A 57,200-nucleotide genomic window follows, 5' to 3' on the forward strand; every position below is an offset into this window, starting at 1 on the left:
GAGTTATGGTGATTTCTGGTGTATGGAGGCAGGTTGAAAGGGTGGCGTATCCTGTTGGTTGATCTCGACCAAGATCACAACCAACAGAGGGATGATACGCCATGTCAAAGTCTACCCTGCACGCTCTTTCACAACCAGAGCCGGAACAGGATCTATTGCACGAAACGATTCGCCACGGAGCTCGCAAGCTAATTGCTGAGGCGGTGGATGCCGAGCTGACGGCACTGCTTGAGCAGTATGCGGATCGTAAGACGCCAGAAGGCCATCAGGCCGTGGTCCGCAATGGCCACCTGCCTCAGCGCCGTGTCCAGACGGGGGTTGGTGATATCGAAGTGCAAGTGCCCAAGGTGCGGGATCGTAGCGAGTCGGGCATCCGCTTTAACAGCACCTTGTTGCCGCCTTATCTCAAGCGCGCCAAAAGCCTGGACGAGTTGATTCCCTGGCCCTATCTGCGGGGTGTCTCCTCGGGCGACTTTCAGGAGGCGTTGACGGCACTGGTTGGCGAGCAGGCCCAAGGGTTGTCAGCCAACACGGTATCGCGCCTGAAGGCCCGGTGGCAGGATGAGCACAAGGTCTGGCAGCGCCGGGATCTGAGCCAGAAGCGCTACGTGTACTGGTGGGCCGACGGCGTTTACAGCAATGTACGGATGGACAACAAGCTGTGTTTACTGGTGATCGTCGGTGTCACCGAGCATGGCCGCAAGGAATTAGTCGCCGTCGAGGACGGCCACCGGGAATCCGAAGCCAGTTGGCTTGAGTTACTCCAAGGCTTGAAAAGCCGCCATCTGGACGTATCACCGAAGTTGGCAGTGGGCGACGGTGCCCTGGGTTTCTGGAAGGCCCTGACCAAGGCTTTTCCAGAGACCCGACACCAGCGTTGCTGGGTGCACAAGACGGCCAATGTACTGGATAAGTTGCCCAGGGCGATGCAGCCCAAGGTCAAGTCAGCCATGCATGAGATTTATCTGGCTGAGACTCGGGAGGCTGCCCGCAAGGCCTTTGACAGTGCACTGAGGCGCTTTCAGGACAAGTATCCGAAAGCCATGGATTGCCTGGAAAAAGACCGGGAAGAGTTGCTGGCATTTTATGATTTCCCGGCGGTGCACTGGATTCACTTACGCACCACGAACCCCATTGAATCGACCTTTGCCACGGTGCGGTTGAGGACGAAGAAAAGCCGGGGCTGCGGCTCCAGAGAGACGACCCTGGCGATGGTGTTCAAGCTGATGCAGACCGCCCAGAACCGGTGGAAACGCATCAAGGGCTTTCAGCTTCTGGAGCTGGTCGTTAACAACGTCGAGTTCCGGGACGGAGAAGCGGTAGAAGGTCAATCAGACAGGAACGCTGCTTGATGGCTATACACCAGATTTGACGATAACTCTTTCGCCGGTAGTGTCGCGTTTTTCTCCGTCTTCGCCCATGCCGAAGGTAAAGTTGACAGCTTAATGAACTCTGATTCCAGGGACAGCGGAATGATGTCCTCGAAGGGCATGGAGGGCATGGAGGGCATGGAGGGCATGATGTCCAACATGTCCGAAGAACAACGCAAAGCCATGAAAAAAATGAAGAAGTCCTGTATGAAGATGATGCAGAGCCATGGCGGCGATCACATGGACGGTGGCGAGAAGGATCAGGACGCTTAAGCCAACCAAAGCCCATTGCCGCCCGGGGAAGCCAAGGCGACCCCGGGCCTTGTGCCGCCCATGATTGAATCAATTCGAGGATTTACCATGAAGACCAAAAAACTTGCCCTGTATACGGGTGTGGCCGCCATCGTTCTCGCCGCTGGCGCCACTACGTTGGTGATCCAGGCCAATGAACCCACCGAGTCATCGACTCCTATGGCCGCCGCTGAGACATCTGGTCCGGCCATCACAATCTATAAGAGCCCCAATTGCGGCTGCTGCCAGTCCTGGGCTGAACACCTCGATGCAAATGGCTTTGAGACCACTATTGTAGAAACCGACAACCTTAACGAGATCAAGCAGCAATATGACGTGCCGCGTGAAATGGCCTCCTGCCACACCGCGTTGATCGGCGACGTGGTGATCGAAGGGCACGTGCCAGCAGATGACATTGTCGCTTATCTGGAAAATCCCCAGTTCAATACAGTAGGGCTTTCAGTGCCCGGCATGGTCCAGGGCAGCCCTGGTATGGAAACCGGCAAGAAGGAGGACTACCAGGTCGTCGCCTTCAGTGCCAACGGCCAGCAAAGTGTGTTCCGCGAATACAAAGATTATTGAGGCTGGTCCCATGAGAGCAATTGTCCATTCTACGACCAAGGCGGCCTGGGGCTTTTGCGTATTCACGCTGGCAATCGTGCTGCCAGCGCTGGTTCAGGCCCAGTCCGCAGACGACGCCCAATCAGTGAAGGCTCTGACGATCAGCTCATCAGGCGCCCTCCTGACGCTACAGGGCAGTGATCTCTTTGCCATGGAAGGCGGAACTTCAACCAAGATTGCGCTACCGGCAACTGACCAGAGTGCTCAACCCACCACCCTGGCCAGAGGAGCGGACGGAAGAGTCTACCTGGCCGGTCCGGGCCTGGGCGTTTGGCGTTACGACGGCGCCGGTGAGAGCTGGCAGTCCCTCAATAATACCTTGCCCGACCTCGGGGTCACTGCCATGGCCGCTCACGCCACACAGCCCGGAACGCTCTACGCATACCTTGGGAAAGATGGCATGTTCCGGTCCAGGGACGGCGGTGCCGAATGGGTAAAAGTCGATAGCGGCCCCCAGGAACCGGTGCAAGCATTCCTGCATTCGGATATGCCCGGCAGCATGGAAAGTGGCTGGCTGTTCGCAGGTACCACTCGCGGTGTCTCACGATCCATGGACTGTTTTTGCTTCTGGGGCGATGCGGGGGACCTGCGCGGCAAAGTGTCTGCCATCAGCTATAATCCTGCAGCTCCGGAAAACGTCTACGCGGTGATCGAGAGGCAGCTTCATCACAGTGCGGATGGCGGCGAGACCTGGACAAGCCTGAAGGTCCCCCAACCCGTGACTGCCCTTGCCTTCTCGCCGTCACAAGGACTTGTAGTGGGTACGGCAAACGGGAACCGGCTTACCCGTGGCGCTGCTGACGAGTGGACGCCTGTCCATGAATAATTGGATCTACTCGTTCATCCTGCTCGCCGCGCCGGTCATTGCCGGCGCCTCGGGCGGACCTGAGAGTGCGGACAGCACACCGACGGGAGTCTCCCAGGGAAGACAGGTTTATGAGCAATATTGCGCTGTTTGCCACGGATGGCAGGGTGAAGGCGCTGCCAACTGGAAAAAACCGGATGAGAAGGGCGAAATGCCCCCGCCACCTCATGATGAAACCGGCCACACCTGGCGCCACAGCGATGCCATGCTGTTCAAGATGGTTACGAAAGGATGGCGACATCCGTTCAACAAAACTGAACGGCTGACCATGCCGGCGTTCGAAGACTCTCTCACTGAACAGGAAATTCATTCAGTCATTGAGTACCTGAAAACACTCTGGACCGATGAACAGAAAAAGTACCAGGCGACAGAGAGCCAATAGCAGGAAAACTTGCCTCAATGAGTTAATAGAAGGCTCCTTCGTTCTGCACCATTTTGAACCTGCTTCAGGATAGACAAAGTGTTTTCCAGGCGTCATCGTGCTCAGGAAAACCTGCTCCGTGAGTTCCTCACAGAAATGAGTTTGCCGCAGACCGTCCATCACAGCGCCTTTCACCTCACACATATGCAGGCGTATATCCATAGCCTTGAGCCGGCCATTTATTGACTCCAGGCTCTCAAGTGCCGAAGCGTCGATGGTATTTACCTCCTGACAAGCCAGAACCAGATTCTTCATCTTCGCTTGTTGAGACGTCAGCGCCAAGACGGTCTCTTCCAGGTAGCGTGCGTTGGCGAAATGAAGACTTTCATCAACTCGCAGGACGACGGATTTCTCGTCCGTTTCAACCGTGTGGCGCTCTACGTTTCTGAAATGCTCGGTACCCGGCACCCGACCAACAATTGCACTGTGCGGACGACTGGGCGATACAGAAAAATCCCTATCGATAGGCCCACACCGACCAGAATTCCGGCTTCAACGCCCTGAATCAGCGTAAGCACAATGGATGCCAGCATCGCGGCGAAGTCCGCTTTCGAGAAATGAAAGGTGCCGCCAATGGCCTTTAAGTCAATCAGAGTGCTCACTGCGATCATGATTGTGGCGGCCAGTGTCGCCTTTGGAAGAAAGGCGAGTATGCCGGGGAGTGAGAGCGTGGCAAGTGCAATCCCGACTGCGGCAAACATACCCGCAAGCGGCGTCTGGGCAACAGACACTAATTCTACAAATCCAACCAGACTGATCAGAACGACTGCGGGGACCAGAGTTGCCCGTATGCTGGGGTCCATGGAAGGCAAACGGATCTCTGGAAGTCCGCTTGGAACTTGCCCTACCAGATTGACTCCGCCCCCCCCAAGTTAAAGTGCCAAGCCGCCCCTGTTGTCACAATAACTGCTGACACGGGGGCGGCTTTCGCAACGATATCTGCCCCCTGGGGCGCCAGACCGAGCCCGACGAGTGCATTTTTCAGATATTGGCGGCACAGAAACAGGTACAGGAGAGTGCTGACTCAATAGCAAACGTGATCGGGTTGAAGGAGTCAAACTGGCTGATCAGGTTTGCGCCCATTTCGATCAAATTATGCCCCCCTGTATACCGAAAATATGGCCAAGCTGACTACCCGCAATAAGAATTCCGGAAGCAGTGACAAACCCCGAGATCACAGGGTGGCTCAGAAAATTTGCGATAAAACCATGTCACAAGACGCCCATGGCGAACAGAATCAGCCCGGACAGCGTAGCCAGTACAAGAGCGGCACTAACGTATTCAGGGGATCCGGTGGCAACAACGCATCCTTACGCAGAGGCAGTCATCAGTGACGCCACCGCGACAGGACCAAAAGCCAGCGTCGCACTGGTGCCGAATAAAACGTAGACCACCAGCGGGATCATACTTGCACACAACCCAACTTCAGGCGGAAGCCCTGCCAACAGGACATAGGCCAAGGCTTGAAGAACAAGCATGAGTGAGACGATAGCCGCCGCAAGGCCATTGCTTAACAATATATTTCCACGATAACCTTTCAACCAATCAATAATTGGCAAATACGCCGCGATTCGCTTCACCGTCAACCTTCCACGGCCGTCAGAGTCTTCGCTCTAGTGGTTTCTCCAACCATTTACGCCCTTCTAGACCTTTGTTTAAAACCGATTGATCGGAATTTTCAGGTACACCTGTCCGTTATCTTCGGAGGGGGGAAGGTGCCCCGCCCTCATGTTAACCTGAACGGACGGTATTATCAGTCGGGGCATTCCGAGCTTGGCGTCACGCTCTGAGCGAAAGGCGACGAAATCGTCTTCACTGATATCGTTGCCCACATGGATGTTGCTGGAACGTTGCTCGGCAACGGTCGTCTCATGGACAAACTCATCGCGCCCCGCTGCTTTGTAGTCATGACACAGGAAAATGCGGGTTTCTCCGGGAAGCGCCAGGACTTTCTGAATTGAGCGGTAAAGGGTATGGGCGTCGCCCCCCGGAAAATCGCAACGGGCGGTCCCGGCATCCGGTGCAAAGAGTGTGTCGCCGACGAAGGCTGCATCTCCAATAATGTAAGTCAGGCAAGCTGGAGTATGTCCCGGCGTGTGAAGTACACATGCCTCCAGGTTCCCAATCTGAAACACATCGCCTTCCCTGAACAGTCGATCAAATTGGCTACCATCGCGCGCAAAATCTGTTCCGGCATTGAAAGCTTTGCCAAACACTTCCTGAACTACAGCGATCTTTTCACCAATGCCTGTTTTCCCGCCGAGACGTTCATGGAGGTAGGGTGCAGCAGACAGGTGATCAGCGTGCACGTGGGTTTCTAAAACCCATTCCACACTCAGGTCATTGCTTTTAATGTACTCAATAATTTTGTCAGCGGAGCGGACGTCGGTCCGGCCTGCGGCATAGTCGAAATCCAGCACAGAATCGATGATCGCACAGCCCGAGCTATCAGAATCCTGAACGATGTAGCTGAAAGTGTTTGTAGGCTCGTCAAAGAAATGCGTGACCAGCGGAAGTTGCATGACGTCACCCTCATCGCAGAATAATTAGGGAGGGTCTGATTAACGCCCGATTTTTCGTTTGAATCGCTTTTCAGATTGAAAAAAGCCATTCAAGCGCAATTTGGGCATGATCACCTCCACTGTTTGTTCGTTTTTTGCCCATTTTCCGCGATTGTGGCGGAAAACAGGCGCACTGGCCCTACGCCAGTAGATATTTTTCACCGATCAGCAGGTTGCTGAATGCAGCCAGCAAGTGCAGTCGATTGGTGTTTTTGGCGAGTCCGCGATAGCGAACCTGGCCGTAACCGAAGACCTGTTTAATGTACCGGAACGGATGCTCCACCTTGGCACGAATACTGGCTTTGATTTTCTCGGCTTTCAGCTTGTTGGCATCCAGTTTCTTCCGGGTGCCAGGCCGTTTGGCAATGAACCAGGAGATGTCTTTGCGATTCTTATGCTCATCCCGCTTTTGAATCCCAAGATAACCGGCATCACCGAACACGCGTTGCTCGCCACCGTGCAGCAGGTTACCGGCGCCCAGGGAATCAGCTTCTCCATTCGTTCCAGAAAGATTTCGCGGCGGGTTTTGCGCTTTTTGGTCTGGTACTCGGCTTCGGAGAAGGTAATCTGATCCATGGCGGCACTGAATCCTATGCAGTTGACGATAACCGTATTATCGCTGATTTCGAGACTTATTCAGAGTCTCCCTAAGGCTATTTGCTTTCATCCTGTTCCCTCCCGCTTTGCTTTCGTTCAACAATTGGTGTCACATCAACGCTGGCGTTCAGTCTTATCACAGGGTTACAAAAAGCTCAACGATCCAGTTATCGCCGATTAGTGGTGATCACGGATCATTCGATTCTTCATGTTCCGAGCGCACGGTTTCATGAAATTTCTTCAGGAAAATCTGCTCTGCTGCGACGATAACAATCATCGTAAATACCGCCACGCCAATAACAAACGGGTCACTATTCAACTTGACCCAGACGAAGCCTACGAGTACAAGCAAATCCAGGACGATAGCAATCGCTGGCACCCACGCCTTTGCCTTCACATCGTCGCGCAAATGACGAAGAACTCCCCAGTGAATAGCAATATCCATTACCAAATAGAACACAATGCCCAGAGCGGCGATCCGTGAGAGGTCAAAAAACGCCGTCAGAACGAGCCCGAGAACCACCGTGTAAACCAACGTGTGCTTCTGGATACTGCCAGGCATACCGAAATGACGGTGAGGAACCAGCTTCATTTCAGTCAGCATGGCCAACATACGCGAGACAGCGAAAATGCTGGCCAGAATGCCACCAGCGGTGGCCGTCATGGCAATCGCCACCGTAAACCAGACCGCATACTCGCCCAACGCCGGACGCGCTGCGGCCGCAAGCGAATAGTTCTGCGTTTCAATGATTTCACCCAGCGACAGATTGCTGGCGACGGCAAAACCCACCAGGGTATAAATCACTACGCAGGCCGCGATGGAAATAATGATCGCCCGCCCCACATTCCGCTTTGGGTCGATTACCTCGGAGCCACTGTTGGTAATCGTGGTAAAACCCTTGAAGGCCAGTATTCCCAGAGCCGTCGCACCCAGAAAATTACCCGTTGCTCCAGCTTGGCCCGTGCCTGAAAAGTCTACTGCCAGGTTATCGGTAATCCAGACACCCACAATTCCGAAAATCAGTATGCCTCCAATCTTCAACACGCCTATGAAAGACGCTACGCCCTGAATCATCCGGTTGCCGAGTAGATTGATCAGAAACGCTGCCAGAATGAGGGCTACGCCAAGAATCGGCACCATTCGGCCGCTTTCATCACCACCGAACAGTTGCATGGTGTAAGAGCCAAAGGTTCGGGCCAGGAAGCTCTGGGCAATCACCATCGAGAAATACATCAGCAACGCGTTGAAAGCCGTCGGCAACCGATCACCGTATGCTTTGTGCAAGTACATACCGATACCGCCGGCGGAGGGGTATGCATTTGAAATCTTGATGTAGGAATAGGAGCTGAAACTGACGATTATCGCCGCGGCCAGAAACGCCAATGGAAACAGAGTGCCCGTCATCTGTGCCATCTGCCCGGTCAAAGCGAAGATACCGGCACCAATCATCACCCCGGTACCCAGCATAACGGTTCCCGTGAGTGTGAGACTCCCCTCCTGATAGCGAGTGATTCGATCTTGCTCCCTGCTCATTCGCTCTCCAGTTGCTCGGATTCAAAAATCTGATATTCCATCAAAATGTGCCAAAACATTTCGGGCATCTGACGTAGATCCGATCCTGTAAAAAACGGCCAGGAACGAGCCTGGCCCAAGCCCCCCTAATCAGAACACGATACGAGCACCAATCACGGCAAACCAGTCTTCTCTACCACCGCCGTCTGCCTGCGCAAAGTCCGCCGTATCACCGTACTTGCGCTCATGAACCACGCCCATGTACGGCGAGAATGCCCGGTCGACCAGGTCATAACGCACCCTGAGGCCGGTTTCCGTGGAAACCAGCCCTTTTCCAACGCCAATTTCACGGTCCTCGCTGAACGCGACAGTAGCATCGAACGTCGCGTACAGTATCCAGTAATTGGTCAGCAGCAGTTCGTATTCCGCGTCAAGTTCAGTGGAGGTATCGCCATCCTTGCTGACATACAGACTAGCATCAACCTCGAACCACTGAGGCGCCAGTCCCGCAAAACCGAGCACGGCGTAAGTTCTGTCCGGACCTTCAGGAGTATCAAACCGGATGCCCGCTTTCGCATCAAAGAACCTTGAGATTGGAACCTGGGCTACCAACTGATTTTCCAATGTCTCATACACCTGCTCCCCGATACCGAATTCCCCTGCTGTCAGCACGCGAAATTTCAGATCATCGGTGCCATAGAAGGCATCTGCATTCCAGACGCCCAATTCCTCGTCATCGTCGCTGTAGCGGTATTCAAACTCCTCAAATTGAACACCCCAGGTTGTGAGCGGCTGTTTACGGGCGGTGGTGTCGGAGATCATTTCCTGAGCTGTCACCGCCGTTGAGAATCCAATAGAGACAAAGAGACTGACAGCTACAAGTGATCGAATACAGCTCATGCCTCACCTCCATCTTCAGAAATCACGTCTGTTTTGGACTGCGTTGATTTTGGCCCGCCTTCAACAATCACCTTGCGGAACATGCCGGCCGCCGCGTGGTAGGACAGGTGACAGTGGAACGCCCACTGGCCAGGCTCGTCGACTTCGGTTTCCATATACACCGTAGTGCCCGGGTTCACGCTAACGGTGTGCTTGATCGGGTTCCACTGACCTGCGCCAACATCAAGGATGGACCACATACCGTGCAGATGCATGGGGTGAGTCATCATGGTTTCGTTCACAAATTTGAAGCGGACCCGCTCACCGTATTTGAGGCGAATCGGATCGGCATCTTCATACTTGACGCCATTAATGCTCCAGGTGTAACGCTCCATATTGCCGGTCAGGCGAAGCTCAATCTCCCGGGTCGGTTCGCGTTCTTCATACAGCGGATCCTGAGCCTTGAGGTCAGCGTAGGAAAGGAACTTACCGCCATTAGCAGCTTTAGGCATGAGGCCACTGCCCTTGGCGTAGAAAGGATCGTTTTTTTCTTCGTTCCCCATCGCCATGGAACCATGGTCCATGCCGGACATGCCGGACATGCCCGAATGATCCATGCCTTTCATATTTGAGTGGTCCATGCTGCCCATGTTGGAGTGGTCCATTCCCTCCATCGAGGAATGATCCATCCCGGACATGTTATCCGAGCCGCCCATATCCATGTTTTCGTGATCCATGCCCGCCATACTGCCATGGTCCATTCCAGGCATGCCCCCCATGTCAGCCATGGTCAGACGCGCTGGTTCACGCATTGGTGGCACAGCCCCTTCCATACCCTTTTCGGGGGCCAGCGTAGCTCTTGCATACCCGGAGCGACCCATGGATTCAGCAAAAATGGTATAAGCCTGCTCATTTTTCGGGCGCACGATCACATCGTAGGTTTCCGCCACACCAATCCGGAATTCGTCCACGTTAACCGGCTGAACATTGTTGCCATCAGCTTGCACAACGGTCATGTCCAGACCCGGTATACGGATGTCAAAGTATGTCATCGCCGAAGAGTTGATAAAACGCAGACGAATGCGCTCACCCGGCTCAAAGAGTCCGGTCCAGTTCTGGTCCGGCCCTTTACCATTGATCAGGCCCGTAAAGCCATGCACGTCTTCGACGTCTGCTTTCATCATGCGCATGCCACCCCAGGCCATGCGATCTCGAACAGTGTTCATAAAACCGTTCTCGGACACATCTGAGAAAAACTCGCCCACGGTCTGCTGGTCGCGGTTGTAATAATCAGTCATCATTTTCAGATTGCGCATGATGCGATCACCGGAATGCGGGTGTTTGTCGGTCAATTGGACGACGTATTCGCGGTCGTACCGGAACGGTTCACGCTCCTCGGGTTCGATAACGATGGAACCGTAGGCACCATCCGGCTCCTGAAAACCAGAGTGGCTGTGGAACCAGTAGGTACCCGCTTGCTGGATGGGAAATTCGTAAGTAAAGGTTTCACCCGGCTTAATGCCTGGGAAACTGATACCTGGCACACCGTCCTGATCAAAAGGAAGGATCAGACCATGCCAGTGAATGGACGTCATCTCGTCCAGGTTGTTGGTCACGTTAATCCTGACGTTTTCGCCTTCCTTAAAGCGCATCACCGGCCCGGGAGACTTTCCGTTATAGCCAATACCATCTTTGACAAAATCGCCAGTATCAATTTTTACTCGATCAACCGTCAGGTCATATTCGCCGGCCAATGCCAATGACGATATAAACAGACTCAACAACCCTGTGACTAGATATACTTTCACCCATATTACTCCAAACTGCGCCTTTTAAAGGCGGGCTGGAGACACCGCCCCGAACCCGCCATTCACTACTCTTTCATGAACATCGTTTTATTTGAAATTAACTTCTCCATACATCCCGGACTGGTAGTGGCCTGGAACGTTGCATGCAAATTCAATATCGCCCTGATCAGTAAACTTCCAGACAACCTCCTTGCTTTGTCCTGGCTCAAGTAAAACACTATTTGGATCGTCGTGCTTCATGGACTTCCCATCGCCCATGTCCATCTCCATCATGTCTTGGTTGAGCTTGCTGCCCTGAATCACGCCGTGCTCGACCATCTTCATCATTTCTTTCTGATGACCTTCATGCATGGAAGGGGTACCAATGTTGAACTCGTGAACGAGACTACCTTCGTTCTTCACCACAAAGCGCACGGTTTCGCCGGGCTCAACAGTGATTTCTTCCGGCTCGTAGTAATTGTCGTACATTTCCACCGTGATAGTGCGACTGGCTTCGGAGGCTTTACCCGGTTCGCCGCTGCTGGCGCCATGGCCACCGCCGTGCGCACCGGCGGCTAGGGTCACTGCCGACATCGACATGGCAGCGACCGCAACAATCAACTTGGATGCGTTCATCTTGTCTTCTCCTTTGTCATACTGACCGGCAAAGCCGGCATTGGTTAACCCTGAACATAGAGCAATGCCAAAATACGAGGAACACCATCGCGCACTAACCTGAATTCTTACTGAAAATATCCGGCTATTTTTGTCGTTCAGGATGAATTCAGGTTGATCGGCGACACTCGATACACTCTTGACTCAAAGAAAGGACACCGCGATGCGATTACTGCTCGTTGAAGACGACCGTTTGCTGGCAGACGGTTTAGGTCGTCAGCTTGAAAAGGCGGGGTTCAGCGTTGATACAACCCATATGGCCAGAGAAGCCGCGATTCTGGGCGAGCAGGAAGATTATCGGGCGGTTGTTCTTGATCTTGGTCTGCCTGACGGCAATGGATTGAACGTTTTAAGGACGTGGAGAAAACACCAGATCGGCTTTCCGGTGCTAATCCTTACGGCAAGGGGCGACTGGCACGACAAAGTAGAAGGACTGAAAGCTGGAGCAGACGATTACCTGGCAAAACCTTTCCAGACTGAGGAGTTGATCGCCCGGCTCAACGCCATTGTGCGTCGAAGCGAAGGTCGCATTCATTCCGTGGTAAAAGCCGGACGCTACGAACTGGATGAGAATCGCCAGAGCCTGAAATCCGACGATGGTAAAGAATACAGCCTCACGGGTACGGAATTCCGCCTGCTGCGCTGTCTGATGAGCCGTCCCGGTCATGTATTTTCAAAAGAGCAGTTAATGGACCAGCTTTACAACCTGAACGACACCCCGAATGAGAACGTAATCGAAGCCTACATCCGCAGATTGCGAAAACTGGTAGGCAACGACACCATTTCTACCCGTCGCGGCCAAGGGTATCTATTCAATGACACTGTTTAGCAAGCCCAAATCCGTCAAAGGAACTTTGCTTTTATTGCTGCTGCCTGCCGGCATTGCGTTAATGGGGCTCGCATGGCTGGTTCACGGCCTGTTACTGGACCGGATGTCCCGGGAATTCGTTGCGACACGACTTAAGGATGAGGTCGCCTTTCTGGAACACCAGATTCGCATCTCCGGTGGTCAATTGGACAACCTCCAGACCGGCGACTACTTTCAGGAGGTCTTTCACCACGCCTTTGCCATACATTCTCCTTCTTTGACCATTATTTCCCCGGATTCCTGGACGCCGGTGTTAACGTCCTTGATTGAATCAGCAGAAGATGGAACCCGTCGTGTGCAGGATGCGGATACCGACGATGGGCCAAAGGACATTCTCGCGTATCGAAAGTCATTCCAGATGGGCGATACCCGTATCGTAGTAATCGTGTCCGAGGATCTAGGCGCACTGAAACGCAGCCAGGCGGAATTACACGCTTGGACGGCCATCGTCTCTATCTTGCTGATTCTGCTCTTGGTCGTTGTAATCTGGTTCGGTATCAATCTATCCATGCGCCCCGTTGTCGAGCTAAGAGCCACGTTAAAGCGACTTCAGGATGGCAGAGTTTCACGGATTCATGTTCAGGCACCTGAAGAGTTTCGGCCACTGGTTCAGCAGCTCAACCAGTTGCTCGACTCGCTGGATCAACGCCTGGAGAGATCAAGGGATGCACTGGCAAACCTGTCTCACAGCGTGAAAACACCCATTGCGGCCGTTCGACAGACCCTTGAGGACGCCAGCCGCCCGCTCTCCAACGATCTCCGCCTTCAGATGACCGCGAGGCTCAATGACATCGACAAACAGCTTGAAGCGGAAATGCGACGCAGCCGTTTTGCCGGGCCACAGATTGGCAAAAGCGCCTACCCCCTTAAACAGGCCCGAGATCTACTTTGGATGCTGGGGCGGCTGTATCCGGAAAAATCGTTTGAACTGTCGAGCTCTCTACCTGAAGACGTTCGCTGGCCAGTAGAGGAGCACGACCTGAATGAAATTATGGGCAATCTTCTGGACAACGCAGGCAAATGGTCTGTACGCGGTGTTGAGCTGTCACTCGCTCAACACTCCGGAACTCTGCAGATCTGCGTTTCAGACGATGGGCCAGGCGTCGCTGAGACTGAAATCGGCAAGTTGGGCCAACGGGGATTGCGGCTGGATGAGCAAACTCCCGGCCATGGCCTTGGGCTAGCGATTGTTCGGGAAATTGTGGAACGCTATGGTGGAAGCCTCCATTTCTCAGGCGCCAAAGAACGCGGACTTTGCGTGACAGTCGACGTCCCCAGGGCTTCGAGTACGATCAGCTAAAACCGAATGCCTGGAGGCTGTAAATAAATCTCTGATCCTGGCTGGCCCACTCACCCAGATATCCAAAGCCCGGAGGTGTGCCAGAATCTTTCATAAGAGACTCACAAATAATCGCCGCAGGAATTGCCGTTGCCCAATAAAGATAAGGAGGCCAATTGATACCGAAAGCTTCAGCCCAGCAAATAGTAGAGGCTCAAGTGGTGACACTTGAACATGCGCTGATTAATAAGTCTCGTATCCAAGCATAGGCTAAACATTGACCCTATAGTTACTACAGGGTATTTAATAGCGTTATTTGAACGAGCACCGGAAACGTGAATATGAGTCGCGACTGTAATGAAGAGTGTGGCAGAGAAGAATTTGTCAAAGACAATAACTTTCGAAAATCCGCTATCACCACATTTGGCGCCCTTCTCAGCACCCATAAAGTATCCAAAATGGATTGTCCCTCGGAAAAACGAATGATTCGAATGGCGCTAACCGGCTTTGACAACATTCAGTCACTCACATTTGATTCATCGAGCCGAACGCTGAAATTTATTCCTCAAGGCGAAACCAAGCCCATTAACAGCAAACGGGAAACCCTGGGGCTGGGCGCTTCACGGAAGATGCCAACGAAACCGAGGAATTCTGCACTCTACGGATACAGCTGGCGATCAACGGCTTGAAATTCCTGGTCGAGATGACGATGGGCCCGATCGCCAAACACAATGAAGGCGGTACTTACATGAAAGACAGTTGGATATTTTCAGACAATGATGTCGCCAACAATCTTACGGTTATCCTTGCAGGGCTTCTTGTTGACTGGACTGGCTCCAACTACCCAGACCCGGTTATTGGCGGACTTGTGGAAGGCATTGAACTCAACGGTCCCAAGCGCATCCTCACACCACAAGGATAGTTCGATGCCCCACAAACTCACAAGCTGCGCAGCACAAGCCTTTCTAGGCCTTTCGGCGCTGGTAGCGCTGGCCGACCAGGTCATAAAGTGGCTCGTCCAGCAATCTATGGCCTATGGCCAGTCCATTGAGATCACCCCATTTTTTAACTGGGTGCATCTTTGGAATAAGGGCGCGGCCTTCAGTCTCTTTGCCGATAGTGGGGGGTGGCAACGCTACTTTTTTATTGCGATAGCCGTGATTGTCTCCGTTGTTCTGGTCAAATTTATCCGGGACAGCCGTCATCGAACTGAAGCCCTAGCTTACGCGATGTTACTGGGTGGAGCACTTGGGAATGTCATTGATCGAATGTTTCGAGGCTACGTGGTCGACTATCTCGATTTTCATTGGCAATCCTGGCATTGGCCTGCATTCAACCTTGCCGACATCTTCATAGTTATGGGAGTGGCCATGATTTTGATCGCGGGCTTCAGGGCCGAAAAAAGTGCCGAAAACAACACGGAAAATCGCCAGAATGGCTAGTTTTCGCGCAGTCGCCAATGCATAACCCTCTGAGTCAGGCTTAGCGAGTACTGCGACAACATTTAATTGAACAGCTACCGAACAAGGAGAATACCATGAGCCACGAACACGTTCATATGTCCCCCGAAACCAAGGATAAACGGGTTGCCGTAGCCATCTGGGCGAATGGGATCCTGACTATCGCCCAGATCGCGGGAGGAGTCTTTGCCGGCAGCCTGGCGCTGATCGCCGACGCTATACATAACTTTTCAGACATGGCATCGCTGGTTATCGCTTTTGCGGCCCGAAAAATTGCGCGTCGCCCGGCCGACTCCAAGATGACCTTTGGCTACGGGAGAATTGAGGTCGTTGCGGCACTCATAAACTACACCACCTTGATCATGATAGGTCTCTACCTGATCTACGAAGGTACCATGCGATTCATTGAGCCGACAGAAATCAAAGGGTGGTGGGTAATCTGGCTTGGCATTGTCGCACTGGTAGTAGACGCGTTGACCGCGCTGCTCACCTACTCGATGCAGAAAGGCAGCGTTAATATTCGTGCGTTGTTTTTGCATAACTTGTCTGATGCGTTCGCGTCAATCGCAGTCGTTGTAGGCGGAGCCCTGATTCTGCTCTACGACATGCGCTGGGTTGATCCCGCAATCACAATTGGTATCGCCAGCTATATTCTCTACTTGGGCCTGACGGAAATCGGCGGAACCATCCGAACACTCATGCTGGGAAGTCCTGTGGATATTGACACAGATTCGGTCATTGAGGCTGTATCAAACGTAGAAGGGGTTATCGACCTTCACCACGTCCATTTTTGGCAGATGGGTGAGCATGATGCCTCTCTCGACGCCCATGTGGTGGTCGAGACAAGCGCATGGAATGAACTTGAGAAAGTCAAAGACGGTATAAAACGGACCTTGGAAAACGAATTCAGCATAACTCATTCAACATTGGAGTTTGAACATCCTGATCACAGTCACAAAGACGCCCATACTTATGGCCATGGTTAACAGAGCTACTGAAAATGCGGCCGTGTGGCATGCAGACTGCAAATCGCCGGCATGCCAAAAGTGCACGAGCACCTCATGCGAAACATAATTGAACGCCATCAGGTCTGGGCCTACCTCATCGCTGTTGTCGTCGGCCTTTTCTTAGGCTGGAAGACTTCTCCCGGCGAGGTTGTGCCCGACTACCTGATCTGGGCACTACTGGGAGTTATGCTATACGCCACGTTTACGCAAACACCGGTGACTCACCTGTCAGATGTATTTCGGGACCGCCGGTTCGTGGGCGCCTTGCTCACCGGCAATTTCCTGGTAATGCCGACTATCACTGCCTTGCTGATATTGACGCTGCCGGATAATGGTGCGCTGAAGCTGGGCGTGCTTCTGGTGTTGCTGATGCCCTGTACAGACTGGTTTATCACCTTCACTCATCTGGGCAAAGGAGACAGCACCCAAGCGATTGCAGCAACGCCGGTTCTGCTGATTGCTCAACTGGCCCTTCTTCCAATTTACCTCTGGCTTTTCCTGGGCAATCAGTTCAACGTGAATCTCGAGCTTGGGGGACACCTCCTGCCGGCCTTTGTCGGGCTGATTATTGTCCCGCTTGTCCTGGCATTTCTGACTGAAAAATGGGCCGAAGACTACAGAAAAGCCACGAGGTTCATTCGCTTAATGGGCTTGATGCCAGCCCCTCTGCTAACCGTCGTACTTTTCATCATCTCAATGAGACAGGTCAGCCAGATCGACAGTGCCGGCCCACTCATCTGGCCCTTGATGATTCTGTTCCCGGCCTATTTGCTAGCTGCGGCTCTGGTTGGAAAGGCTCTGCGCCGGGTCTTTCGATTACCGGTAGCAACCGGTCGCACCGTCATCTTCAGTCTGGGAACACGCAACTCCTTCGTGGTTTTACCTTTGGCGCTGTCAATGCCAGAGGCCTGGGCTGCGGCTGTTGTGGTGATTGTCGTCCAGTCTTTGGTAGAACTGTTTGGAATGATGCTTTATCTGCGATGGGTGCCTAGTCGGCTGCTACCGAACACCTGAAAAGTCTGAAACTCTTTGAACTCATCTAAAATTGACGACATCATTCAGCAGGATGCTGCGGCATGTTAAAGCGGTAGGAATTTTCGGTACGCCGACATTGGGGCCTACGGAACTGTACGACCTGGTGACGCCCAAGGTAGAGTCACCGAAATAACAATACCCGAACCGGCAACGCTATGTCACTGCTTGACTACCTTTTACCCTATGATTTCTCGCCGCTGACCGTGCTGAGCTACATGCTCGTTATGGGGTTTTATGGCATCGGACTGCTTCGGATGCCGGATCAGGATCGGCCTGGCGCGCTGCGGATCTTTGCGTTCACCTTGGGTGTAATCATTTGCTATGCGGTGATGCAGACGCGCTTCGATTACTACGCGCAATACATGTTCTTCGTCCATCGGGGCCAGCACCTCATTCTTCATCACATCGGGCCTATCCTGATCGCGCTTTCCAATCCCTTGCCGGTCATGCGGTTCTGGTTTGAAAAGATAAGCCCAGGCTGGAGGCGAACGCTCCGGCCTCTGGGTTGCGTTTATCAGATTCTGCAACAGCCCTTCATCGCCCTTTTCCTGTTTGTTGGGCTCATTTATTTCTGGCTGTGGCCATCGATCCATTTCGACGCCATGCTCAGCCGGGATCTGTACTGGGTCATGAACTGGAGCATGTTGCTAGATGGCCTGCTGTTCTGGTGGTTGATATTTGATCCAAGACCGCCAGCGATCACCTCGTCGCTGGGATATGGCAGACGCATGTTGGTTCTGGCTGCCGCAGGTGTGCTTCAGATGTTTCTTGGTGCGTGGATCGTGTTCTCACGTGACATGGTCTACGACGTTTACGAAGTCTGCGGCAGGGCCTGGCCGCTGGACCCCGAGGTCGACCAACTTTTAGGCGGTATGCTGACCTATATCCCTCCGGCCATGATGAGCATCCTAGGCATTCTTCTAATGCTCCGGCGAGCCATGCATCAGGACGGAAAATACACGAATCATTCAAAAACTCTTGAGGAAACTGCTTCATGAAAGCCTATTTCTGGCGATCCCACACCAAAACCATACCAGCGGCCTTAACGCTGACAGCGGCCCTATTGCTGACTGGTTGCCTTGGTAACGATGAGGAAGACTGGAATGGCAAAAACATCAGTAGCCTGATGCCTGAGCTGGAATTCGACCTGATCAACAGCCCGGGCGATCCAGTATCTAACAATGATTACAGTGGCCGCGTAAGAATGCTGTTTTTAGGGTTTACCTCGCGCCCCGATGTGTGTCCGACGACTCTGCAAAACTCAATCTGGTAACCAGCGGCCTGTCCCCAGAACTTCAAGCAAGAGGACATGCTCACTTTGTTCGTAAGTGTCGACCCACAACGTGACACGCCTGAGCGTGTGCGCAAATTCGACATGATATGGTTTCTCTCGTCCAAGAGGATTTCTGATTGAATGAATTTTCTCAGCATTTTGTTAGTTCCAGAATTTAATGTAGCCCTTTGTTATGGGAGCAATTCGGCGGATCAATAGATGGCCACAGATTTGACGCAAGGATCAACGCAGCTAGTGCGGCTGTTATCAGAACTAACAATGTAGTCGTCATTCCGGCTGTTGATCCTAGCCAGCCAGCAAGCGGGTACGAGAACAGCCACCCGGCATGCGACAAAGAGAATTGAGCTGAAAATAGCGCTAGACGGTCTTCAGCGTGAGAAGAGCATGTTAAAACGCGACCAATGGGGGTTTGGGGGTTTGAGCGGTCAAGAAGCCGATACCCAGCAGTGCCTACACCGGTAGAAGCCACGCCAGAGAATCCACAGGGAGAGCAAGAACCAATCCTATAATAAAAATTCCACCTCCACTCAGCATCACCCTTCTCTCCTGCCAACGTTTTAGAAGACCGGGTAAAGCCAGTGCAGCCAGCATGGACCCACCACCAAAAACTGCAAACGCCATGGCCGTATGCTGTTCAGTCAGGCCAAATTGGCCCTGCACAAGCACAACCGTGTTTACGATCACCATCGCCCCAGCAAAACTGACGACCAGGTTCAAAGCTATCACAACACGCAAACGCGAAGTTGCTCTGAAAATCTTGAAACCGGTTTTCGCTTGATCATACACGCCTCGCCGCTCATGAGTTTTGGTGAAAGACGGCAAACCAATGGAGACCACCAGCAAAGCCGATGCGATAAAACCGACCACCGCTCCCGAGAACAGTGCTTGCCAACTGGTCGAAAGCAAATCAGGGCAGCAAGTGCCGGGCTGATGAGATTCTCCAAGTCGTAAGCCAATCGTGAGAGCGAGAGAGCTTTCGTGTAATCGTCCTCATCCGGGAGTGTTTCCGGGATGATGGACTGGAACATTGGCGTAAAAGCAGCCGATGCGGACTGAAGCACAGCGATTAACATATATACTTCCCAGACTTCCGCAACGAACGGCAAAACCAGGGCTGTTGAGGCTCGGATCAAGTCTAGAGAAACCAGCAGAACACGGCGAGGCAAATTCTCTGCAAGCGCTGAAGCAAGGGGGGGGTTACTAGGATATAAGCGACCATTTTTATGGCCATCGCTGTGCCTAACACCTGACCTGCCTGCTCTCTGGCCAAGTCGAACGCCAACAAGCTCAGAGCCACCGTCGCCAGTCCCGTACCCAACAAAGCAACGACTTGGGCCAGGAACAAATGGCGATAGGTTCGGTGTTTAAGAATCTCAAGCATTGTTCAACCGGTGACCTGATGAGTGCTTGGCGGTTGTAGTGACCACCTGTCTTCAGTAGCATCTTGATGCTATCCCCCCAGGGGGGATAGCATCAAGCGAATATTGGCTTTCCAAACTTACCATTACCTTGCGTGGAAACTGCTATGCATCACGAACGACTCGACCATTGGCAACACAATCACGTCTTTGGTCAGGATCAGAAACGCTCGGGCGAAACCCGAACACTCATTGTGGTGGGCCTTACACTGGCGATGATGGTCTGGGAAATCCTTGCCGGGATCGTTTATGGCTCAATGGCTTTGCTGGCCGATGGCCTGCACATGGGTTCGCACGCGGTGGCTCTGGGTATTGCCGCCTTCGCCTATGCGTACGCCAGGAAAAACGCAGGCAACGCCCGATTCTCTTTCGGTACGGGGAAGGTCAATGCGCTGGGCGGTTTTACCGGCGCGATTCTGCTGGCCGTCTTTGCGCTTTACATGGTTATCGAGAGCGTCGGGCGGTTTATCCAGCCCGTCCCCATTTCCTTTGACGGTGCCATTTTTGTGGCGATTATTGGCTTGGTGGTCAATGGGGTGTCAGCGTGGATACTGGGGGATGCAGGCCATGGTCACAGTCACGTGCATGATCACGGGCACCACCATCATCACCATGACCACAACCGCCGGGCCGCTTACCTGCATGTGCTTGCCGATGCGCTGACCTCTGTCCTGGCCATCGTTGCCCTTCTGGCGGGTAAATATGCAGGGTGGAACTGGATGGACCCGATGATGGGGATTATCGGTGCGATTCTGGTAACCCGTTGGTCCTGGCATCTGCTGAAAGACACCTCAAAGGTCCTTCTCGACGAGCAACATCAGGACATGGAGGAAACTGTCAAACAGGCCATCGAAGACGACGATGCCAAAGTCAGTGATTTGCATGTGTGGGCAATCGGCCCAAACATTCATGCGGCTATTGTCTCAGTCGTCTCGCATCAGCCTGAGTCGCCAACGGTCTATAAGGAGCGCATTCAGGCACGCTGCCAGTCCCTGGTCCACGTAACGGTGGAGCCTCTTCGCTGTGATTAACGGGGATAGCGCAGATCTGAGAGTAACGAGATCAAAGATACCGGGCGATTGCCTTGAATTCATCGACACGCCGCTGCTGCTCCGGCTCCAGCGGCCCGATGGAATCGTCCAGACAATGCTCAATGTGGTCCTGCACCAATACGCGCTTGGCTTGTTGAATGGCCTTTTCCACGGCGTGAAGCTGTTGAGCCAGTTCCAGGCAGGGTTTTCCCTGATCAATCATGCCAATCACGCTTTCAAGATGGCCGTTAGCCCTCTTCAGGCGTTTGATAATATTCGGGTGAGATTGATGCGTGTGATCATTTACCATGTTTAATTCCTATCCCCCATGGGGGGATGTTATCCTCTATCTTCCTTGAAATCCAACCACAGACTCGACGTATTAGATTGATGATTTCGGCCATCCACCAGAGAAAACTGCTTCCGACGCTCGTCATACTGTTCGCATTGGCGGGCCTGTCACTGTCGGTGATTGGCGAGTCGTTCTCTCACGGTGTGGCTGAGGTGGCAGGCGATTGGGAATCACAGCCTGACAGCCACCCAGGCAGTCTTGGTGGACATGGACACACCCACGATTTTGACGAAGAGCCAGAGGTGGCGTCACTTCATCATGATGCGGGCAATCATACCCACGAGACGGTGGACCAGCTCAGGGTTCCGTTTGTTTTCCAAGACCTGACCGTCCTGCGGCAGCCCGTGCCCTTTGCCGGAGGCTCTCCTCGCAGTTTGCGCTATCGGCTTGAACGCCCTCCAAAAGCCTCCCTTCCCGTTTGACCCTTGCCGCTTAAGCGGCCCGAGAAAACAAATTCGATTGGAGTCTTTATGTTGTCAAGCTTGCTTGGCGGTTGCCGTGGTGTGTCCTCAACGGACACCGGCAGTCGTCTGTTCTGGATATTTCTGACACTGGGCTTGCTGGGTATGAGTACCGATGTGCTCGCCCACGCAGTCGCTCAGGGTGACAAGGGTTACATCCAGGAAATTACCGGAATAAACCTTATTTCGTTCATCTATCTGGGGGCCAAGCACATGGTCACCGGCTATGACCACCTGCTGTTCTTGCTGGGTGTCATTTTCTTCCTCTACCAGATGAAGCACATCGCGATCTACGTGAGTCTGTTTGCCCTTGGGCATTCTACGACCATGCTGCTTGGGGTGTACTTTAACGTGGGCATCAATAGCTACATCATTGATGCGATTATCGGTCTGTCCATCGTGTACAAGGCACTGGACAACATTGGTGCCTACCAGCGCTGGTTTGGCGTCCAGCCCAATACCAAGGCCGCCACGCTGATTTTCGGGTTCTTCCACGGTTTCGGCCTCTCCACGAAGATCATCGAATATGACATCTCGCCGGACGGCCTGATTCCGAACCTCCTCGCCTTCAATGTGGGCGTGGAAATAGGACAGCTCATCGCCTTGGCCATGATCCTGATCGCAATCAGCTTCTGGCGCAAAACCGACAGCTTTTTCCGCCACGCCTACACCGCCAACGTGACCATGATGAGCGCAGGCTTCCTGCTCTTCGGCTATCAACTCACCGGTTACTTTGTCGCTTAATTCAGGAGATTCGTTATGTACAACACCGATATACCTAATCGTGAAGAACTACCCAGCACCGCCAAGTTGATTCGATCAACAATCATTGCTGCCACTGTGGCGCTGGTTCTGTTGGTTACCGTGGTCATGCCCGCCGAGTACGCCCTGGACCCAACCGGCGCAGGTCGCCTCCTGGGCCTGACTGAAATGGGTGAAATCAAAGAACAGCTCGCTGAGGAAGCGGCTGCGGACGAAGCTGCCCAGATGGTTTCCGTGCAGCCTCCAGCGGAACAAAAAGCAGCAGAAGCTGCCAAACCTGTTCAGGAAACAGCATCGGCTCCCAAGCCTGAGTTCGTGCCTGTCGAGAAAGAGCCTGCATCAGAGCCGATACCTGCAGAGTCGCAGTGGCAAGATGAAGTGCGCGTGGTTCTCACACCGGGAGAAGGCACAGAGTTCAAACTCACCATGGAGGAAGGTGCTACAGCCCGGTTCTCCTGGGTGTCTGAGGGTGGCCCTATCAACTTCGATACCCATGGTGATGGAGGCGGCCAGTCAATTTCTTACGAGAAAGGCCGGGGCGTGCCGGAAGACGAGGGCGAGCTGGAAGCGGCCTTTACCGGCAACCATGGCTGGTTCTTCAGGAACCGGAATGACAACGAAATTACTTTAGTGCTTCGCACCGGCGGGGATTATGCACAGCTGAAAAAAATGCTGTAATAGAGTTCGTTCGCAAAAGGCTGGCAGGATGCCAGTCTTTTGTACTTCATAGACGACTTAGAATGCCACCAGTGAACCTCCTAACAATTTAGTTGCTCCTTGCATATGTGTACTTACTGCCACACCTCTTTGGAACCGTTCCCGCGTAAAGAAAACATTTGTGGTGTATAAATGGGGGCATACATAAATCAAACAATAATTATTTTAATAGAAAAACAAATAGTTGTGATTTTTTGAGCCCTGCCGTGGGCACCAACCACTCCTCCCCAAGATCCGCAGAAAGCCCAGAGAGCAGGCCAAGAACCGCATTATATCGTGCTCCTTTCAATACAAATTCCAAAACCCTTAAGCAACTTGAGTCCATCAAAGCCTGGTGCTCGAAACGTTGGACGGGCCCCTAAGTCCGGCCCGTCGGCTTCGATTCAGGGCCGCTCACTGCCCATCATTTCCGGCAGTTCGCTCGGTCGCGCCGCACCCTGCTTCATTTGCACGTTCCCATTGCCGTCACGGAAGTAGGTGCTTGGGGTTGCGCTCAGGCCCAGGCTTCTCATCAACTGGTTATTGGCCCGTACCCGATCGGCGTTGGCGCTGACCAGCTGGCGGTTTACCTCTATGCCGCCATTGCTATAACTGTCCTGGTTCTCGGTGAGCGCCTCGCTTGGCTTTTTGGCCCCGACAATGGTAGCGGCCTTGGGTAGGCTGTCCTCACGCAGGATACCCACCATGATGTGGCGCAACTGCACTCGGCCCGCCTCTACCCAGGGCTCCGCCGCCTGACGGAAACGGTGGCAGAACGGGCAGTTGGGGTCAGTAAAAGTGTAGACGATCACCGGTGCGTCCGGATCACCATCCATTACCCAATCAGCATCTTCCAACTGAGCCCAGGCCTTTTCGTTCTGGGGCCCTTGCACCAGTTCCTGAATTTTCGGTTCGGTCAGGTTCTCTCCCTCTGCGGTCAGCATCGGCCCCACCACCACGTGCTCCTTGTCGGAAGTCAGGTAGAAGGCCACCGAACGACCCTGCATGTTGCCCACGTAACCGGTCATCCCACCGGGGGCGTCAAAACTGCCATCGATCGACACGCCACGATCGATCAATTGCTGCACTGCCGCCGGATAGTCCTCGGCAAGTACTGGCAGGCTCAAGCCCAGCAGGGATGCGCTGATCAGCGCGGGTTTGACTATGGCATTCATCCGCTTCATAAAAGTCTCCAGTCACTATCAGTCAAAGCGTTCAAGGTTGTGGGCCAGTGAGGCGCCCGACAGTTCGCCCAGATGGGCGTCCAGTTGCCGGCCCTGGGCGTCATAAAACAGGGTGGTGGGTAACGCCTGGCTGCCGGTGGTCCGCCCCATCGTGGCCGAGGTGTCTGTCAGCACATTATCCAGCGACAACTCGTGCTGATTGAGAAACTGCTGGATGGCTTCCCGCTGCTCGCCTTGATTAACAAAGACAAAGGTGATGTCCGGGTTGTCTTCCTGTGCTTTCTGAAGCACCGGCATTTCTCGGATGCAGGGCGGGCACCAACTGGCCCATAGGTTAACCACCATGGGCTTGCCATCGGCGACGTCGGCCAGACTGGTCGGCCGGTTATCCAGGTGCGCCAGCGCCACGTCCGGCACCGCCCGGGCCTGGGTTTCCATCAGGTTCACCAGCAATGACACCGCGCCCCATGTAAGCATGCCGGCTGCCGCGGCACTACCCAGGGCACACCGGACTGGCGGATAACGCCAGAGTTTCCAGGCCAGCATGGCAAGGGCCCCGACGATACCAGCCAGCACTTCGAAGCCACCGTCGCGAATATCGATGATACCCAGCAGATCTTCCCGGTAATGCTCGAAATACCGGATAACAAACCCGATTCTCGCCGCAACCATTGCCGCCAGGAAGATGTCCGTCAGGTGGCTGGCAATGGGAATACGCTCCTTGCGCCCCATAATCGCCCCAACAATCAAGGCAATCACGAAAGCGCCCAATAACAGCGCTTGCCCCAGTGACAATGCCAGAGGTCCGATATTAACGCTCAACATGCAGCCTCCTTCAGGATTGGCGGGCCTGGTCCAGGCGGTTCAAGAAGACTTCGGCGGACACCTCACCGGTGGTACGCTGAGAGCGATACTCGGTGCCGTCCGGTCCGATGATCAGAATGGTTGGTGGGCCAATGACCCGCAAATGCTGCATCAGTTCCCGGTCCTGCGCATCGTTGGCGGTGACATCGGCCCGCAACAACTGCATATCCGACAGTTCGGCAATCACGGTTTCATCGCCGAACACCTCTTCCTCAATGACCTTGCAGGACACACACCAGTCCGCATAGAAATCCACCAGGGTCCACTGGCCTTGGCTGCCGGCCCTCGCGACGGCCTGGTCCAGGTCGGCCACGGATTTGAAATCGTCGAACTGGGCGTGCTGCGGTGTAGACATAGCATTGGCTGTGCCCGCCATCGCCAGGCCGTTCAGGGGTTGCCAGATCTGGCTGCCACCGGCGGCGGCACCAATCATCATCAGTGCGCCCCAGAGCGTGACCACCGCCCCGGCACTGCTGGTCAGTGTGCGCAGTGGCATACTGCGGGAAACCGCCCGGGCAATGTGCCAGAGCGACAGCCCCAGCGCGATGGTGAGCGCCCCCCACAGGCCCAGCACCACGGCGTTGTCCAGAATGCGCTCCAGGAAGTACACGGTGGCACCCAGCAGAATGAAGCCGAACACCGCTTTGACAACGTCCATCCAGGCCCCGGGCTTGGGCAGCAGGCCGGCCCCAAAGGTAGCCAGTGCGATCAGCGGCGTGCCCATGCCCAGTCCCAGCGCCAGCAACGCCAAGCCACCGAGGGTGGCATCACCGGTGTCGGCGATGTAGATCAGTGCGCCGGCCAGCGGGGCGGTCATGCACGGGCTGGCCAGCAGGGCCGCCACCACACCCATGCCGGCGGCACTGGCCAAGCTGCCACCCTGCTGATTATTGCTGAGCCGTCCCAGGCGGTCGCGAATAAAACCGGGCAACTGCAACTCGTACAGACCAAACATCGACAGCGCCAGCACAACGAAGACCACGGCAATGGAAATAATGAACACCGGCGCCTGCAACATGGCCTGCAGGTTGGCGCCAGCCAGGGCGGCCGCCACGCCAAGCAGAGAGTAGGTGATGGCCATGGTAACCACGTACACGCCGGACAGTGTAAAAGCCCACCCTCGGCCGGCCTCGTTGCTGACGATAACGGTGGACAGGATCGGAATCATCGGCAACACACAAGGCGTGAACACCAGCAGCAGCCCCAGGCCGAAAAACACCATCAGGTTCCAGAACAGGCCGCTGGAGGCCAGTTGCCGGGTCAAAGACTCATCTTCCGCCAGTTCATTGCCGCTGTTTGCCGCCGGGGCGGCACTGGTGTTTCCGCTACCCGATGCTGCCGATGCAGTTTCGGTGTCGACCGTCGACACCGGATTACCGTTGAAATCAACCGTGGCCGACTGCGGTGGGTAACACAACCCAGCTTTGGCACACCCCTGCCAGGTCAGTTTAAGGGCGCCGGCCTCACCGGTATTAACCAGCAAGTCTACGCTGTTATAGAACACCTCGGATTCACCAAAGAATTCATCATGAATCATAGTGCCAGACGGGTACTGAATTTCACCCAGGGCACCATCCGCCCCTTCGATGGTCATACGCTTTTTGTAGAGATAGTAGTCCGGTGCTATGTCCCAGCTCAGAGTCAGGGTGCCATCACCGTTGTCTTCCACCTGGTACTGGAACGCCTCCTGCACCGGCACAAAATCATTGCTGCCGCCGACCAAAGACTGGCTGGCCACCGGCCAGCTGGTTGCTAATGCGATCAGAGTGGATAAGATCGGTACCCAGAGTCGTAATGCTCGCACACGCTGCTCCTGTTGGTTCTGGTAAACATCTACGGATTCAGTTCGCGCAGTCTGTGGCGGGTGGATTAACACAGCATTAACGGCGCCCTAAGCGAAATCACTGTCCAGAGGAAACCCGTTCACGTGCACGTATTACTGGTAGAAGACGACGATCTGGTGGCCTCAGGCCTGGAAGCCGGATTGACGCTGCATCACTGTACCGTCGATCGGGTACGCACTACCCGCGAGGCCCGCGCGGCCATTTCGCAGTTCGGCTGTGACGTGGTGATTCTGGACCTGGGCCTGCCTGATGGCGATGGCGTGGGCCTGCTTGACCACTGGCGTCAACAGGGTGTGGCCACCCCGGTACTGATTCTGACCGCCCGGGATGCAGTGCCGGATCGGGTCCGCGGCCTGGAAGCCGGTGCCGACGATTATGTTCTTAAACCCTTCGAACTGGACGAACTCGTCGCCCGGCTCAATGCCCTGGTACGCAGGGCCGCCGGCCGGGCGGTGTCAGAAGTGTGCCACGGGGAGTTGAAAGTACAGCCGGATTTCGGCCAGGTGTTCCTGCACGGTAACCCGGTAACTCTGTCGCGCCGGGAGCTGGCGCTGTTGGAAAAGCTGATCAACGCCCGTGGTGCTGTGCTGAGTGAAGACCAGCTCAAGGATGGCCTGTACGGCATGGACACCAGCGTTGAAAGCAACGCCCTGAACGTGCACATTTATCACCTGCGCCGCAAACTCTACCGGTACGTAGTGGTCACTGAACGCGGGCTCGGCTATCGACTGGGACCACCGCCGGAATCTTCCGGAGCCAACTCATGAGCTTGCAAAGCCGACTGATCTGGTCTTTGGGCAGCGCCTTTCTGGCGCTCTGGCTGTCCGTGGCCGCGATGATGTATCTGCACCTGGATCAGCAGGTGTCCCATACTCTGGACCAGCGCCTGGCTTCTTCCGCCACTATGGTGGCGGGGCTGATCGCCCGCCAGCCAGAAATGCTGATTTCCCGACAAAGCAACCCGCTGCTGGTTCACCCGGACGCCGAAGGCGTCGCCTGCCAGATTCGCTCTGCATCAGGCGAAGTGTTACTGCAAACCAGTGGTTCCCACTCCCAGTTTTCCGAGGCAACGCGACCAGGCTTCAGCACCCGAAAAATCGGCGACCAGCAGTGGCGATTGTACACCCTGGAGCAGAATGGCACTCTCATCACCACCGCCGACCGGATGTCGGAGCGAGTTGCCTTGGCCAACAGCATTATTCTGGTGATGGTCGTCCCATTCACCCTAGCCCTGCTGGGCGGGCTGGCGGTGCTCTGGTGGGGCGTGCGTGGCGGCCTACGCCCCTTGCAGGGGCTACAGGACCAACTACGCCGACGCACTCCGGAAAACCTCGACCCGGTGCAGCTTCGACGGGCGCCGGCCGAACTCACTCCTGTGGTAGAAACACTCAACGGCCTGTTCTCCCGGGTGGCCAGCACCATGGCTTGGGAGCAACGCTTTGCCAACAGTGCCGCCCATGAATTCCGCACGCCGCTGACAGGCATCAAAACGCACCTGCAGGTGGCGCAACGGGTGTCCGGCGAACGCCAGCTATTGGCGTTGACCAATGCCGAAAAAGGCGTGGCCCGCCTGCAGTCGGTAACTGAACAGCTATTGATGCTCTCGCGCATGGAGCGCCAAGGCTTTACCGGAGGTAACGGTTGCCCGGTTAGCGAGATGATCGACGGCGCACTGGAAGATCTACCCCAGCGAGAGCGGATTCAGCTACCAGCCCCCTACCCCGAGGCCCAACTGGCGGTACCCAAGGCGCTGGCGGTGGTGGCTTTGCGCAATCTGCTGGAGAATGCCCTGAAATACTCCAGCGGGCCCTGCAAGCTGCAACTGCAAGCAAACACGGACGGCAGCGGCCAACGCCAAATGCGCGTGATGGTTCGGGACCAAGGCCCGGACAGCAATTCCGCGGCCGGGCGTGCCGGCCCGGAAAGCCACGGCCTAGGTCTCGCCATCGTGGAAATGGTGGTCACCCAGTTCGGCGGTGCGCTGATCTCTGAGCATAACGCCGCCAATGGGATGGACTGGCAGTTACAACTGCCGCTACAGGTGAGTTTGACAAATTCTTGATACTTTCAAGACCTGTCCCTGACGCAAACGTTTCTATCCTGCGACCGCTTTTTTGCCTGATATTTTTCTTCATTGCCTGCGGTGGTGGAAATACCCAGCCCAATATTGGTCACAAGGTAGTAATCCGAGACATTTGATGGCCCACTTTGTGCTTACCCCTCCCCTAGACACCAAAACCGTCAACATTTCCCCATTGGCCATGGGAGGGGACCAACGCCATGTCGCTACTCACATCGCTGATCAAAGCCAGCACCCAGTTCCAGCAGGCCATGGAGAAGAAACAGCCGGCAGCATCGGGCAATGCGTCGCCAAAGCCCACAGCACCAGAGGTGCCGGTCTCTGCAACCGATGACCGGTTTACCCTGTCGGAGCGGGCGAGCTTCGAAACCGGCCGCCCCAAATCCACTCGCTTGCAGATGGCGGAATACAAACAAACCGTCGGGCAGGACCTTGCCTATATGCGGGAAACACTGCGGCACAAACTTGCCGAGTACAAACTGAGCCCTGCAACCAGCGTGGAAGTCTCAAAGAACGACGACGGCAAGATCAGCGTTGGCGGTGGTATACCGGAGGAATCCCGCAACCGTATCGAGCAGGACCTGAACAACAGCAAGCCATTCGGGGAGGCGTTTAGCCGGCTCAGCGCCAGCGAGCCCACCCTGCACTTTGTGGACAACGCGCTGAAGCTGAACAAGGCCTACGGCGTGAACAATTCACTGCTGGACACCCTGGTCAGCGATAACCAGCAATTTAACGGCCTGCAGGACCTGGCGCACCGATACGACAGCCTGCGCAGAACCATAAATACCGATCAGGCCACCAACTACGCAGACCGCAAAAATTTCGCCCTGAGCCTGAACACCCGAGCCTGATTCCGTTAAATCCGGAAGGGCTCGGGATCTCCTTTACCGACGCGAGTTACCTCAGGCGCATCCCCTGTCATGTTCACCACGGTGGTCGCCTCCAGGCCGCAAAAACCACCATCGATGATCAGATCCAGCTCGTGCTCCAGAGTTTCCCTGATGTCATAAGGATCCGTCATCGGGTCCTCGTCACCCGGCAATATCAGCGTGCTGCTCATGATGGGTTCGCCCAGTTCCGCCAACAGCGCCTGCACAATGGCGTTGTCCGGCACCCGCATGCCAATGGTCTTGCGTTTGGGATGCAGCAGGCGGCGCGGTACTTCACTGGTGGCGTCCAGAATGAATGTGTAAGCCCCCGGCGTGAAGTTCTTGAGTAGCCGATACTGGGTGTTATCAACCTTCGCGAACACGCCGATGTCCGACAGGTCCCGACACATCAGGGTGAAGTTGTGCTTGTCATCCAGGCGGCGAATCCGCTTGATCCGGTCCGCTGCCTGCTTGTCACCGAGGTGGCAACCAATGGCGTAGGCGGAATCCGTCGGGTACACAATAACGCCCCCCTTGCGGAGAATATCCACAGCCTGGTTGATCAGTCGTTTCTGGGGCGTTTCCGGGTGAATCTGGAAGAACTGGCTCACTGGCCACCTCCGGATGCAAAGGCCGGATCGTTCTTGGAGCCGCCCATGCAATTGGGAGAATCGGGCGCTGCCTGGCCGGACGCCTCCCACTCCTGTGGTGAATAAACGTGCAGCGCCAGGGCGTGGACGCCACCGGACATTTCGTCCGCCAGTATTTTATAGATGGCCTGGTGGCGCTTGACCTTGCCCTGCCCCTCAAACTCCGGAGACACCAGGGTCACTTTGAAATGGGTTTCAGAGTTCGGTGGCACGTTGTGTTTGTGGCTCTCGTTTTCAACCATGAGGTGTTGGCTGTCGAAAGCGCTTGTCAGCTTGTGCTCAATGGCTTGTTGTGTGGACATAAACAGGCCTGCTCCTGATCGAATGTGTTATGGAACAGTCTACTACACCAAACGCTGTGTTACCTTGACAGGATACCGACAAAGCGCCATCTTCCACCCCCACCCGAAAACTGCTTCCGACTTATGCGCCTGTACATTGCTGAAAAACCAAGCCTGGGCCGGGCAATTGCCGCTGCCCTCCCCTCTCCCCACCAGAAGGGGAACGGGTGGATTCGTTGCGGCGACGGAAGCAACGCAAGCACCATTAGCTGGTGTATCGGCCACCTGTTGGAACCAGCAGAACCCGGCCAGTACGACCCGCGCTGGAAAAAATGGCGACAGGAAGATTTGCCCCTGTTTCCCGGGCACTGGGAGGTGATGCCCAAAGACAGCGTACGCCAGCAGCTCAAGGTATTGGAATCGCTGATCCGCAAGGCAGAGACCATCATCCATGCCGGCGATCCGGACCGTGAAGGCCAACTGTTGGTAGACGAAGTCATCCGCTACACAGGCGCCACCTGCCCCGTGCAGCGAATCCTGATCAATGACCTGACTCCGGCGGCGGTGGCAAAGGCCATCCAGGCACCGAAGGACAATCGTGAATTCCGCCGCTTGTCCCATTCCGCCCTTGCCCGTCAGCGGGCGGACTGGCTCTACGGCATTAATCTTACCCGTTTCTACACGCTGTCCTACCAGCAGCAGGGCCAGCAGGGCGTGTATTCCGTCGGCCGGGTACAAACCCCGGTGCTCGGATTGGTGGTGGCTCGGGACAACACCATTGAGAACTTCCAGCCGAAACCTTTTTTCCGCGTTCAGGCGACATGCCACGCAGTGGATGAGGAATCGGACCCGCAAGCGTTTACGGCACGCTGGCAGCCCTCGGAAGCCTACCGGGAATACCTGGATGAAGAAGACCGTTTGTTGGACAGCGATGTCGCCACGCAGATCGCCGAAGCCGTAGAAGGACGGCCCGGCAAAGTTACGGAATCCCGTTTTCGCGACAGGAACGAAGCACCACCCCTGCCGTTCTCACTCTCTGCCCTGCAAATCGAGGCGGGGCGACTGTTCCGCATGGGCGCTAAAGACGTATTGGACACCGCCCAGAACCTGTACGAACGCCACCAGTTGATTACCTATCCCCGCTCGGACTGCCGTTATCTGCCGGAAGGGCATTTTGATCAACGCCAGAGCGTGGTGCAGGCTATTGGCAATGTCTCCGGCGAACTGACGGCAGCCTGCGAGGCGGCAGACATGAACCGCCGCACCGAAGCCTGGAACGACAAAAAGGTGGATGCTCACCATGCCATCATCCCCACGGCCAGGAAGGCGCCCAATGGACGTCTGAGCGAAGCCGAGAAGAACATTTACGAACTGATCAGCCGGTATTACCTGATGCAGTTCAGCGCCGACGCCATACACCGGGAAGGCAAATTAGCGATCGGAATTGGCGAACACACGTTCAGAGCAACCGAAACCGCGGTTCTTCAGCCGGGCTGGAAAACGCTGGAAATTCGTCAGCGGGAAAGCCGACAGGAAGCCGCCAAAGCGCCCCTCCCCCGCCTGGAAAAAGGTGACCCGATACTCTGTGACTCTGTAGACATCGCCGAACGCAAAACCCAGCCACCCCAATATTTCACCGACGCCACGTTGCTGTCAGCGATGACCAACATCGCCCGTTTTGTCAGCGATCCAGAGCTTCGCAAAACCCTGCGTGAAACCGATGGACTGGGCACTGAGGCCACACGGGCGGCGATTATTGATACCCTTTTCCGACGCGACTATTTATACCGGGACAAGCGCCATATCCGGTCGACGCCAAAGGGGAAGGCGTTGATTGAGTCGTTGCCGGAGTCCGTCAGCAAGCCGGATATGACGGCCATTTGGGAAGCGACCCTGGAAAGTATTCGCCGCGGCGAGGGCAATCCCAAGCAGTTTATTGCAGACCTGAAAGAACAGATACGCGGGTTCATCAACACCCCTGAGCAGGAAGCCAGGACTGTCCCACCAGGCGAGGGGCAGCCGCATTGCCCCAAGTGTCGCGCTCCCATGCGCCAGCGCGAGGGCAAGTTTGGTGCCTTCCATGCCTGTACCCGCTTTCCGGACTGCAAAGGCACGCGGCCCATCGAGGACCAGTCGCCGGCGGATGGCACAGGAGAAAAACCCATTCCCTGCCCGCACTGCTTTTCGCCTCTGGTGCGCAGAAAAGGCAAAAAAGGCTGGTTCTGGGGCTGCAGCAATTTCCCCGGCTGCCGACAAACACTGGATGACGACAACGGAAAACCTGCGATCCGTTTACGCAACACTACATAACGACACTGAAGCGAAATTGCTGATTTGTAATAATGTGAAGCAGAATTCAATAACTATTCCCCGCCTTCGTCGGGAAGCCTGAATATGACACTATTTGATGTCGGGAGACGTTTGATGCGAATTGCCCTGCTTGAGGACGAACATGAACAGGCTCAGCACATTCAGTCTGTGTTGTCCGAGCGCGGGCACCACTGCGACAGTTTTCCGTCAGGCCAGGCATTCCTGAGCGCGGTCCTTCACCGCAGCTATGATCTGTTGGTGATGGACTGGCAAATACCCGACATGACCGGGATCGAGGTTCTGGAAAGCGTACGTGCGCAGTTGAACTGGCAGATTCCGGTGGTGTTTCTCACCCAGCGCGACAGCGAGACTGATATCGTGCGGGCGCTCGATGCCGGTGCCGATGACTACCTGGCTAAACCCGCTCGCGAGGCAGAGTTGGTGGCACGCATCAATGCGTTGGCACGTCGCACCAGCCCCGATGTCGAAAAAGAATCGTTGCAGTATGGCCCGTTCGAGATCAATACCCAGCTTCGGACCATTGCGCTTCACGGCAACGTGCTGACACTGACCGACAAAGACTTTGACCTGACCCTGTTCCTGTTTCAGAACCAGGGTCGGCTGCTGACCCGCGAGATGCTGCTTGAGCGGGTATGGGGACTGGCGAAAGACATCAATACCCGTACCGTGGACACACATATGAGCCGGCTTCGACGCAGATTGGGCCTCAATCCCGAAAACGGCTTCCGCATCAAGACCATCTACCAGCGCGGTTATCGTCTTGAAGCAATGAAAGCTTCCGGTCCCGATGAGACCGTAACGGTCATGGAACAAGCCTGACATGAGTCAATGCGTCACTCTGCGAACCTTCACCGGTTTGCTGCTACTATTCGGTTCCCTGATGGCATTGCCAGTACAGGCGGAACTTTCGGTCACCCGGGGTTCCCAGGTGGGCGCCGCTGCCCCGGAATCCAACGCGACGCCGGAGTGGATCTATACGGTACGACCCGGTGAACATTTTGCGGGGATCGCTGACGCATTGCTGGCCAAAGGTATTCCCGCCATTCGCTTGCTCCAGCACAATGGCATCGACAACCCCGCCACGGTGACCAGCGGAGACAGTCTACGAATTCCCCTTGCCTGGCTTCAGCGCCAACCCGACCCTGCCCGAGTAAACTCGGTGACCGGATCGGTACAACTGATTTCCGGTAGTGACGGCACCAAACGCCCTCTGACCAGCGACTCTCTGATTCGGGTCGGTGATGAAATTCTGTCTCACGCTGGCACCGCCACCATCGAACTTGCCGACGGCTCCGTGGTACGGATGTCACCGCATTCCCGTCTCGCTTTCAATCGCCTGACGCAGTATGGGAAATCCGGCATGGTGGATATCCGCCTGCGCCTCAATCAGGGCGAAATCGAAACTCAAGTGAAGCCCGTTATCGAAGGTGGCTCGCGCTTCGAGATTGAAACGCCCTCCGCTGTAGCGGCGGTCAGGGGCACCATGTTCACCGTCAGGACGGCGCCCGGCATGACTGACCTACGGGTCACAGAGGGCGAGGTGTCGTTTGGCCCGCCGGGACAAACACGCCGGATTCCAGCCGGTTACAGCGCCAGCGTTTCAACCGCAGGTGTGGGAAGAATGAACATTCGCCGCCTGCCCCGAGCTCCGGAGATCAACCCCCTGCCGCAACAGCTTAAGCAACTTCCGGCAAAGCTGAGCTGGGCGCCCAACGGTGCCAACAGCCATCGTGTGGATATCTTCGATGCCGATTCCGGCCGCTGGATTAACAGCAGCAAGGTCAGCGACAGTAGTTTCGATATCAACCTGCTGGACAATGGCCGCTACGAGATTCACCTTGCCGCCATCGACAATCGCGGCATGGCTGGCATGCCCGGCGTCATGTCTTTTGAAGTCGACTTACAGGCCCGGACCGCCGCACTGGAACAACCGGAACCAGGTGCGACTGTTAACGACGACATGCCCGAGTTCCGATGGCAGTTGCGCGGCGAAAACGAAGTCGCCCGGGTGGAAATCTCGGAGAACAAAGACTTTGGAAACACGATTGCCACTAGTGAGTGGGCGCCTGATGAAAGCGCGCTTCCTTCTCGACCCCTGACACCCGGGCAATACTACTGGCGGGTGGTCACCGAGGCCGGCGGCAATTCCGTCGCCACGAGTGAGGCACGCTCACTGGTCGTGAACGGAACCCTGCCACCGGTTCGCATCATCAGTGTCAACTACGTCGACAGCCAGGTAAGAGTGTTCTGGCAGAAGGTGGATACCGCGACCGACTATCGCCTGCAGCTGTCAGAAGAGCCGGGATTTAACAACATAATCAAAGAGGCTACGTTGTCGGATACTACTGCGGCCTTGCGCCTCATTCCCGGAAGACGGTATTTTGTCCGCCTGAAAGCTCTCTCTGACGGCCCGCTTGAAAGCCGGTGGGGACCAGGGAGGGAGTTGTTTCTGGAATAACCCACAACTTCCTGATACCCGACAGCAGGCCCCATGAACCGGAACTGGTTTCCCATTAAGACAACACCTTGGACACTGGGCCTGCCACTACTGACATTTTTGCTATTGCTCCAGACGACCTCTGCCCCGGAGCGTCTGGACTTCTGGCTTTACGATACCCTTATCACCGCAACCCCCGCAGAGCCCGCTGACGACGTCGTCATTATCGCCATTGACGAGTTAAGTATGGATCGCCTGGGGCGGTGGCCCTGGCCACGGACAACCCATGCACGGCTCATTGAAAAACTTCGTGAGGCCGGCGCCGAAACCATTGTCTTTGACATCCTGTTTCCCGAACCGTCGCCGGAAGATCAGGCTATGGCCAACGCCATGCAGAAACACGGCAATGTCATCCTGCCGCTTCATCTGTCACCGCCCTCCCGACACTACCTGATCAGCGAACAGCTTCCCGCCCCCGCATTGGCCTCCGCAACCGCAACGCTTGGGCATGCCCACGTGGAGCTTGATGAAGATGGCCTGGCGCGAGGGGTTTATCTGTTCAATGGCCTCGGTGATCAGTTATGGCCCAGCTTGGCCCTGGCGGCCTCTGATACGACGTCACCATACCCGGAAACGTCCAACGTGCCACCCTACACCAACGTCAGACAACACTACCGCGCCATTCCAATGGCCGGTGGCGCCGGTACGCTGCCTTCCTACTCTTATACCAAGGTGCTCGACGAGCCATCGGCACAGGAGGCTTTCAGCGGGAAAACCGTTTTTGTAGGCGCCACCGCCCCGGGGTTTGGCGACATCCTGCCTACCCCTTTTTCGGGTCTCAGTCAGCCGATGTCCGGCGTTGAGTTCCACGCCAACAGTTATTCCGCATTGGTGAAAGGCGAGCTGATATCGCGGATATCAAAGCCAGTTGCCATTGGCCTCGCCGTTCTGGTCATTGTTCTGCTGTCATTCACCCTGCCCCGTATGAGGCCGGCCCGTACCATTTTTCTGTGTCTGACGAGTTTCGGTTTACTGGCTCTCCTGCATACGCTGCTATTGATCGGGGCCAACCTCTGGCTGCCGATCTCCTACGCCATCGTGATTCCGCTGCTGGCACTGCCCGTTTCCAGCGCGTTACGGCTGGCCATGACTAACAGCTTCCTCAACCGGCAGCTTGACGAGCTTGCTCGTGGGCCGACCATGACCCTCGAGGAGCCGTCGCTGAGGCATCCACCGCAACTGCTCAGCCATTTCCAGGCATTGCTCCAACCAGAGGGCTGGTTGTTGGCTAAAGGCGATGAGGTTATGACGTCATCTGGCCTGAGCTCCGGCGATATCCCCCCACTGGAAACTCCCGGCCATTGGCATCACATCGAGGGCCAGAGCTGGGTCGGCCTGGTACGCAATGGCGTAACCTACAAAATCGGGCTCAAACTGCCTAACAACCTGAGTCGGGAGGCGACCCAGCGTTACCTCCGCCGTTTGCCGCTGTCCAGCACCCCTTCGCAGGCGGCCAAACCGGGGCCACGGGAAAACATCTCGGCCCGAATCGAGCGAGTACGCGTGGCGACCGAGCGTATGAGCCAGATGCAGAAGTTTATTCGGCGCAGCTTCGAACGCATGCCAGACGGCATTATCGTGACCGACGAACTGGGCGTTATCCGCTTTGCCAACGGCCACATTGAAGAATGGTTTCGCGAACCCATGCCAAGCCTTAGCGGACTGCCCCTGGCCAGACTTCTGGAGGGGCATGATCCGCGGGACAATCCGCCCTGGCATGAAACCGTCTCGGAAACCCTTACGCTGGCCCAAAGCCGCACCGTGGACCTACGGATTCGAAATAAGGATTTCCTGATTCACTTCGCACCGTTTGCACTTCCCGACAGCGATCAAAATGGCATTATCGCCAACATATCGGACATCTCGGAGCTCAGGGAACAGCAGCGACAACACCGGGAGGCCATCGACTTCATTTCCCATGATGTTCGCTCACCGCTGGTTTCCCAACTTGCATTGATCGAACAGCTCAAGCGGAATCGTGGCCATATCGAGCCGGAACAGCTCGACCAATTGGGCCGGCTAGCGAAGCGAAGCTATCACCTTGCCGAAGAATTCGTGCAGCTTGCCAGGGCCGAACAGCTAACTGAGACCCGATTTTACGAATGCGAGTTTTTGGCCATCGTCGAGAACGCCCGCGACAGCGTCAGCGAGCAGGCCGCCGAAAAAAGCATTCAGCTATTACTTCAGGGAACCGAGGATTTATGGCTGAAAGGAAATGCGGAACTGCTTGAACGGACCGTGATCAACCTGTTGACCAATGCCGTGCAGTACAGTCCCTCCGGCTCGATCGTCAATATTCAGGTCTTTCAGGCGGGCCACCAAGCATGCCTTACCGTAAGCGACGAGGGAGAAGGCATTGCCCCCGAAGAGATTCCCTACCTGTTTGACCGTTATCAGCGCAAGAAAAGCAGTGAGCTTTCCGGCAACCATGGCACGGGACTCGGGCTGTCGTTTGTGAACGTTGTGGTCGAAAAACATCGCGGTGAAATCACCCTTCGCTCGCGCCCAGGAGAAGGGTCGGCCTTCACCCTAAAACTGCCGATAACGCACCCGCTGGGCTAAGGCCCAGACGATATCAATACTCCAGATCAGACATCCGCTGCCTGAGTTAGATCGTTTTACTGACCGGTGCTGATGGCGCACTCATCAAACCATCGGCATCTTCCACTTGGATGGTGAAGTACCAGGTTCCATAGTCCAGGTCGTCAAAGATGTATTCCATGGTTCCGGCATCGCCAATCCGCACCGTTTCGGAAAGCCTTTCTGGGTTCTGGCCATAGTTGATGACGTAGCCGGACAACTCGCCCATTTTGATTCCATCACCGTTCGCTCGAGTTGACGGAGCGTTCCAGCTCAGCGACGCCGAACGCTCGAAGACCCCTGACGGGGAACCTTGCGCGACACCATCTCTGCTGGAACTCCCTGACGAATCGCCACCACATCCAGTAATCACAACTCCCACAAAAAACGCGACTATACATTTTTGTGACATTTTAATGACGCGAATCATATTTTTTTTCACCAATACTTCGTCAATTTTGGAAATTATACAAATCGGCGGCGAGTATCGATGTGAATGGCATCATCATACCAGTTAAAAAACTGTCAATTTTTCGACAAGAAACGGTAATAAAATTGCAAAATGCTTCAAAACACTTGGATCTGCAGGCAAGTTTTTGCCCGATGCACCAACCTCGAGCGATGCTTTCGGTACGAAGGCATTAGATTTGAAGCAAGCTGATGGAAAGGGAATTGCAAAAAGATAGAAAAATGTGCGGGGCGGAATTCAGTACTGAAACAGGCTGAACAGACACAAAAAAGCCGGTCAAAGACCGGCTTTTTATAAGTGGTAGCGGGGGCAGGATTCGAACCTACGACCTTCGGGTTATGAGCCCGACGAGCTACCAGACTGCTCCACCCCGCATCAAACTGGTTGTTTATCGGGGCCTACCCCGATCAACGTGCGCGTATACTAAGGATTTGACCGAGAACTGTCAATCGATATCTTCAAACAAATCGGCGGGATATTGCAGTTCCTGATTCTCGGCACGGCTGTACAAGCCCACGGCATCAATCGCTTCCTGAACCGGGCGAAATGAGCGACGATGGTGGGTGGTTGCGCCCAATCTACCGAGCGCTTCAAGGTGTACCGGGGTGGGATAGCCCTTGTGACTGGCAAAGCCGTACTCAGGGAATTCTTCATGGAGCACGGCCATCTCCCTGTCCCGAGTTACTTTGGCGATAATGGACGCCGCACTGATGGCTTCCACCCGGCTGTCGCCCTTCACCACAGGCTCCGAGGCCCAGCGCCATCCGGGACAGCGGTTGCCGTCCACCAGCACGTATTCCGGAGCGACATGCAGGCCCGCCACGGCACGCTCCATAGCCACCATAGTTGCCTGGAATATGTTCAGCCTGTCGATCTCACCGGCTTCACAGCGCCCCAGGCTCCAGGAGGCTGCGCGCTCGATGATCTGTTCGTAAAGAACCTCACGGCGCTTGTCCGTCAGCTTCTTCGAATCCGCGAGGCCCGGTATTGGCCTTTCCGGATTCAGGATAACGGCAGCAGTGACGACAGCCCCCACCAGCGGCCCGCGCCCCACCTCGTCCACACCGGCTAATAGCCGCCCCCTGTATCGGCACTCAAACGGCGGTAAAGGACGTTTGCTCATATTGCCCCGCCTTTTTCTATTAATGCAGAAACGGCTGCAGCAGACTGCTCATCGGCACCCTGTAGCAACTGCTCATGCAATTGTGAAAAGGCGGCTGTCAGACGGGCGCGTTCGGATTCGTTTTCAAGGCGCTCAAGCACGGCTTCTCCGAGGGACTGGGGCGAAGCATCATCCTGCAATAACTCTGGAACCAATTGTTCCTTGGCCAATAGGTTTGGCAGGGCCACGTAGGGCACCTTGACCAGCCTGGAAACCAATACGTAGCTGATACGACTCAGCCGGTAGCCTACCACCATGGGCTTTTTCAGCAACATGGCTTCCAATGTGGCGGTTCCGGATGCCAGCAATACCACGTCGGACGACTCCATCACTTCTCGAGAGCGGCCACGCACAATGGTCACGGCCAGCTTTACATCCAGCGCTTCCACCAGTTCTTGAACTTGCCTTTCCCGCTCCCGGTTCACGCAGGGGATCACTAGCTGCAAGTCCGGGCGTTTGCCCTGGATCCAGCGTGCGGCTTCCAGGAAAAGGGTACCCAGGCGCTCCACTTCCCCGCCTCGGCTACCCGGGAGAATGGCCAGCACGGGCGCATCTTCCCTAAGCCCCAGGGACTGACGGGCTCTGGTTGTATTAGGCGTCATTGGAATACGGTCCGCCAGGGGATGCCCCACAAAGACCACGGGCACATTGTGCTCTTCGTAGAAACGGGCTTCGAACGGGAACAACGTCAGCATGAGATTGACGGACTTGGCGATCTTGAAGATGCGTTTCTGGCGCCAGGCCCAAACCGAAGGACTGACGTAATGGGCAGTCGGAATGCCGGCATCACGACAGCGTCGCTCGATGCCAAGGGTAAAATCCGGGGAGTCGATACCAATAAGCACATCCGGTGGCGTCGCCAGCAGGTAGTCCATCAGCCGGGCGCGGATACTGAACAACTCCCGGATTCGACCGAGCACTTCCACCAGTCCCATTACCGACAGCCGCTCCATCGGAACCAATGAATGAAAGCCCTCTGCGAGCATCTCTTCACCACCGATACCGACAAACCGCGCATTGGGGTACCTGAGCCGCAGGGAACGGATCAGACCGGCGCCAAGGATATCCCCTGACGCCTCTCCTGCCACGATGGCGAAGGTTGCTTTGCGGGTACTGATAACAGAGTTTTCGTGATGATCCATCACCGGGGCGTCCACTTCCTGGTTAGCGGATGATGCCGCGGTCTGCGCCACGAAGGGAATCGATCAGGGGTTTCACTTCAGGGATATCGGAATAGGCCTTTTCCAGCTCTTCAACGGCTTGCTCCGTGGTCAGCCCCTGGCGATAGATAACCTTGTAAGCCCGGCGGAGAGCCAGCAACACGTCCTTGCTGAAACCACGCCGGCGCAAGCCTTCTACATTCATACCAAACGGCTGCGCGGATTGCCCGCTTGCCATGATATACGCAGGGATGTCTTTCAGCACAATGCTGCCACCAGCGCTCATGCTGTGGGTTCCTATATGACAGAATTGATGAACCATGGTACCACCGCCCAGGATGGCAAAATCGCCCACAGACACGTGGCCTGCCAGGGTAGCGCAGTTGGCAAGGATCGTATTGTTGCCAATGACACAGTCATGCGCCACATGAACGTAGGCCATCAGCAGGTTGCCATTGCCGATACGGGTTTCTCCGCGATCCTGAACCGTACCCCGGTGAACGGTGCAGTTCTCACGGATGATATTGTCATCACCAATGACCAGAGTGGTCGGCTCACCTGCGTATTTCTTGTCCTGGCACTCTTCACCAACGCTGGAAAACTGGAATATACGGTTGTTACGGCCAATTTTCGTGGGGCCCTTGATCACAACGTGAGACATAATCTCGGTGCCTTCACCGATCTCCACGTCCGGGCCGATGTAACTCCATGGGCCAACCGTAACGTCGTCTGCAAGCTTGGCAGAAGAGTCCACAATCGCCTGAGGATGGACTCCCGACCATTCTTTTGTCGCCATCAAACTTCTCTCTCAGCGGTCAATATTTCTGCCACACAGACGACTTCATCATCAACCAGTGCGCGGCACTCGAATTTATAGATTCCACGCTTTCCGGAAATAATCTGTGACTCCATGTACAGCCTGTCCCCCGGCACCACGGGGCGCTTGAAACGCGCCTTGCTGGAACCAGCCAGATATTGTACCACGCCGTCTGAGGGTTTCCGGCCAACCGTCACAAAGCCGAGAATACCTGATAGCTGCGCCATGGCCTCGATAATCAGAACGCCTGGCATGATTGGATTGTTGGGGAAATGCCCCGTGAAGAACGGCTCATTAAGGGAAATGTTCTTATACCCCTTGATGAATTGTCCCTTTTCTACCTCGGTTACCCGATCAACCAGCAAAAACGGGTAGCGATGGGGTAGGTATTCCATGATTTCATCAATGTACATCATCAGTATCGGCCTCAGCCTTCCATTTTCTTTTCCAGTTCTTTCAGCCGACGCGCCAAGGCATCAAGCTGACGAAAACGCACGGCGTTTTTACGCCATTGCCGATTGCTGTCGGCGCTGGTTCCCGACGAGTACACGCCAGGCTCCCGAATGTCACCCGTCACCAGAGTCATGCCGGTTAGATGTACCTGATCCGCAATATTCAGGTGCCCCGCCACGCCTGATGCACCCCCGAAGACACAGTGGCTTCCGATTCGAGTGCTGCCGGCAATACCAACCATTGCTGCCATGGCGCTGTGGTTGCCGATACTGACGTTGTGCGCAATCTGAATCAGGTTATCAAGTTTCACCCCATCGCCGATGACCGTGTCGTCCAGCGCTCCCCGATCAATAGTAGTGTTTGCACCCACTTCAACATCGTCCCCCAGAATGACCCGGCCAAGCTGGGCTATGCGATGCCAGGTGCCCTTCTCATTGGCAAACCCGAAACCGTCGGAACCAATGACCGCACCACTGAGGATATGGCAACGCTTACCCACAACGATATCGTGGGCGAGGGTTACCCGTGGACGTAGTATAGACTGTTCGCCAATCTGACACCGGGCACCAATAACACAGCCAGCGCCCACGACGACGTTTTCGCCTACGACGGCCCCGGCTTCAACAACAGCCTGCGGCCCTATGCAGGCCGTATCAGACACGATTGCAGAAGACGCCACGACGGCCGACGGGTGAATACCTGGCGCCGCAACCGGCGCAGGATCAAACCAATGGCTCAGGCGAGCATAGCCGAGGTAGGGGTTATCCAGTAATAAGGCATTGGTAGGACACTGGTCCGCAATCGACTGCGAGATTATAACCGCTGAAGCGCTGGTCTCCGCCAGGTAGCGTCCGTACGACGGATTGGCCAGGAAGGCTATCTGGCCCGGAGAAGCCGCCTGAAGCGTCGCAAGCCCGTTGATTTCCGTATCTGGATTGCCCTTGAGCTCCGCGCCAAGCTCCGAAGCAATGTCGCCCAGCCGGTACGAACGCTTTGTCATTGTCAGCTCCACAAAGTTTATCCGGGCTGGCCATTATCCGGCCCGCGGTATCAGCGATCCAGTTTCTCTAGCAACTCTGCTGTCAGATTCATTTCAGGCTTGACATACACTACCGCCTCACTGGGCAGGATCATGTCGAGGTTGTTCTCTTCCAGAAGCTCCTTAACCGCCGCGTCTACCTCCGGACGGGCTTCTTCGAGGAACTGTTGCTTGCGATTGGCCACCGTGGAGTCCAGGCGCTGCTTAAGGAAATTGAATTCCTTTACCTTCTCCTGGAACTCAGCCGCCATCTGTTGGCGCTCGGAGTCATTCATCATCGCACCGTCTTTCTCAAGACGCTCCTTGAGCTTGCGGGCGGCATCCTGGGCTTCACGCACCTTGGCTTCCTCGCCCGCAAAATCCTTCTGCAGCGTCTCGCTGAACGCCCGCGCATCGCTGGACGAGAACAAGGCCTGACGAAGATCAACCACGCCTATCCTGGTTTCGGCTGCGGCCGGTAATGCGACCAGTAGCGCTGCCAGAACCGCTACAACGGAATATCGGAACATGTTGTTTCTCCTGTTTATCATTGTCTTTCGCACTCTCTGAACCCCTGACGATCAGAAGGTCTGGCCGAGGGAGAACTGGAATATCTGAGTGTCATCACCGCTCTTGTCATTCAAGGGTTTGGCAAGACTGAACGCCAACGGCCCGACGGCCGTGATCCATTGAAATCCTACACCGGCTGACAGGCGAATTTCATCCAGGGCCGGATCAAAATTCCGATCGGCGTCAAAAACCTGCCCCGCATCCACGAAAAACGCAGTTCTCATGGAACGGGTATCCCCGGCAAACGGTGTGGGGAAAATCAGTTCCAGGCTGCCTTCCGTCAACAAGCTACCACCGAAGGGATCCGGATCGGAGAAGTCATTCGGCGCATTGGTGGCAAGCGGACCAAGAGAGTTTGCCTCATACCCGCGCACCGAACCATAGCCACCGGCATAGAAGTGCTCGTAGAACGGCATCACGCTTCGGCCATTGTAGCCGTCCCCGTAGCCAATCTCTGAACGCGCCCTGAATACCCAGGTCTGGTTCTCGTTCAACGGTTGATAGAACTCGGTTTTCTGGTTCAGCTTGTAGAATGTCAGATCACTGCCTGGTACGGCCACATCGGCAGATAGCGACAGGCTGTAGCCGTCCGTCGGCAGAACACCCCTATTCAACGTGCTACGCCGCCACGAACCGAACAGGAAATAATTGTTGAAATCGTTGCCTTCCTCATCAATGAAGGTTTTGACTTCCTCTGAGGTGAATGCACCCGCCTTCACCTTGGACAGCGTATAACCAAGCCCGAAATTGAGGCGGGTAATGTTGTCAGTGGGATAGCCGAAAGTGAGGCGGCCGCCGTACTCATCCAGCAGGTAGGATGAAATATCCTGCTCTTCAAAGTCGGTTTCACGGGCAAACACGCTGAAACCACGGCTAACGCCATCCACGGTGTAGTATGGGTCCTGGTAGGAGAAATTGGCGCTCTTGATGGAATCGCTGACGTTGACGCCAAAGGAGACACGCTTGCCGCTGCCAAAGAAGTTGTTCTCAGACACGTTGGCGCCCAGGATTACCCCGGAAGCCTGCGAAAAGCCGACAGACGCTGACAGACTACCCGTTGCCTGTTCCGCAACGGAATAGTTAACGTCCACCAAGTCATCGGTACCGGGGACAGGAACCGTCTCCACATCGACAGTTTCAAAGAAACCGAGCCGCTCCAGCTTTGTTTTCGAGAATTCAATCCGGTCGGTAGAGGCAACACCACCTTCCATCTGGGTCATTTCCTGGCGTAACACATCGTCCCGGGTGGACACGTTGCCATCAAAATTAATGCGTCGGACATACGCCCGCTTACCGGGCTCCACAAAGAAGGTCACCGAAGCTGTATTGTCGTCGGCAGGCTCCGGCACCGCATTCACGTTTGCAAACGCATAGCCTTCGCGGCCAAGGCGACGGGAAAGCGCTTCCGAAATCGCCGTCATGCGGGAACGGGAGAACACGTCGCCCTCTTCAATGGGAATAAGCTCCCGTAGTTCTTCCTCGGGCACGATCAGCTCGCCGCGCAGGTTGACGTCCGATACCGTGTACTGCGGTCCCTCATTCAGCGAGATAGCAATAAAAACCTGTTTCTTGTCGGGAGAAATCGAGACCTGGCTGGACTCTACCGTAAAGTCGATGTAGCCGCGATCAAGGTAGAACGACCGCAGTGACTCCAGGTCGCCGCTCAGGCGCTCCCGGGCGTATTTGTCGGCGCTGGTGATGGAATTCCACCAGCTGGTGGTCTGGAGCTCAAACAGATCCAGCAGCGTCTCGTCGTCAAACGCGTCATTACCCACAATATTGAGGTGCTGGATAGCCGCAACCGTGCCTTCGTTAATGTCCAACTTGATGGCAACGCGATTGCGGGGAAGGTCCTCTGCGGTGGCTTTCACCCGCGCGTTGTAACGACCCTGGCTGATGTAAGACCGAAGAATCTCAAGCTCCAGCCGCTCCAGGGTTGCCCGGCGAAATACCTGTCCTTCCTGGAGTCCGGCTCCGGATAGCGCATCCATTAGCATGGGGGTTTCGATGTTCTTGTTGCCCTCAATCTCTATAGACGTGATCGAAGGTCGCTCCTGGACCGTAAGGATCAGCACACCACCATCACGGCTAGCCTTGATATCGGTAAACAGGCCGGTACGGAACAGATCTTTGATGGCGTCGGACAACTCCACCTCATCGACCGGCTCCCCGATCGAAACGGGAAATGCGGAAAATACCGTCCCTGCGGATACCCGCTGAAGGCCTTCTACCTCGATATCGGATACGGTGAATTCATCAGCCAGTGCCGGTTTTATGGTTGAGGTGGCGACTACCAAGCCTACAGCTATACCCAGAAGAGAACGTCTCATTCAATAATTTCGCCTGTTGATGCGCGTACGGAGTTCGCAATTCTCACAACCGCATCAGGTCGTTGTAAAGTGCGAACACCATTAATGTAAGGATCATTGCCATTCCAATACGCAGTCCGAATGCCTGGGCCTGCTCTGACAAAGGCTTCCGGCGGATGGCTTCAATGGTGTAATAGACAATATGCCCACCATCAAGAACCGGTATTGGCAGAAGGTTCAGCACCCCAAGACTGACACTGAGGTAGGCAAGAAAACGAATAAAGTCTTCGAAACCGGAACTTACACTGGCTTCTGCTATTCTGGCAATGGTAATCGGGCCACTAAGGTTAGTGGGAGAAAGCAATCCGGTCACCATTTTTTTGATCGCGACCAGGGTCAAACGAGTGTCACCCCAGGTTTCGGAGACCGCGTTGGGAATCGCTGCCAGCGGACCATAACTGACATCCCTGAGCACATGATCAGGCCAGGTTACCTCGCTGACACCTGCACCCACGAAACCGGTAACACTGCCATCGTCTGCTGTTCTTTGTGCGGGTGTCACACGGACTTTTTCCATGCGACCACCACGTTCGACTGTCAGCTCCAGGGGCGTTTCGGGCGCCTCGCGTATGAACGCCACCAGTTCGAACCAGTCCGCTACTGGCTTGCCGTCCACTTCAGCCACCCGGTCGCCGGACTTCAACCCGCCGGCCTCAGCCCGGCCCCCTGGTGATATCTCCCCCAGTACTGCCGGCACATCGGGCCGCCAGGGCGTCACACCAAACTCATTCAACGGGTTCGGTGTGTCCTCACTAAGACTCCACCCATCCAGAGCCCCCCGCAGTATCCCACGGTTACCGTTCTGAGAGACATCGATGGTGACTTCACCAAACTCCCCCGTGCGCTCAAGCAAGCGCATGTTCACGTCGCGCCATGACGTCACACGACGGCCGTCGACCTGGTGGATTTCCATGCCGCTGGTGAGCCCCACCCGTTCCGCGACGCTGCCCTGACTGACTTCGCCCACAATGGGCGCAACCGTGGTGAAGCCAACCACGCTGAGCACCCAGTAGGCAGCAATGGCAAACAGGAAATTCGCTACGGGCCCTGCGGCAGCAATAGCGATACGTTTCGAGGGGGGTTTGGCATTGAATGCCTGACTCTTGAGCTCTTCGGGTACCGGCCCTTCCCGCTCATCCAGCATTTTCACGTAGCCACCGAGAGGGATAGCCGCAACCGCAAACTCGGTCCCCTGCCGGTCGTACCACGAAAACAGAGGCTTCCCGAAACCAACAGAAAACCGCAAAACCTTGACACCGCAGCGGCGAGCCACCCAAAAGTGACCAGCTTCATGGAGCGTCACCAGAATGCCCAGCGTTAGTATCAACGCCAATACGGTTTCAACTATCTGCATAATGCTCTCTATTGGTGATGAGGTACCTGGCTCTCAGGGCTCGCCTGTTTCAGACAGACAGCGCCCGTATCTGTTCCCCTGCGACGAGCCGGCCTTCGGCATCCTTTGCGAAGATGGTATCGAAACTGTCCGCCGGCACAACCTCAATGGCTGCCAACGCACGCTCTATGATAAGGGGAATATCCGCAAAACACAGGTTACCGGACAGAAAGGCCGATACAGCCTCTTCGTTCGCGGCATTCATAACCGCAGGTGCCGTTCCGCCCTTATGAAACGCCTCGGCTGCCAACCTCAAGCAGGGAAAGCGCTCCAGGTCCGGACGCTCAAAGTGGAATTGCCCGATACGAAACAGGTCCAGCGGGGCGACGCCGGCCTCAATCCTTTCGGGCCAGGCCAGACCGTTGGCTATAGGTGTGCGCATGTCGGGACTACCAAGCTGCGCCAGGACGGACCCGTCAGCATACTCTACCATCGAATGAATGATGCTCTCCGGATGAACATGCACCTCAATCATTTCCGGCGTGGTGTTGAACAGCCAGCATGCTTCTATCAGTTCCAACCCCTTGTTCATCAGGGTTGCCGAATCCACCGAAATCTTCTGCCCCATCGACCAGTTCGGATGATTGCAGGCCTCGGCAGGCAACACGTTGCGCAGGGATTCGGCCGAGTGAGTACGAAACGGCCCACCGGAGGCAGTAAGCAGAATACGAGTAATACCCGCGCCCCGGGTATCCCGGATCTTGTCCGGCGGCATACATTGAAAGATAGCGTTATGTTCGCTGTCGATTGGCAGAACCTCTGCACCCGACGCCAGAACCGCATCCATAAACAGCTTGCCCGACATAACCAGCGCTTCCTTGTTGGCAAGCAAAACACGTTTGCCCGCCCGCACGGCAGCAAGCGTGGGCGGCAATCCCACGGCTCCAACGATCGCCGCCATGACCGTATCGGAATCACCATCGCCCGCGACCTGGCATAGCGCTTCCGAGCCGCCGAGAACCATCACGGAAGGCAGATCACTCAACGCACGAGACAACGCAGTAGCCGCATTTTCATCGGCCATGACCGCGTACCTTGGACGAAACTCATGGCACAGCTCCACCATGCTGTCGACACTGGTACTGGCGGTTAACGCTGAAACCGAAAACCGGTCCGGATGGCGGCGAATGACATCAAGCGTACTCAGGCCAATGGAGCCAGTCGCCCCAAGTATCGAAACGCGACGTTTCACAATAGTCACCACTGCCCCGTCGTCAACCACCCCATCAGGGTAATAATCAGGGCGAATACCGGAATGGCAGCCGTCAGGCTGTCAATTCTGTCCATGATACCGCCATGGCCCGGCAATAGCTGACTGCTATCCTTAATACCCCTGAAACGCTTCAGCATACTTTCCAGCAGATCGCCAAGTACGGAAACTGCACCAGTGATCAGGCTCGCAACAACCAGTAGCAGCAACTGCATGGTGCTGGCTGAGGCCAGCGCACTGATGATAATCGCGAAGACCGCGACTGCCACCAGGCCACCCCAGACCCCCGCCCAGGATTTTCCCGGACTGACCCGGGGCGCGAGCTTCGCCTTGCCAAACGCACGGCCGGCAAAATAGGCGCCGATATCAGCCACCCAGACGACGCAGAACACATAGAGAATAAGCAGCAGGTTGTTGGCACTGTCACCGAACTGAAAACCGCCGGTACGAAGATGGTTCAGCCCTACCCACGCGGGAACCAGCACCAACAAGCCCATCAGGGCGCGGGCAGGTACACCGCCCCAGCGCTCAGAACCGCTGGGGTAATTTCTTACCAGAAGGAAACTCAGCACCCACCAGAACAATGCCAGCCATAGTACCGCAACAGCCGGAACGTTCAGCAGTCCGTATAACACCATCGCGACCACAATGGCGTACACAACACGAGCTGCTGGCGCAGCCAGGCCGGACATATTGGCCCATTCCCAGGCACCAATGGTGATAATACCCCCGGTAAACAGGGCAAACCCCAAGGGCGGCAGGAAGAAAATTCCGCCAATGGCGATGGGAGCCAGGATAAGCGCGGTAATAATACGGGTTTTTAGCACGATATCGTTCGCTATCTTGTCGTTATTGTTCTGACGAAACGCTGGCAATCTGGTCATCGGTCTGACCAAAACGGCGTTTCCGGCCCGCATATGCCTGTAGTGCCTGACTCATTTCCTGCTCTTGGAAATCGGGCCAGTAAACGGGAGAAAAATACAGTTCGGTATAAGCCAGGTGCCAAAGCATAAAATTGCTGATGCGTTGCTCACCAGCCGTACGAATCATCAGATCCGGCATAGGCAGGTCGCCAATGGAGAGGTGCTGCTGGATAAGGTCATCGGTGATATCGGAGGGCGCCAGTTCTCCGGAACGAACCTTCTCAGCCACTTTACGGCTGGCCTGGGTGATGTCCCAGTGCCCACCATAATTGGCGGCAATGACCAACGTCATCCGGGTGTTGTCGCGAGTAAGCGCCTCTGCGCGCTCCATATGCTCCTGCAGGTCGGCGCTGAACGCAGAGCGATCGCCGACAATGCGCAAGCAAATGTCGTTGCGATGCAGTTTTTTCACTTCCCGCTCCAGTGCAAACAGAAACAGGCGCATCAGGGCCGACACTTCGTCTTCCGGGCGGCGCCAGTTTTCGCTGGAGAACGCGAACAGGGTAAGCACCTCCACCCCTTGCCGGGCACAGGTTTCAACCACCGACTTCACCGCCTTTACACCGGCCTTGTGGCCCGCGACGCCTTTCAGTCGCCGTGCCTTTGCCCAGCGATTGTTACCATCCATGATAATGGCCACATGCCGGGGCCGGCTACTAGCCGAAACCGGAATCTCTGCGGATACACTTTCCGTCATGCAATCCCCTGTTCAGTCGATACCGGACAAAAACAATGGCACCAACTGATCATTGTACTGAATTGGACTGGCTGATCAGACAGCCATCAGGTCCTCTTCCTTGGCCTTGAGCTGCTTCTCGATCTCGGCGATATAACGGTCAGTCAACTTCTGAATCTCATCCTCACCGTAACGCTCTTCGTCTTCGTTAATATCCTTTTCCTTCAGCAGCTCTTTCAGCGTGCTGTTGGCGTCACGACGCGCGTTCCGAACGGAAACCTTGCCATGCTCCGCATCAGCTCTGGCCTGCTTGACCATTTCCTTACGGGTTTCCTCAGTCAACATCGGCATGGGAATTCGAATAACTTCACCATTATTCGACGGGTTCAGACCCAGGTCCGACATCATGATCGCTTTTTCGATCTTCGGTAGCAGAGGCTTCTCCCACGGAGAAACGGCCAACGTACGATTGTCCTCGACATTCACGCTCGCCACCTGTTTGAGCGGTGTCTCCTGGCCGTAGTAATCCACGGTCACGCTGTCCAGAATGGACGGATGCGCTCGCCCGGTGCGAATTTTATTAAAAGCCCAACTCATGGATTCAAGGCTTTTCTTCATCTTCTTTTCAGCATCAGCTTTAATATCGTCAATCACTGCAGCGTCCTCGGATTCGTTGTTCAAAATGTCTCAAACAGATTACTCAATCAGTGTGCCTTCCGACTCCCCGGTCACGATACGGGTCAGCGCGCCAGAACGGTTCATGTCGAAGACCCGAAGAGGCATGCCATGATCTCGAGCAAGGCATATCGCGGTCAGATCCATCACGCCCAGCTTCTTGTCCAGCACCTCATCATAGGTGAGACGATCGTATTTTTCCGCAGTCGCATCCTTGTACGGATCGGCGGAATAAACACCATCAACCTTGGTTGCCTTCAACACAGCATCCGCTTCAATTTCGATCCCCCGCAGGCAAGCGGCTGAGTCGGTCGTGAAGAACGGGTTACCGGTGCCTGCACAGAAAATCACCACATCGCCATCTTTCAGGTCGCGCACCGCCCGCCGGCGATCATAATGCTCAACAATACCACTCATGGGGATGGCAGACATAACCCGGGTACGGATATTGGATCGCTCCAGGGCGTCACGCATGGCCAAGCCATTCATGACCGTTGCCAGCATGCCCATATGGTCGCCTGTCACCCTATCCATGCCGGCGGCGTTCAGCGCAGCACCACGGAAGAGATTGCCACCGCCAACGACCAAGCCTACCTGAACACCAATGCCGATGAGCGAACCAATATCCAATGCCATCCGGTCAAGCACTTTTGGATCGATGCCAAAATCATGCTCGCCCATTAAGGCTTCACCGCTGAGCTTGAGCAGGACACGTTTGTATCTGGGCTGGGTATTGGACGACTTCGGCATGAGGATCCCCTTCTATATGTCTGGCTTGGTGCCTGGCAGGACAAGCTTCTCAGGCTTGTATCTGACATACTCCTCAATAAAAAGGGGTATCTCAGATACAAGCCCGCCACGAAAACCGGAAAACTCCGGCTAACGTGGCAGACTTGAAAGGTGCCCCGGACATCGCCTTGGCACCTGTCGGAAGGATCAGGACTTGCCGGTACCTGCCGCCGCAGCGACCTCTGCCGCAAAATCCACTTCTTCCTTCTCGATACCTTCACCGACTTCCAGGCGAACAAAGCTAACCAGCTCACCGCCGTTGTCTTTGATCAACTGACCCACGCTCTGGTCAGGATTCTTGACAAACGGTTGCTCGACCAGGCTGTTCTCCGCCAGGAATTTCTTGATCCGGCCGCCCATCATCTTTTCGACGATTTCTGCAGGCTTGCCCTCCATATCCGGCTGGGCCTTGATGACGTCCTTTTCTTTCTCAAGTTCGTCGGCCGGCATGTCTTCCGGCTTGCCAACCCGTGGGTTAACAGCGGCAACGTGCATGGCAACGTCACGTGCAACTTCAGCGCTGCCTGCAGTGAGGGCCACAACAGACGCAATCTTGTTGGTGCTGTGAACGTAGGCACCCACAACCGGGCCTTCCACCCGTACGATACGACGAACGGTGATGTTCTCGCCGATCTTCTGAACCAGCGCTTCACGCTTGGCCTCCAGATCGCCTTCCATCAGTTCGGCAACGTCTGTTCTGCTGTTCTCAAACGCAACATTCAGAACCTCGTTGGCGAAGTTCATGAAGTTGTCATCACGAGCAACAAAATCAGTCTCGGAGTTCACTTCCAGGATGTAAGCGACGGTGTTGTCGTCAGACACCTTGATCAGGGAAACACCTTCAGCGGCGGTACGACCCGCTTTCTTGGCGGCCTTCAGGCCGGAAGACTTACGCAGCTCTTCAATTGCGGCATCAACGCTTCCGTCAGCTTCCACCAACGCCTTCTTGCATTCCATCATGCCAAGGCCGGTGCGCTCACGAAGCTCTTTGACCATTGCAGCAGTAATTGCAGCCATGTTCATTCCTCTTAACTGTTCCGAATTCTGGACCGGTGTGCCCGGCGGTAAACCACGGGCACACCCTACAACCTGTTCGCGAAGGAGCTATTACTCCGCAGCGGGAGCAGCACCTTCCGCGTCTTCGCTGACCTCTACAAACTCGTCAGCGCCGGCACCGGCAGACTGGGCCGCTTCCATGCAGGTTTCAGCAACGGCCTGCACGTAAATCTGGATCGCGCGGATGGCATCGTCGTTACCAGGAATCACGTAATCAACGCCGTCGGGATCGCTATTGGTATCAACAACACCGATCACAGGAATGCCCAGCTTGTTGGCTTCCTTGATCGCGATACGCTCGTGGTCAACGTCGATCACGAACATGGCGTCCGGCAGGCCGCCCATGTCCTTGATACCGCCGATGGAACGCTCAAGACGGTCCATTTCGCGGGTACGATCCAGAGCTTCTTTCTTGGTCAGCTTGTCGAACGTACCGTCCTGGCTCTGTGCTTCCAGGTCGCGATAGCGACGGATTGACTGGCGAATGGTCTTGTAGTTGGTCAGCATGCCGCCCAACCAGCGATGGTTTACGTATGGCTGATTGGAGCGCAGTGCTTCTTCCTTGATGATCTTGGCCGCCGCACGCTTGGTGCCAACGAACAGGATCTTGTTCTTGTTGCCCGCGAGATTATGAACGAAGTTCAACGCATCGTTCATGGCAGGAACAGTCTGCTCAAGGTTGATGATATGAATCTTGTTACGAGCGCCGAAGATGAACTTCGACATTTTCGGGTTCCAGTAACGGGTCTGGTGACCGAAGTGGGCGCCTGCTTTCAGCAGGTCACGCATATTTACCTGAGCCATGATATTTACCTTTTTAGCTTCGGGTTAGTCCTCCACACGTCCGATTGCCCCAACCTGGCTCCGTTGCCTTTATATAGAGACAACAAGAGCAGGCACCCTGGGACAACGTGCCGACGTGTGTGCGAATTTGCCGGATTCGTTTCCAGCGGGCGCGTTTATACCATAAATCGCCCGCCGGATTCCATTAATTTGTGCCCCGGAATGCACGGCAAAACCGCCTCTTCCTTGTACCGGGCAACACTCCCCCTTAAAATGCGTGTTTGATCCAAATCAACGGGAACCCCAATGCAGGTATCGATCAAGACTCCGGAAGAAATCGAGAAGATGCGTGTCGCTGGCCGCCTGGCGGCCGAAGTTCTTGAGATGATTGGCGAACACGTCAAACCGGGCGTAACAACCGAGAAGCTAGACAGTATTTGCCACACTTATATGGTGGATGAGCAAAAGACCATCCCGGCGCCGCTGAACTACAAGGGTTTCCCGAAATCGGTATGCACCTCAGTGAATCATGTGGTCTGCCACGGCATCCCGAACGAGAAAAAGGTGTTAAAGGACGGTGACATCGTCAATATCGACGTCACGGTAATCAAGGATGGGTGGCACGGTGATACCAGCAAGATGTTCATCGTCGGCAAGCCCAAGCCCGGCAGCGAACGCCTGATCCAGATCACCCAGGAGTGTCTTTATAAAGGTATTGAACTGGTGAAGCCGGGCGCCCGGCTGGGCGACATCGGTCACGTGATCCAGCAGCATGCTGAGAAGCATCGCTATTCTGTGGTCCGCGACTATTGCGGCCACGGCATTGGAAAGGTGTTTCACGAAGACCCTCAGGTGATGCACTACGGCAAGCCCGGCACCGGCATGGAACTGCAGGAAGGTATGACCTTTACCATCGAACCGATGATTAACCAGGGCAAGTACCACACCAAGCTGCTGCCGGATGGCTGGACCGTGGTTACCAAGGATCACAAGCTTTCCGCGCAATGGGAGCACACCATCCTGGTAACATCGGACGGCCACGAAGTACTGACCAAGCGCACGGAAGAGTCATTCTAGGTGGACCTCAGCGAACTGGAATCCAGGATAAGCAACGACATCTCACCTGTTGTAGCAGCCCGGGAGCTGTTGAAGGAACGCTACAACGCAGATGCAGAAGCGTTCCGTCAGGGAGCTGATGTTCGCGCACTGGTCCATTCCCGGTCCGGAACCCTGGATACTGTTCTTGCCCTGATCTGGAACCGCTACGCCTTTGCCGCCTCTGCCGATGTCTCTCTCGTGGCAGTCGGCGGCTATGGCCGGGGAGAACTCCACCCCCATTCCGATATCGACCTGTTGATCCTCACCCGGAATGGTATAGAAGAGAACTGGCAGGAAGACCTTGGCGCCTTCATAACACTCCTATGGGACCTGAAGCTGGATATCGGCCACAGCGTCCGCAGCATTCAGGAAAGCATGGACGCCGCCCGGGAAGATGTCACGATCCTCACCAACCTCTTGGAAACCCGTACCATCGCCGGCCCGGATGATTTGCGCGACGAACTCAGTCACCAGGTTTATTCAGACGCCATCAGCTCTGACCGCGATTACTTCATCGCCAAACGGGAGGAACAGAAGCAGCGCCACGCGAAGTACGGGGACACGGAGTATAACCTTGAGCCCAATGTAAAAGGCTCTCCAGGCGCACTGCGGGATATACAGACCATCGGCTGGATTACCAAGCGACACTTCGGCCTGCAGAATATCGCGGATCTGACACGCTTTAGTATCCTGACCGAAGAAGAGCACCAGATATTGCTGCAGGGCGAAACCTTCCTGTGGCGACTTCGCTTTGGCCTGCAGCTGATTGCCGACCGCAACGAGAATCGCCTCCTGTTTGACCATCAACGGGCACTCGCTCAGATGCTGGGTTACAAGGATGAGGGCAAGCGGCTGGGCGTTGAGTTGATGATGCAGTCCTACTACCGAACCGTGCTGGCCTTGGCGGAGCTGACCGACGTTATTCTTCAGTACTACGACGAGGCCATCCTCGGCGCCGGGAATGACGACGACATCCTACCCCTGAACAAGCGTTTCCAGATTCGCAACTACTACATTGAAGCCGTTAACAACCAGGTCTTCGCCTACGCGCCCTATGCCATCATGGAAATATTCGTTCTGATGGCGCAGCATCCGGAGATCAAAGGCATCCGCGCCACCACCATCCGCTCACTGCGGGCGCACCGCCACCTGATTGACGACGCTTTCCGCTCGGACCTGGCCGTTACTTCCCTGTTCATGGAACTGCTGCGGACGCCCCACGCCCTCGACCAGACCCTGTCGGCGATGAAGAAATATAACGTGCTGGGCCGCTACCTGCCCGAATTTGGCCAGATCATCGGCCAGATGCAGCACGACCTGTTCCACATCTACACCGTGGACGCCCACACTATGCGGGTGATCCGCAACATGGTCCGGCTGGACAGCGCCGAAGCCCGCAATGAATACCCGCTGGCGTCGCGTTTGATTCACCGGTTACCGAAGCTGGAAACACTGTATATTGCCGGCCTTTATCATGACGTGGCCAAAGGCCGGGGCGGCGACCACTCGGAGTTGGGCGCAATTGACGTTGAGGACTTCTGCGAACGCCACCACCTCAGTGAACGGGACACCCAACTGGCCTCCTGGCTGGTGGAAAATCACCTGCTGATGTCGATGACCGCCCAGCGCAAGGACATCTCCGATCCGGACATCATCCATGGGTTCGCACGCGCCGTTCCCAGCCAGGTGCACCTGGACTACCTCTACGTGCTGACGGTGTGCGATATCAGCGCCACCAATCCCAAGTTGTGGAACACCTGGCGCGCCTCGCTGTTGCGCCAGCTCTACATCGAGGCCAAACGGGCACTCAGGCGCGGCTCGGAAACACCGGTAGACCGTCAGGAATGGGTACGCGCCACCCAATCCGAGGCGCGGGAGATTCTCCACGCCCAGAACATGACGGACGAACAGATCGACGGAATCTGGGAAACCCTGGACGAAGACTACTTCCTGCAGGATTCCACGGTGGACATTGCCTGGCAGACCGCCGCCATCATCCGCCATGGCGACGACCCCGACCCGCTGGTGCTGATTCGCGACACCCGTGGCGGCCCTACTGACGGCTACTCCCAGATCATCATCTACATGAGTGACCGTATTGACCTGTTCGCGGCTACCACGGCAGTGCTGGAACAACTTAACCTCAACATCGT

57 protein-coding genes, 1 tRNA gene and 3 pseudogenes (1 of these 61 running past the window's edge) are annotated in these 57,200 nt (G+C 55.5%); 27 read left to right on the forward strand and 34 right to left on the reverse strand.

What is annotated here, in order from left to right:
• The first annotated feature begins 101 nt into the window (after window positions 1-101).
• From AC13D2_RS10835 to AC13D2_RS10855, 5 genes are all read left to right on the forward strand, one after another.
• Window positions 102-1,352 (forward strand): IS256 family transposase, encoded by a 1,251-nt coding sequence (locus tag AC13D2_RS10835; RefSeq protein ID WP_482938587.1) that lies wholly within the window; start codon window positions 102-104, stop codon window positions 1,350-1,352.
• 120 nt (window positions 1,353-1,472) lie between these two features.
• Complete coding sequence (locus tag AC13D2_RS10840) at window positions 1,473-1,643, forward strand: hypothetical protein (protein WP_482938588.1); 171 nt, start codon at window positions 1,473-1,475, stop codon at window positions 1,641-1,643.
• An 87-nt stretch (window positions 1,644-1,730) separates the two neighbouring features.
• Window positions 1,731-2,243 carry a DUF411 domain-containing protein gene (locus AC13D2_RS10845; protein ID WP_292048834.1) on the forward strand — a complete coding sequence of 171 codons (513 nt, stop codon included), beginning with the start codon at window positions 1,731-1,733 and terminating at the stop codon, window positions 2,241-2,243.
• Between the two features lie 10 nt (window positions 2,244-2,253).
• Complete coding sequence (locus AC13D2_RS10850; protein WP_482938589.1) at window positions 2,254-3,108, forward strand: WD40/YVTN/BNR-like repeat-containing protein; 855 nt, start codon at window positions 2,254-2,256, stop codon at window positions 3,106-3,108.
• Entirely contained in the window at window positions 3,101-3,529 is a 429-nt protein-coding gene (locus tag AC13D2_RS10855) for a c-type cytochrome (protein ID WP_292048836.1), read from the forward strand. Before AC13D2_RS10850 ends, AC13D2_RS10855 begins: the two co-directional genes overlap by 8 nt.
• On the opposite strand, the gene AC13D2_RS10860 is transcribed toward AC13D2_RS10855, so the two are convergent.
• The 9 genes and pseudogenes from AC13D2_RS10860 to AC13D2_RS10900 form a co-directional block, all read right to left on the reverse strand.
• A complete protein-coding gene (locus AC13D2_RS10860; protein ID WP_292048837.1) occupies window positions 3,458-3,976 on the reverse strand; it encodes a sodium-independent anion transporter in 519 nt (172 codons plus the stop codon). The two genes, AC13D2_RS10855 and AC13D2_RS10860, sit on opposite strands and share 72 nt — an antisense overlap.
• Entirely contained in the window at window positions 3,946-4,371 is a 426-nt protein-coding gene (locus AC13D2_RS10865; protein ID WP_292048838.1) for a SulP family inorganic anion transporter, read from the reverse strand. Before AC13D2_RS10865 ends, AC13D2_RS10860 begins: the two co-directional genes overlap by 31 nt.
• Window positions 4,372-4,656: 285 nt before the next feature.
• Window positions 4,657-5,046: pseudogene (locus tag AC13D2_RS10870) on the reverse strand (SulP family inorganic anion transporter).
• 177 nt (window positions 5,047-5,223) lie between these two features.
• Window positions 5,224-6,090: an MBL fold metallo-hydrolase gene (locus tag AC13D2_RS10875; protein ID WP_292048839.1), complete on the reverse strand. Its 867-nt coding sequence runs from the start codon at window positions 6,088-6,090 to the stop codon at window positions 5,224-5,226.
• 178 nt (window positions 6,091-6,268) lie between these two features.
• Window positions 6,269-6,727, reverse strand: a complete 459-nt coding sequence (locus tag AC13D2_RS10880) for a transposase (RefSeq protein ID WP_367187242.1) — start codon at window positions 6,725-6,727, stop codon at window positions 6,269-6,271.
• 186 nt (window positions 6,728-6,913) lie between these two features.
• Window positions 6,914-8,260, reverse strand: coding sequence for an APC family permease (locus tag AC13D2_RS10885; protein ID WP_300499329.1), 1,347 nt, complete (start codon window positions 8,258-8,260; stop codon window positions 6,914-6,916).
• Between the two features lie 129 nt (window positions 8,261-8,389).
• On the reverse strand, window positions 8,390-9,139 hold the full coding sequence (locus AC13D2_RS10890; protein ID WP_482938590.1) for a copper resistance protein B: 750 nt from the start codon (window positions 9,137-9,139) through the stop codon (window positions 8,390-8,392).
• Window positions 9,136-10,926 carry a copper resistance system multicopper oxidase gene (locus AC13D2_RS10895; protein WP_300500205.1) on the reverse strand — a complete coding sequence of 597 codons (1,791 nt, stop codon included), beginning with the start codon at window positions 10,924-10,926 and terminating at the stop codon, window positions 9,136-9,138. Before AC13D2_RS10895 ends, AC13D2_RS10890 begins: the two co-directional genes overlap by 4 nt.
• An 87-nt stretch (window positions 10,927-11,013) precedes the next feature.
• On the reverse strand, window positions 11,014-11,541 hold the full coding sequence (locus AC13D2_RS10900; RefSeq protein WP_300500207.1) for a cupredoxin domain-containing protein: 528 nt from the start codon (window positions 11,539-11,541) through the stop codon (window positions 11,014-11,016).
• Between the two features lie 202 nt (window positions 11,542-11,743).
• On the opposite strand from AC13D2_RS10900, the gene AC13D2_RS10905 reads away from it, so the two are divergent.
• From AC13D2_RS10905 to AC13D2_RS10945, 9 genes and pseudogenes are all read left to right on the forward strand, one after another.
• Window positions 11,744-12,409, forward strand: coding sequence for a response regulator transcription factor (locus AC13D2_RS10905; RefSeq protein ID WP_300500210.1), 666 nt, complete (start codon window positions 11,744-11,746; stop codon window positions 12,407-12,409).
• The gene (locus AC13D2_RS10910) at window positions 12,396-13,748 is read left to right on the forward strand and encodes an ATP-binding protein (protein WP_300500213.1); all 1,353 of its coding nucleotides are present in this window, start codon (window positions 12,396-12,398) and stop codon (window positions 13,746-13,748) included. The genes AC13D2_RS10905 and AC13D2_RS10910 overlap by 14 nt, the downstream gene beginning before the upstream one ends.
• Before the next feature lie 320 nt (window positions 13,749-14,068).
• A complete protein-coding gene (locus AC13D2_RS10915) occupies window positions 14,069-14,416 on the forward strand; it encodes a hypothetical protein (protein ID WP_300500216.1) in 348 nt (115 codons plus the stop codon).
• Window positions 14,413-14,649 (forward strand): hypothetical protein, encoded by a 237-nt coding sequence (locus AC13D2_RS10920; protein ID WP_482938591.1) that lies wholly within the window; start codon window positions 14,413-14,415, stop codon window positions 14,647-14,649. The genes AC13D2_RS10915 and AC13D2_RS10920 overlap by 4 nt, the downstream gene beginning before the upstream one ends.
• 4 nt (window positions 14,650-14,653) lie before the next feature.
• Complete coding sequence (lspA, locus tag AC13D2_RS10925; protein ID WP_482938592.1) at window positions 14,654-15,169, forward strand: signal peptidase II; 516 nt, start codon at window positions 14,654-14,656, stop codon at window positions 15,167-15,169.
• Window positions 15,170-15,264: 95 nt separating this feature from the next.
• Window positions 15,265-16,173, forward strand: a complete 909-nt coding sequence (locus AC13D2_RS10930; RefSeq protein WP_482938593.1) for a cation diffusion facilitator family transporter — start codon at window positions 15,265-15,267, stop codon at window positions 16,171-16,173.
• Window positions 16,174-16,248: 75 nt separating this feature from the next.
• Window positions 16,249-17,208 (forward strand): arsenic resistance protein, encoded by a 960-nt coding sequence (locus AC13D2_RS10935; protein ID WP_300500388.1) that lies wholly within the window; start codon window positions 16,249-16,251, stop codon window positions 17,206-17,208.
• Window positions 17,209-17,384: 176 nt separating this feature from the next.
• Entirely contained in the window at window positions 17,385-18,227 is an 843-nt protein-coding gene (locus AC13D2_RS10940) for a cytochrome c oxidase assembly protein (RefSeq protein ID WP_300500391.1), read from the forward strand.
• Window positions 18,224-18,643, forward strand: a pseudogene (locus AC13D2_RS10945) (SCO family protein). The gene AC13D2_RS10940 and the pseudogene AC13D2_RS10945 overlap by 4 nt, the downstream one beginning before the upstream one ends.
• Window positions 18,644-18,973: 330 nt before the next feature.
• On the opposite strand, the gene AC13D2_RS10950 reads toward AC13D2_RS10945, so the two are convergent.
• A complete protein-coding gene (locus AC13D2_RS10950; RefSeq protein ID WP_300500394.1) occupies window positions 18,974-19,429 on the reverse strand; it encodes an MFS transporter in 456 nt (151 codons plus the stop codon).
• A gap of 56 nt (window positions 19,430-19,485) precedes the next feature.
• Window positions 19,486-19,689, reverse strand: a pseudogene (locus AC13D2_RS10955) (MFS transporter); the annotation flags it as partial.
• A 359-nt stretch (window positions 19,690-20,048) separates the two neighbouring features.
• On the opposite strand from AC13D2_RS10955, the gene dmeF reads away from it, so the two are divergent.
• Window positions 20,049-20,972: a CDF family Co(II)/Ni(II) efflux transporter DmeF gene (gene dmeF, locus AC13D2_RS10960; RefSeq protein ID WP_300499436.1), complete on the forward strand. Its 924-nt coding sequence runs from the start codon at window positions 20,049-20,051 to the stop codon at window positions 20,970-20,972.
• Between the two features lie 31 nt (window positions 20,973-21,003).
• On the opposite strand, the gene AC13D2_RS10965 is transcribed toward dmeF, so the two are convergent.
• Entirely contained in the window at window positions 21,004-21,282 is a 279-nt protein-coding gene (locus tag AC13D2_RS10965) for a metal-sensing transcriptional repressor (protein ID WP_300499433.1), read from the reverse strand.
• Between the two features lie 80 nt (window positions 21,283-21,362).
• Here AC13D2_RS10965 and AC13D2_RS10970 point away from each other — a divergent pair, with 80 nt between their 5' ends.
• Genes AC13D2_RS10970 through AC13D2_RS10980 form a run of 3 tightly spaced genes read left to right on the forward strand, consistent with a single transcriptional unit; the run spans window position 21,363 to window position 23,225 of the window.
• Window positions 21,363-21,746 carry a hypothetical protein gene (locus tag AC13D2_RS10970; protein ID WP_292046837.1) on the forward strand — a complete coding sequence of 128 codons (384 nt, stop codon included), beginning with the start codon at window positions 21,363-21,365 and terminating at the stop codon, window positions 21,744-21,746.
• Between the two features lie 48 nt (window positions 21,747-21,794).
• Entirely contained in the window at window positions 21,795-22,529 is a 735-nt protein-coding gene (locus AC13D2_RS10975; protein ID WP_482938594.1) for a HupE/UreJ family protein, read from the forward strand.
• 15 nt (window positions 22,530-22,544) lie between these two features.
• A complete protein-coding gene (locus AC13D2_RS10980) occupies window positions 22,545-23,225 on the forward strand; it encodes a hypothetical protein (protein ID WP_300499429.1) in 681 nt (226 codons plus the stop codon).
• Window positions 23,226-23,647: 422 nt separating this feature from the next.
• Here AC13D2_RS10980 and dsbG read toward each other — a convergent pair whose 3' ends face one another.
• Genes dsbG through dsbD form a run of 3 tightly spaced genes read right to left on the reverse strand, consistent with a single transcriptional unit; the run spans window position 23,648 to window position 27,095 of the window.
• A complete protein-coding gene (gene dsbG / locus AC13D2_RS10985) occupies window positions 23,648-24,427 on the reverse strand; it encodes a thiol:disulfide interchange protein DsbG (RefSeq protein ID WP_482938595.1) in 780 nt (259 codons plus the stop codon).
• Between the two features lie 18 nt (window positions 24,428-24,445).
• Window positions 24,446-25,252 (reverse strand): TlpA disulfide reductase family protein, encoded by an 807-nt coding sequence (locus AC13D2_RS10990; RefSeq protein ID WP_300499423.1) that lies wholly within the window; start codon window positions 25,250-25,252, stop codon window positions 24,446-24,448.
• Between the two features lie 10 nt (window positions 25,253-25,262).
• The gene (gene dsbD / locus AC13D2_RS10995) at window positions 25,263-27,095 is read right to left on the reverse strand and encodes a protein-disulfide reductase DsbD (RefSeq protein WP_482938596.1); all 1,833 of its coding nucleotides are present in this window, start codon (window positions 27,093-27,095) and stop codon (window positions 25,263-25,265) included.
• A 123-nt stretch (window positions 27,096-27,218) separates the two neighbouring features.
• Between dsbD and AC13D2_RS11000 the strand changes: the two genes are divergently transcribed.
• From AC13D2_RS11000 to AC13D2_RS11010, 3 genes are all read left to right on the forward strand, one after another.
• Window positions 27,219-27,902 carry a response regulator gene (locus AC13D2_RS11000; protein ID WP_482938597.1) on the forward strand — a complete coding sequence of 228 codons (684 nt, stop codon included), beginning with the start codon at window positions 27,219-27,221 and terminating at the stop codon, window positions 27,900-27,902.
• Window positions 27,899-29,197: a histidine kinase dimerization/phospho-acceptor domain-containing protein gene (locus tag AC13D2_RS11005; protein ID WP_482938598.1), complete on the forward strand. Its 1,299-nt coding sequence runs from the start codon at window positions 27,899-27,901 to the stop codon at window positions 29,195-29,197. Before AC13D2_RS11000 ends, AC13D2_RS11005 begins: the two co-directional genes overlap by 4 nt.
• 218 nt (window positions 29,198-29,415) lie before the next feature.
• Window positions 29,416-30,069: a hypothetical protein gene (locus AC13D2_RS11010; RefSeq protein WP_300499411.1), complete on the forward strand. Its 654-nt coding sequence runs from the start codon at window positions 29,416-29,418 to the stop codon at window positions 30,067-30,069.
• A 5-nt stretch (window positions 30,070-30,074) separates the two neighbouring features.
• Here AC13D2_RS11010 and AC13D2_RS11015 read toward each other — a convergent pair whose 3' ends face one another.
• Complete coding sequence (locus AC13D2_RS11015) at window positions 30,075-30,698, reverse strand: L-threonylcarbamoyladenylate synthase (RefSeq protein ID WP_007151771.1); 624 nt, start codon at window positions 30,696-30,698, stop codon at window positions 30,075-30,077.
• Entirely contained in the window at window positions 30,695-31,039 is a 345-nt protein-coding gene (locus AC13D2_RS11020; protein ID WP_007151772.1) for a BolA family protein, read from the reverse strand. Before AC13D2_RS11020 ends, AC13D2_RS11015 begins: the two co-directional genes overlap by 4 nt.
• Before the next feature lie 123 nt (window positions 31,040-31,162).
• Between AC13D2_RS11020 and AC13D2_RS11025 the strand changes: the two genes are divergently transcribed.
• The 4 genes from AC13D2_RS11025 to AC13D2_RS11040 all read left to right on the forward strand — a co-directional run bounded on the left by AC13D2_RS11025 (window position 31,163) and on the right by AC13D2_RS11040 (window position 38,408).
• On the forward strand, window positions 31,163-33,328 hold the full coding sequence (locus AC13D2_RS11025) for a DNA topoisomerase III (RefSeq protein ID WP_482938599.1): 2,166 nt from the start codon (window positions 31,163-31,165) through the stop codon (window positions 33,326-33,328).
• Window positions 33,329-33,442: 114 nt separating this feature from the next.
• Window positions 33,443-34,168 (forward strand): response regulator transcription factor, encoded by a 726-nt coding sequence (locus AC13D2_RS11030; RefSeq protein WP_482938600.1) that lies wholly within the window; start codon window positions 33,443-33,445, stop codon window positions 34,166-34,168.
• Window position 34,169: 1 nt separating this feature from the next.
• Entirely contained in the window at window positions 34,170-35,807 is a 1,638-nt protein-coding gene (locus AC13D2_RS11035; protein WP_482938601.1) for a FecR domain-containing protein, read from the forward strand.
• Window positions 35,808-35,840: 33 nt separating this feature from the next.
• Window positions 35,841-38,408 (forward strand): CHASE2 domain-containing protein, encoded by a 2,568-nt coding sequence (locus AC13D2_RS11040; RefSeq protein ID WP_482938602.1) that lies wholly within the window; start codon window positions 35,841-35,843, stop codon window positions 38,406-38,408.
• A gap of 46 nt (window positions 38,409-38,454) precedes the next feature.
• Here AC13D2_RS11040 and AC13D2_RS11045 read toward each other — a convergent pair whose 3' ends face one another.
• From AC13D2_RS11045 to rpsB, 17 genes are all read right to left on the reverse strand, one after another.
• A complete protein-coding gene (locus tag AC13D2_RS11045) occupies window positions 38,455-38,856 on the reverse strand; it encodes a fibronectin type III domain-containing protein (protein ID WP_292046850.1) in 402 nt (133 codons plus the stop codon).
• Window positions 38,857-39,193: 337 nt separating this feature from the next.
• A tRNA-Met gene (locus AC13D2_RS11050) sits at window positions 39,194-39,270 on the reverse strand.
• A 70-nt stretch (window positions 39,271-39,340) separates the two neighbouring features.
• Window positions 39,341-40,018 carry a ribonuclease HII gene (gene rnhB, locus AC13D2_RS11055; RefSeq protein ID WP_292046853.1) on the reverse strand — a complete coding sequence of 226 codons (678 nt, stop codon included), beginning with the start codon at window positions 40,016-40,018 and terminating at the stop codon, window positions 39,341-39,343.
• The gene (gene lpxB / locus AC13D2_RS11060; RefSeq protein ID WP_482938603.1) at window positions 40,015-41,199 is read right to left on the reverse strand and encodes a lipid-A-disaccharide synthase; all 1,185 of its coding nucleotides are present in this window, start codon (window positions 41,197-41,199) and stop codon (window positions 40,015-40,017) included. The genes rnhB and lpxB overlap by 4 nt, the downstream gene beginning before the upstream one ends.
• Window positions 41,200-41,221: 22 nt before the next feature.
• On the reverse strand, window positions 41,222-42,013 hold the full coding sequence (gene lpxA / locus AC13D2_RS11065) for an acyl-ACP--UDP-N-acetylglucosamine O-acyltransferase (RefSeq protein WP_292046854.1): 792 nt from the start codon (window positions 42,011-42,013) through the stop codon (window positions 41,222-41,224).
• Window positions 42,013-42,450 carry a 3-hydroxyacyl-ACP dehydratase FabZ gene (gene fabZ / locus AC13D2_RS11070; protein WP_300498359.1) on the reverse strand — a complete coding sequence of 146 codons (438 nt, stop codon included), beginning with the start codon at window positions 42,448-42,450 and terminating at the stop codon, window positions 42,013-42,015. Before fabZ ends, lpxA begins: the two co-directional genes overlap by 1 nt.
• Window positions 42,451-42,461: 11 nt before the next feature.
• Window positions 42,462-43,487, reverse strand: coding sequence for a UDP-3-O-(3-hydroxymyristoyl)glucosamine N-acyltransferase (lpxD, locus tag AC13D2_RS11075; protein ID WP_300498357.1), 1,026 nt, complete (start codon window positions 43,485-43,487; stop codon window positions 42,462-42,464).
• Window positions 43,488-43,537: 50 nt separating this feature from the next.
• Window positions 43,538-44,035 (reverse strand): OmpH/Skp family outer membrane protein, encoded by a 498-nt coding sequence (locus tag AC13D2_RS11080; protein ID WP_292046855.1) that lies wholly within the window; start codon window positions 44,033-44,035, stop codon window positions 43,538-43,540.
• 51 nt (window positions 44,036-44,086) lie between these two features.
• Entirely contained in the window at window positions 44,087-46,405 is a 2,319-nt protein-coding gene (gene bamA / locus AC13D2_RS11085) for an outer membrane protein assembly factor BamA (RefSeq protein ID WP_292046856.1), read from the reverse strand.
• Between the two features lie 43 nt (window positions 46,406-46,448).
• Window positions 46,449-47,798: an RIP metalloprotease RseP gene (gene rseP, locus AC13D2_RS11090; protein WP_292046857.1), complete on the reverse strand. Its 1,350-nt coding sequence runs from the start codon at window positions 47,796-47,798 to the stop codon at window positions 46,449-46,451.
• Window positions 47,799-47,847: 49 nt separating this feature from the next.
• The gene (gene ispC, locus AC13D2_RS11095) at window positions 47,848-49,032 is read right to left on the reverse strand and encodes a 1-deoxy-D-xylulose-5-phosphate reductoisomerase (RefSeq protein WP_292046879.1); all 1,185 of its coding nucleotides are present in this window, start codon (window positions 49,030-49,032) and stop codon (window positions 47,848-47,850) included.
• 2 nt (window positions 49,033-49,034) lie between these two features.
• On the reverse strand, window positions 49,035-49,874 hold the full coding sequence (locus AC13D2_RS11100; RefSeq protein WP_292046880.1) for a phosphatidate cytidylyltransferase: 840 nt from the start codon (window positions 49,872-49,874) through the stop codon (window positions 49,035-49,037).
• A 22-nt stretch (window positions 49,875-49,896) separates the two neighbouring features.
• A complete protein-coding gene (gene uppS, locus AC13D2_RS11105) occupies window positions 49,897-50,667 on the reverse strand; it encodes a polyprenyl diphosphate synthase (protein WP_292046859.1) in 771 nt (256 codons plus the stop codon).
• Window positions 50,668-50,742: 75 nt separating this feature from the next.
• Window positions 50,743-51,300 (reverse strand): ribosome recycling factor, encoded by a 558-nt coding sequence (frr, locus tag AC13D2_RS11110; RefSeq protein ID WP_300498362.1) that lies wholly within the window; start codon window positions 51,298-51,300, stop codon window positions 50,743-50,745.
• A 42-nt stretch (window positions 51,301-51,342) separates the two neighbouring features.
• Window positions 51,343-52,071, reverse strand: coding sequence for a UMP kinase (gene pyrH / locus AC13D2_RS11115; protein ID WP_292046860.1), 729 nt, complete (start codon window positions 52,069-52,071; stop codon window positions 51,343-51,345).
• A gap of 186 nt (window positions 52,072-52,257) precedes the next feature.
• Window positions 52,258-53,127 carry a translation elongation factor Ts gene (tsf, locus tag AC13D2_RS11120; protein ID WP_292046862.1) on the reverse strand — a complete coding sequence of 290 codons (870 nt, stop codon included), beginning with the start codon at window positions 53,125-53,127 and terminating at the stop codon, window positions 52,258-52,260.
• Window positions 53,128-53,217: 90 nt separating this feature from the next.
• On the reverse strand, window positions 53,218-53,970 hold the full coding sequence (gene rpsB, locus AC13D2_RS11125; protein WP_300498352.1) for a 30S ribosomal protein S2: 753 nt from the start codon (window positions 53,968-53,970) through the stop codon (window positions 53,218-53,220).
• Between the two features lie 285 nt (window positions 53,971-54,255).
• On the opposite strand from rpsB, the gene map reads away from it, so the two are divergent.
• Window positions 54,256-55,026, forward strand: coding sequence for a type I methionyl aminopeptidase (map, locus tag AC13D2_RS11130; protein ID WP_292046864.1), 771 nt, complete (start codon window positions 54,256-54,258; stop codon window positions 55,024-55,026).
• On the forward strand, window positions 55,027-57,200 hold the 5' portion of the coding sequence (locus tag AC13D2_RS11135) for a [protein-PII] uridylyltransferase (RefSeq protein ID WP_421910503.1). Its footprint extends 472 nt past the window's final position; only the first 2,174 of its 2,646 coding nucleotides appear in the window; the start codon lies at window positions 55,027-55,029; its stop codon lies off the right edge, out of view. It abuts the gene before it with no gap.

This window comes from Marinobacter sp. B-12 (assembly GCF_056857915.1).

Excerpts from the sequence above, each read along its gene's own strand:
- AC13D2_RS11035 (WP_482938601.1), top strand. The coding sequence starts at position 34,170 with ATGAGTCAATGCGTCACTCTGCGAACCTTCACCGGTTTGCTGCTACTA.
- lpxD (WP_300498357.1), bottom strand. The coding sequence starts at position 43,487 with ATGACAAAGCGTTCGTACCGGCTGGGCGACATTGCTTCGGAGCTTGGC.
- AC13D2_RS10865 (WP_292048838.1), bottom strand. The coding sequence starts at position 4,371 with ATGGACCCCAGCATACGGGCAACTCTGGTCCCCGCAGTCGTTCTGATC.
- AC13D2_RS10850 (WP_482938589.1), top strand. The coding sequence starts at position 2,254 with ATGAGAGCAATTGTCCATTCTACGACCAAGGCGGCCTGGGGCTTTTGC.
- AC13D2_RS10965 (WP_300499433.1), bottom strand. The coding sequence starts at position 21,282 with ATGGTAAATGATCACACGCATCAATCTCACCCGAATATTATCAAACGC.
- AC13D2_RS10885 (WP_300499329.1), bottom strand. The coding sequence starts at position 8,260 with ATGAGCAGGGAGCAAGATCGAATCACTCGCTATCAGGAGGGGAGTCTC.
- AC13D2_RS10990 (WP_300499423.1), bottom strand. The coding sequence starts at position 25,252 with ATGTTGAGCGTTAATATCGGACCTCTGGCATTGTCACTGGGGCAAGCG.
- AC13D2_RS10935 (WP_300500388.1), top strand. The coding sequence starts at position 16,249 with ATGCGAAACATAATTGAACGCCATCAGGTCTGGGCCTACCTCATCGCT.
- AC13D2_RS10940 (WP_300500391.1), top strand. The coding sequence starts at position 17,385 with ATGTCACTGCTTGACTACCTTTTACCCTATGATTTCTCGCCGCTGACC.
- AC13D2_RS10890 (WP_482938590.1), bottom strand. The coding sequence starts at position 9,139 with ATGAGCTGTATTCGATCACTTGTAGCTGTCAGTCTCTTTGTCTCTATT.
- AC13D2_RS10840 (WP_482938588.1), top strand. The coding sequence starts at position 1,473 with ATGATGTCCTCGAAGGGCATGGAGGGCATGGAGGGCATGGAGGGCATG.
- pyrH (WP_292046860.1), bottom strand. The coding sequence starts at position 52,071 with ATGCCGAAGTCGTCCAATACCCAGCCCAGATACAAACGTGTCCTGCTC.
- AC13D2_RS10845 (WP_292048834.1), top strand. The coding sequence starts at position 1,731 with ATGAAGACCAAAAAACTTGCCCTGTATACGGGTGTGGCCGCCATCGTT.
- AC13D2_RS11030 (WP_482938600.1), top strand. The coding sequence starts at position 33,443 with ATGCGAATTGCCCTGCTTGAGGACGAACATGAACAGGCTCAGCACATT.
- lspA (WP_482938592.1), top strand. The coding sequence starts at position 14,654 with ATGCCCCACAAACTCACAAGCTGCGCAGCACAAGCCTTTCTAGGCCTT.
- tsf (WP_292046862.1), bottom strand. The coding sequence starts at position 53,127 with ATGGCTGCAATTACTGCTGCAATGGTCAAAGAGCTTCGTGAGCGCACC.
- dmeF (WP_300499436.1), top strand. The coding sequence starts at position 20,049 with ATGCATCACGAACGACTCGACCATTGGCAACACAATCACGTCTTTGGT.
- rseP (WP_292046857.1), bottom strand. The coding sequence starts at position 47,798 with ATGCAGATAGTTGAAACCGTATTGGCGTTGATACTAACGCTGGGCATT.
- AC13D2_RS11010 (WP_300499411.1), top strand. The coding sequence starts at position 29,416 with ATGTCGCTACTCACATCGCTGATCAAAGCCAGCACCCAGTTCCAGCAG.
- AC13D2_RS10975 (WP_482938594.1), top strand. The coding sequence starts at position 21,795 with ATGTTGTCAAGCTTGCTTGGCGGTTGCCGTGGTGTGTCCTCAACGGAC.
- AC13D2_RS10835 (WP_482938587.1), top strand. The coding sequence starts at position 102 with ATGTCAAAGTCTACCCTGCACGCTCTTTCACAACCAGAGCCGGAACAG.
- AC13D2_RS11025 (WP_482938599.1), top strand. The coding sequence starts at position 31,163 with ATGCGCCTGTACATTGCTGAAAAACCAAGCCTGGGCCGGGCAATTGCC.
- AC13D2_RS11080 (WP_292046855.1), bottom strand. The coding sequence starts at position 44,035 with ATGTTCCGATATTCCGTTGTAGCGGTTCTGGCAGCGCTACTGGTCGCA.
- rnhB (WP_292046853.1), bottom strand. The coding sequence starts at position 40,018 with ATGAGCAAACGTCCTTTACCGCCGTTTGAGTGCCGATACAGGGGGCGG.
- AC13D2_RS10980 (WP_300499429.1), top strand. The coding sequence starts at position 22,545 with ATGTACAACACCGATATACCTAATCGTGAAGAACTACCCAGCACCGCC.
- bamA (WP_292046856.1), bottom strand. The coding sequence starts at position 46,405 with ATGAGACGTTCTCTTCTGGGTATAGCTGTAGGCTTGGTAGTCGCCACC.
- lpxA (WP_292046854.1), bottom strand. The coding sequence starts at position 42,013 with ATGGCGACAAAAGAATGGTCGGGAGTCCATCCTCAGGCGATTGTGGAC.
- AC13D2_RS10970 (WP_292046837.1), top strand. The coding sequence starts at position 21,363 with ATGATTTCGGCCATCCACCAGAGAAAACTGCTTCCGACGCTCGTCATA.
- lpxB (WP_482938603.1), bottom strand. The coding sequence starts at position 41,199 with ATGGATCATCACGAAAACTCTGTTATCAGTACCCGCAAAGCAACCTTC.
- AC13D2_RS10855 (WP_292048836.1), top strand. The coding sequence starts at position 3,101 with ATGAATAATTGGATCTACTCGTTCATCCTGCTCGCCGCGCCGGTCATT.
- AC13D2_RS10875 (WP_292048839.1), bottom strand. The coding sequence starts at position 6,090 with ATGCAACTTCCGCTGGTCACGCATTTCTTTGACGAGCCTACAAACACT.
- AC13D2_RS11040 (WP_482938602.1), top strand. The coding sequence starts at position 35,841 with ATGAACCGGAACTGGTTTCCCATTAAGACAACACCTTGGACACTGGGC.
- AC13D2_RS11045 (WP_292046850.1), bottom strand. The coding sequence starts at position 38,856 with ATGATTCGCGTCATTAAAATGTCACAAAAATGTATAGTCGCGTTTTTT.
- AC13D2_RS10910 (WP_300500213.1), top strand. The coding sequence starts at position 12,396 with ATGACACTGTTTAGCAAGCCCAAATCCGTCAAAGGAACTTTGCTTTTA.
- fabZ (WP_300498359.1), bottom strand. The coding sequence starts at position 42,450 with ATGATGTACATTGATGAAATCATGGAATACCTACCCCATCGCTACCCG.
- AC13D2_RS10905 (WP_300500210.1), top strand. The coding sequence starts at position 11,744 with ATGCGATTACTGCTCGTTGAAGACGACCGTTTGCTGGCAGACGGTTTA.
- uppS (WP_292046859.1), bottom strand. The coding sequence starts at position 50,667 with ATGACGGAAAGTGTATCCGCAGAGATTCCGGTTTCGGCTAGTAGCCGG.
- AC13D2_RS11005 (WP_482938598.1), top strand. The coding sequence starts at position 27,899 with ATGAGCTTGCAAAGCCGACTGATCTGGTCTTTGGGCAGCGCCTTTCTG.
- AC13D2_RS10900 (WP_300500207.1), bottom strand. The coding sequence starts at position 11,541 with ATGAACGCATCCAAGTTGATTGTTGCGGTCGCTGCCATGTCGATGTCG.
- AC13D2_RS11020 (WP_007151772.1), bottom strand. The coding sequence starts at position 31,039 with ATGTCCACACAACAAGCCATTGAGCACAAGCTGACAAGCGCTTTCGAC.
- map (WP_292046864.1), top strand. The coding sequence starts at position 54,256 with ATGCAGGTATCGATCAAGACTCCGGAAGAAATCGAGAAGATGCGTGTC.
- AC13D2_RS10930 (WP_482938593.1), top strand. The coding sequence starts at position 15,265 with ATGAGCCACGAACACGTTCATATGTCCCCCGAAACCAAGGATAAACGG.
- rpsB (WP_300498352.1), bottom strand. The coding sequence starts at position 53,970 with ATGGCTCAGGTAAATATGCGTGACCTGCTGAAAGCAGGCGCCCACTTC.
- AC13D2_RS10915 (WP_300500216.1), top strand. The coding sequence starts at position 14,069 with ATGAGTCGCGACTGTAATGAAGAGTGTGGCAGAGAAGAATTTGTCAAA.
- dsbG (WP_482938595.1), bottom strand. The coding sequence starts at position 24,427 with ATGAAGCGGATGAATGCCATAGTCAAACCCGCGCTGATCAGCGCATCC.